Source organism: Rhizobium sp. NPDC090275, assembly GCF_044772225.1.
GTDB lineage: Bacteria > Pseudomonadota > Alphaproteobacteria > Rhizobiales > Rhizobiaceae > Rhizobium.
In genome coordinates, this window is the sequence record NZ_JBIVYL010000005.1 from 1 (window position 1) to 56,911 (window position 56,911).

General features: G+C 60.1%; 51 protein-coding genes, 2 tRNA genes and 1 riboswitch (1 of these 54 cut by a window edge). Of the genes, 32 read left to right on the forward strand and 21 right to left on the reverse strand.

Going from position 1 to position 56,911, the window contains the following annotated elements; all coding sequences use genetic code 11:
- The 3 genes from ACIQUB_RS13790 to ACIQUB_RS13800 form a co-directional block, all read left to right on the forward strand.
- A partial coding sequence (locus ACIQUB_RS13790; protein WP_402930309.1) for a hypothetical protein occupies positions 1-316 on the forward strand: 316 nt, incomplete at its 5' end.
- Between the two features lie 179 nt (positions 317-495).
- Complete coding sequence (locus ACIQUB_RS13795; RefSeq protein ID WP_402930311.1) at positions 496-780, forward strand: LysR family transcriptional regulator; 285 nt, start codon at positions 496-498, stop codon at positions 778-780.
- A gap of 173 nt (positions 781-953) precedes the next feature.
- On the forward strand, positions 954-1,514 hold the full coding sequence (locus tag ACIQUB_RS13800; RefSeq protein ID WP_402930312.1) for a recombinase family protein: 561 nt from the start codon (positions 954-956) through the stop codon (positions 1,512-1,514).
- 8 nt (positions 1,515-1,522) lie between these two features.
- On the opposite strand, the gene ACIQUB_RS13805 is transcribed toward ACIQUB_RS13800, so the two are convergent.
- On the reverse strand, positions 1,523-3,478 hold the full coding sequence (locus ACIQUB_RS13805; protein ID WP_402930314.1) for a DUF262 domain-containing protein: 1,956 nt from the start codon (positions 3,476-3,478) through the stop codon (positions 1,523-1,525).
- A 482-nt stretch (positions 3,479-3,960) separates the two neighbouring features.
- On the opposite strand from ACIQUB_RS13805, the gene hsdR reads away from it, so the two are divergent.
- Genes hsdR through ACIQUB_RS13825 form a run of 4 tightly spaced genes read left to right on the forward strand, consistent with a single transcriptional unit; the run spans position 3,961 to position 10,455 of the window.
- Positions 3,961-6,327 carry an EcoAI/FtnUII family type I restriction enzme subunit R gene (gene hsdR, locus ACIQUB_RS13810; protein WP_402930568.1) on the forward strand — a complete coding sequence of 789 codons (2,367 nt, stop codon included), beginning with the start codon at positions 3,961-3,963 and terminating at the stop codon, positions 6,325-6,327.
- 2 nt (positions 6,328-6,329) lie between these two features.
- Entirely contained in the window at positions 6,330-7,805 is a 1,476-nt protein-coding gene (locus ACIQUB_RS13815; protein ID WP_402930316.1) for an N-6 DNA methylase, read from the forward strand.
- Entirely contained in the window at positions 7,802-9,352 is a 1,551-nt protein-coding gene (locus ACIQUB_RS13820; protein WP_402930318.1) for a restriction endonuclease subunit S, read from the forward strand. The genes ACIQUB_RS13815 and ACIQUB_RS13820 overlap by 4 nt, the downstream gene beginning before the upstream one ends.
- The gene (locus ACIQUB_RS13825; RefSeq protein WP_402930320.1) at positions 9,343-10,455 is read left to right on the forward strand and encodes an SIR2 family NAD-dependent protein deacylase; all 1,113 of its coding nucleotides are present in this window, start codon (positions 9,343-9,345) and stop codon (positions 10,453-10,455) included. The genes ACIQUB_RS13820 and ACIQUB_RS13825 overlap by 10 nt, the downstream gene beginning before the upstream one ends.
- A 93-nt stretch (positions 10,456-10,548) precedes the next feature.
- Here the strand turns inward: ACIQUB_RS13825 and ACIQUB_RS13830 are convergent, their stop codons facing one another.
- From ACIQUB_RS13830 to ACIQUB_RS13840, 3 genes are all read right to left on the reverse strand, one after another.
- The gene (locus ACIQUB_RS13830) at positions 10,549-11,739 is read right to left on the reverse strand and encodes a tyrosine-type recombinase/integrase (protein WP_402930322.1); all 1,191 of its coding nucleotides are present in this window, start codon (positions 11,737-11,739) and stop codon (positions 10,549-10,551) included.
- 187 nt (positions 11,740-11,926) lie between these two features.
- Positions 11,927-12,000: transfer RNA gene (locus tag ACIQUB_RS13835), tRNA-Gly, on the reverse strand.
- Positions 12,001-12,069: 69 nt separating this feature from the next.
- A complete protein-coding gene (locus ACIQUB_RS13840) occupies positions 12,070-13,164 on the reverse strand; it encodes a 2'-deoxycytidine 5'-triphosphate deaminase (protein ID WP_162718027.1) in 1,095 nt (364 codons plus the stop codon).
- Between the two features lie 73 nt (positions 13,165-13,237).
- Positions 13,238-13,316, forward strand: a riboswitch (SAM riboswitch).
- A 44-nt stretch (positions 13,317-13,360) separates the two neighbouring features.
- Here ACIQUB_RS13840 and ACIQUB_RS13845 point away from each other — a divergent pair.
- Complete coding sequence (locus ACIQUB_RS13845) at positions 13,361-14,545, forward strand: O-succinylhomoserine sulfhydrylase (RefSeq protein ID WP_209189084.1); 1,185 nt, start codon at positions 13,361-13,363, stop codon at positions 14,543-14,545.
- Positions 14,546-14,752: 207 nt separating this feature from the next.
- Entirely contained in the window at positions 14,753-15,145 is a 393-nt protein-coding gene (gene apaG, locus ACIQUB_RS13850; protein ID WP_026282968.1) for a Co2+/Mg2+ efflux protein ApaG, read from the forward strand.
- Positions 15,146-15,209: 64 nt separating this feature from the next.
- Here apaG and ACIQUB_RS13855 read toward each other — a convergent pair whose 3' ends face one another.
- From ACIQUB_RS13855 to ACIQUB_RS13865, 3 genes are all read right to left on the reverse strand, one after another.
- Positions 15,210-16,205, reverse strand: a complete 996-nt coding sequence (locus ACIQUB_RS13855; RefSeq protein WP_112981983.1) for an Hsp33 family molecular chaperone — start codon at positions 16,203-16,205, stop codon at positions 15,210-15,212.
- A 92-nt stretch (positions 16,206-16,297) separates the two neighbouring features.
- Positions 16,298-17,215, reverse strand: a complete 918-nt coding sequence (argF, locus tag ACIQUB_RS13860; RefSeq protein ID WP_026282967.1) for an ornithine carbamoyltransferase — start codon at positions 17,213-17,215, stop codon at positions 16,298-16,300.
- A gap of 47 nt (positions 17,216-17,262) precedes the next feature.
- Positions 17,263-18,459: an aspartate aminotransferase family protein gene (locus tag ACIQUB_RS13865; RefSeq protein ID WP_113239135.1), complete on the reverse strand. Its 1,197-nt coding sequence runs from the start codon at positions 18,457-18,459 to the stop codon at positions 17,263-17,265.
- Positions 18,460-18,886: 427 nt separating this feature from the next.
- Between ACIQUB_RS13865 and ACIQUB_RS13870 the strand changes: the two genes are divergently transcribed.
- Entirely contained in the window at positions 18,887-19,432 is a 546-nt protein-coding gene (locus ACIQUB_RS13870; protein WP_112940956.1) for a GcrA family cell cycle regulator, read from the forward strand.
- 81 nt (positions 19,433-19,513) lie between these two features.
- On the opposite strand, the gene phoB is transcribed toward ACIQUB_RS13870, so the two are convergent.
- From phoB to phoR, 7 genes are all read right to left on the reverse strand, one after another.
- Positions 19,514-20,197: a phosphate regulon transcriptional regulator PhoB gene (gene phoB, locus ACIQUB_RS13875; RefSeq protein ID WP_018898307.1), complete on the reverse strand. Its 684-nt coding sequence runs from the start codon at positions 20,195-20,197 to the stop codon at positions 19,514-19,516.
- Positions 20,198-20,233: 36 nt separating this feature from the next.
- The gene (gene phoU, locus ACIQUB_RS13880; protein WP_018898306.1) at positions 20,234-20,947 is read right to left on the reverse strand and encodes a phosphate signaling complex protein PhoU; all 714 of its coding nucleotides are present in this window, start codon (positions 20,945-20,947) and stop codon (positions 20,234-20,236) included.
- Between the two features lie 43 nt (positions 20,948-20,990).
- The gene (pstB, locus tag ACIQUB_RS13885) at positions 20,991-21,806 is read right to left on the reverse strand and encodes a phosphate ABC transporter ATP-binding protein PstB (RefSeq protein ID WP_018898305.1); all 816 of its coding nucleotides are present in this window, start codon (positions 21,804-21,806) and stop codon (positions 20,991-20,993) included.
- A gap of 14 nt (positions 21,807-21,820) precedes the next feature.
- On the reverse strand, positions 21,821-23,143 hold the full coding sequence (gene pstA, locus ACIQUB_RS13890; protein WP_402930328.1) for a phosphate ABC transporter permease PstA: 1,323 nt from the start codon (positions 23,141-23,143) through the stop codon (positions 21,821-21,823).
- Positions 23,140-24,621, reverse strand: coding sequence for a phosphate ABC transporter permease subunit PstC (gene pstC, locus ACIQUB_RS13895; protein ID WP_402930330.1), 1,482 nt, complete (start codon positions 24,619-24,621; stop codon positions 23,140-23,142). Before pstC ends, pstA begins: the two co-directional genes overlap by 4 nt.
- Before the next feature lie 153 nt (positions 24,622-24,774).
- Positions 24,775-25,809, reverse strand: a complete 1,035-nt coding sequence (locus tag ACIQUB_RS13900) for a substrate-binding domain-containing protein (RefSeq protein ID WP_113239133.1) — start codon at positions 25,807-25,809, stop codon at positions 24,775-24,777.
- Positions 25,810-26,007: 198 nt separating this feature from the next.
- Positions 26,008-27,279, reverse strand: a complete 1,272-nt coding sequence (phoR, locus tag ACIQUB_RS13905) for a phosphate regulon sensor histidine kinase PhoR (protein ID WP_402930332.1) — start codon at positions 27,277-27,279, stop codon at positions 26,008-26,010.
- A 206-nt stretch (positions 27,280-27,485) separates the two neighbouring features.
- Between phoR and ppk2 the strand changes: the two genes are divergently transcribed.
- The gene (gene ppk2 / locus ACIQUB_RS13910) at positions 27,486-28,367 is read left to right on the forward strand and encodes a polyphosphate kinase 2 (protein WP_018898300.1); all 882 of its coding nucleotides are present in this window, start codon (positions 27,486-27,488) and stop codon (positions 28,365-28,367) included.
- A 41-nt stretch (positions 28,368-28,408) separates the two neighbouring features.
- On the opposite strand, the gene ACIQUB_RS13915 is transcribed toward ppk2, so the two are convergent.
- On the reverse strand, positions 28,409-29,596 hold the full coding sequence (locus tag ACIQUB_RS13915) for a hypothetical protein (protein ID WP_402930335.1): 1,188 nt from the start codon (positions 29,594-29,596) through the stop codon (positions 28,409-28,411).
- Positions 29,597-29,842: 246 nt separating this feature from the next.
- Between ACIQUB_RS13915 and ACIQUB_RS13920 the strand changes: the two genes are divergently transcribed.
- Entirely contained in the window at positions 29,843-30,814 is a 972-nt protein-coding gene (locus ACIQUB_RS13920) for an NAD(P)H-dependent flavin oxidoreductase (protein WP_402930337.1), read from the forward strand.
- Positions 30,815-30,942: 128 nt separating this feature from the next.
- Positions 30,943-31,018, forward strand: a tRNA-Thr gene (locus tag ACIQUB_RS13925).
- A gap of 12 nt (positions 31,019-31,030) precedes the next feature.
- Here the strand turns inward: ACIQUB_RS13925 and ACIQUB_RS13930 are convergent.
- Positions 31,031-31,291 carry a hypothetical protein gene (locus ACIQUB_RS13930; RefSeq protein WP_162737374.1) on the reverse strand — a complete coding sequence of 87 codons (261 nt, stop codon included), beginning with the start codon at positions 31,289-31,291 and terminating at the stop codon, positions 31,031-31,033.
- Between ACIQUB_RS13930 and ACIQUB_RS13935 the strand changes: the two genes are divergently transcribed.
- The 3 genes from ACIQUB_RS13935 to ACIQUB_RS13945 are packed head-to-tail and all read left to right on the forward strand — an operon-like array spanning position 31,290 to position 32,424.
- Positions 31,290-31,586, forward strand: a complete 297-nt coding sequence (locus ACIQUB_RS13935) for a hypothetical protein (RefSeq protein WP_162737373.1) — start codon at positions 31,290-31,292, stop codon at positions 31,584-31,586. The genes ACIQUB_RS13930 and ACIQUB_RS13935 overlap by 2 nt on opposite strands.
- A complete protein-coding gene (locus ACIQUB_RS13940) occupies positions 31,586-32,122 on the forward strand; it encodes a hypothetical protein (RefSeq protein ID WP_113235880.1) in 537 nt (178 codons plus the stop codon). Before ACIQUB_RS13935 ends, ACIQUB_RS13940 begins: the two co-directional genes overlap by 1 nt.
- 14 nt (positions 32,123-32,136) lie before the next feature.
- Complete coding sequence (locus tag ACIQUB_RS13945; protein WP_402930340.1) at positions 32,137-32,424, forward strand: hypothetical protein; 288 nt, start codon at positions 32,137-32,139, stop codon at positions 32,422-32,424.
- Between the two features lie 645 nt (positions 32,425-33,069).
- Here ACIQUB_RS13945 and ACIQUB_RS13950 read toward each other — a convergent pair.
- On the reverse strand, positions 33,070-33,981 hold the full coding sequence (locus ACIQUB_RS13950) for a GntR family transcriptional regulator (protein ID WP_113235878.1): 912 nt from the start codon (positions 33,979-33,981) through the stop codon (positions 33,070-33,072).
- A gap of 239 nt (positions 33,982-34,220) precedes the next feature.
- Between ACIQUB_RS13950 and ACIQUB_RS13955 the strand changes: the two genes are divergently transcribed.
- The 7 genes from ACIQUB_RS13955 to ACIQUB_RS13985 all read left to right on the forward strand — a co-directional run bounded on the left by ACIQUB_RS13955 (position 34,221) and on the right by ACIQUB_RS13985 (position 42,312).
- Complete coding sequence (locus ACIQUB_RS13955; protein WP_113235877.1) at positions 34,221-35,723, forward strand: altronate dehydratase family protein; 1,503 nt, start codon at positions 34,221-34,223, stop codon at positions 35,721-35,723.
- Between the two features lie 32 nt (positions 35,724-35,755).
- Positions 35,756-36,775, forward strand: coding sequence for an aldo/keto reductase (locus tag ACIQUB_RS13960; RefSeq protein WP_113235876.1), 1,020 nt, complete (start codon positions 35,756-35,758; stop codon positions 36,773-36,775).
- Between the two features lie 11 nt (positions 36,776-36,786).
- Complete coding sequence (locus ACIQUB_RS13965) at positions 36,787-37,233, forward strand: RbsD/FucU domain-containing protein (protein WP_113235875.1); 447 nt, start codon at positions 36,787-36,789, stop codon at positions 37,231-37,233.
- A 350-nt stretch (positions 37,234-37,583) separates the two neighbouring features.
- The gene (locus tag ACIQUB_RS13970) at positions 37,584-38,570 is read left to right on the forward strand and encodes an ABC transporter substrate-binding protein (protein WP_018898290.1); all 987 of its coding nucleotides are present in this window, start codon (positions 37,584-37,586) and stop codon (positions 38,568-38,570) included.
- Between the two features lie 117 nt (positions 38,571-38,687).
- On the forward strand, positions 38,688-40,238 hold the full coding sequence (locus ACIQUB_RS13975; RefSeq protein ID WP_113235874.1) for a sugar ABC transporter ATP-binding protein: 1,551 nt from the start codon (positions 38,688-38,690) through the stop codon (positions 40,236-40,238).
- A 22-nt stretch (positions 40,239-40,260) separates the two neighbouring features.
- Positions 40,261-41,235 carry an ABC transporter permease gene (locus tag ACIQUB_RS13980; RefSeq protein WP_047507192.1) on the forward strand — a complete coding sequence of 325 codons (975 nt, stop codon included), beginning with the start codon at positions 40,261-40,263 and terminating at the stop codon, positions 41,233-41,235.
- A 60-nt stretch (positions 41,236-41,295) separates the two neighbouring features.
- Positions 41,296-42,312 carry a zinc-binding alcohol dehydrogenase family protein gene (locus ACIQUB_RS13985; RefSeq protein WP_113235873.1) on the forward strand — a complete coding sequence of 339 codons (1,017 nt, stop codon included), beginning with the start codon at positions 41,296-41,298 and terminating at the stop codon, positions 42,310-42,312.
- Here the strand turns inward: ACIQUB_RS13985 and ACIQUB_RS13990 are convergent.
- Positions 42,309-43,031 (reverse strand): copper homeostasis protein CutC, encoded by a 723-nt coding sequence (locus ACIQUB_RS13990; protein WP_113235888.1) that lies wholly within the window; start codon positions 43,029-43,031, stop codon positions 42,309-42,311. The two genes, ACIQUB_RS13985 and ACIQUB_RS13990, sit on opposite strands and share 4 nt — an antisense overlap.
- A 285-nt stretch (positions 43,032-43,316) precedes the next feature.
- Here ACIQUB_RS13990 and ACIQUB_RS13995 point away from each other — a divergent pair, with 285 nt between their 5' ends.
- The 6 genes from ACIQUB_RS13995 to ACIQUB_RS14020 all read left to right on the forward strand — a co-directional run bounded on the left by ACIQUB_RS13995 (position 43,317) and on the right by ACIQUB_RS14020 (position 50,047).
- Positions 43,317-44,225: an ABC transporter substrate-binding protein gene (locus ACIQUB_RS13995; protein WP_113235887.1), complete on the forward strand. Its 909-nt coding sequence runs from the start codon at positions 43,317-43,319 to the stop codon at positions 44,223-44,225.
- 64 nt (positions 44,226-44,289) lie between these two features.
- A complete protein-coding gene (locus ACIQUB_RS14000) occupies positions 44,290-45,456 on the forward strand; it encodes an ABC transporter permease (RefSeq protein WP_113235872.1) in 1,167 nt (388 codons plus the stop codon).
- Entirely contained in the window at positions 45,453-46,397 is a 945-nt protein-coding gene (locus ACIQUB_RS14005; RefSeq protein WP_047507184.1) for an ABC transporter ATP-binding protein, read from the forward strand. The genes ACIQUB_RS14000 and ACIQUB_RS14005 overlap by 4 nt, the downstream gene beginning before the upstream one ends.
- Positions 46,394-47,143 (forward strand): ABC transporter permease, encoded by a 750-nt coding sequence (locus ACIQUB_RS14010; protein ID WP_113235871.1) that lies wholly within the window; start codon positions 46,394-46,396, stop codon positions 47,141-47,143. The genes ACIQUB_RS14005 and ACIQUB_RS14010 overlap by 4 nt, the downstream gene beginning before the upstream one ends.
- A gap of 45 nt (positions 47,144-47,188) precedes the next feature.
- Entirely contained in the window at positions 47,189-47,584 is a 396-nt protein-coding gene (locus ACIQUB_RS14015; RefSeq protein ID WP_113235886.1) for a VOC family protein, read from the forward strand.
- Between the two features lie 9 nt (positions 47,585-47,593).
- Positions 47,594-50,047 carry a glycoside hydrolase family 2 protein gene (locus ACIQUB_RS14020; protein ID WP_113235870.1) on the forward strand — a complete coding sequence of 818 codons (2,454 nt, stop codon included), beginning with the start codon at positions 47,594-47,596 and terminating at the stop codon, positions 50,045-50,047.
- 110 nt (positions 50,048-50,157) lie between these two features.
- Here ACIQUB_RS14020 and ACIQUB_RS14025 read toward each other — a convergent pair whose 3' ends face one another.
- Entirely contained in the window at positions 50,158-50,550 is a 393-nt protein-coding gene (locus ACIQUB_RS14025; RefSeq protein ID WP_113235869.1) for a PRC-barrel domain-containing protein, read from the reverse strand.
- Between the two features lie 271 nt (positions 50,551-50,821).
- Between ACIQUB_RS14025 and ACIQUB_RS14030 the strand changes: the two genes are divergently transcribed.
- The gene (locus ACIQUB_RS14030) at positions 50,822-52,522 is read left to right on the forward strand and encodes a long-chain fatty acid--CoA ligase (protein WP_113235868.1); all 1,701 of its coding nucleotides are present in this window, start codon (positions 50,822-50,824) and stop codon (positions 52,520-52,522) included.
- A 418-nt stretch (positions 52,523-52,940) separates the two neighbouring features.
- Positions 52,941-54,566: a glucose-6-phosphate isomerase gene (gene pgi, locus ACIQUB_RS14035; protein ID WP_113235867.1), complete on the forward strand. Its 1,626-nt coding sequence runs from the start codon at positions 52,941-52,943 to the stop codon at positions 54,564-54,566.
- Positions 54,567-54,664: 98 nt separating this feature from the next.
- On the opposite strand, the gene ACIQUB_RS14040 is transcribed toward pgi, so the two are convergent.
- Positions 54,665-54,808, reverse strand: a complete 144-nt coding sequence (locus tag ACIQUB_RS14040; RefSeq protein ID WP_402930347.1) for a hypothetical protein — start codon at positions 54,806-54,808, stop codon at positions 54,665-54,667.
- Positions 54,809-54,904: 96 nt separating this feature from the next.
- Complete coding sequence (locus tag ACIQUB_RS14045; RefSeq protein ID WP_113235866.1) at positions 54,905-55,768, reverse strand: DMT family transporter; 864 nt, start codon at positions 55,766-55,768, stop codon at positions 54,905-54,907.
- A gap of 111 nt (positions 55,769-55,879) precedes the next feature.
- On the opposite strand from ACIQUB_RS14045, the gene ACIQUB_RS14050 reads away from it, so the two are divergent.
- Positions 55,880-56,911: the 5' portion of a PLP-dependent aminotransferase family protein gene (locus ACIQUB_RS14050; protein ID WP_113235865.1), read on the forward strand. Its footprint extends 378 nt past the window's final position; 1,032 of the gene's 1,410 nt are visible here — the first part of the coding sequence; it begins with the start codon at positions 55,880-55,882; the stop codon falls past the right edge of the window.

The window sequence follows — 56,911 nt, forward strand, 5'->3', positions numbered from 1 at the left end:
AAGTAGGCTCTTGATGTTCATATTGACCTCCAATTCAAAGTTTCAATCGGATCCGGGTTTTCGCCGTTTTGGCAGCGTTCCCTGCCCCGTCACCGCGTTTCAAGAAGTCGGACGATCAACCGCAACAAAAAGGCCTACTGCACACAAGCTAGTCGTACCAATCGCTGTCATGGCGACGTCGCCAGTCTCGATCGCGCTGATCGTAGTGGCGATTTTCTCTGACATCTCGGTCGCGGTAATAGCGCGGCTCGGCGCGCTCGGGATGTTTTGTACAGCGCCACGGTTCGCGGTGGCACACATTCGCGTCACCTCCTAGCAAGCTGTCGTACCCGCCCTTACCCTTAGCATCGAAGGCGTGGGCCGAGGTTGCGGTCAATAGAGCTATACCGATTGCGATGAAAACGTTTCTCATCCTCTAGCCTTTCATTATTTCTGCATCGATGAACAACACAACGAGGTGTGGACATCGTTGCCTAAACATGTGAGCCTTGTTGAATGTTCCACCTTGCAGACCTCGCCGTTTTTGCGTTGATCGCAGATGTTAAAAGCATTTCAGGTGCTGCGAGGTCACTCAAGATGCCGAAGTCGTCTGTGAGCAGGGCTTTGACGAGATTAGAGACTGAAGTCGGCCGGGTCTTAATAGAGCGCTCGACGAGGTCCGTTTGTTTAACAAAGGCGGGAGAAATGTTCTACACTCACGCATGCCGCATTTTGGACGAAGTGTCGGCTGCGGAACAGGCTATCGATGATATGCCGCTTGGCCCTGTTACAGCCGACTAGCTCGCTCGCCATCGAAGGCGCGAGGCTCTCGCTGCGATGTCGTGTCGGGTACTCGTGCACGTCAGGGTATAGCTGCGTGTGACGGCGTTGACGTAACACGATCGACCGTCACATTGGTCTTGACGCCGACTATTTGTGACAGGGTAGCCTTTGGCCTAAAGCTGAGGTGACACATGACGAAAATAGGCTACGCCCGAGTCAGCTCGATCGATCAGGATTTTGAAATCCAGCAACAACGCCTAAGGGCCGAAGGCTGCGTGATCGTGCGCGCAGAAAAGGTCTCCGGCGCGAGCCGCGACGGCCGAACGGAACTGGCAACGATCATCGAATTTCTTCGTGAGGGTGATGAGCTGATAGTGACGCGGCTCGATCGGCTTGGCCGCGACACCCGCGACGTGCTCAACATCGTGCACGAATGCGAGCAACGTGGTGCCTTCATCACCATTCTCGACCCCCATGTCTCAACGCGCGGAGAGATGGGGCACATGGTATTGACGGTGCTGGGCATGGTCGCGCAGATGGAGCGTCGCTTCATAAGGGAGCGTCAGCGGGAGGGCATCGAGCGGGCCAAATCTAGCGGGCGGTACAGTGGTGGTAAAGTTCGAATTGACCACCAGAAAATTCGACAGCTGTCAGCAGAGGGCGTCGGCGCATCTGCAATAGCCAAAGAAATGGGCTGCTCGCGAATGCAGGTTTACCGGGTTCTTAACGCGGCTCGCGAATCACTCAATTGATTGCGAGCTCACGAACTCCATATCTGCTTCGCGTGCTCGAAAAGTAGCTTTCCACGACTGGCTATCTCGTCTTCGTTCCAAGTCGCTTTCTTTACGAAGTCCTTGGTAAGCATCAGGATTGATTGATCCTCGAACTCCTGTCGTTTGGTCTCAAATGCAAGATTTTTGACTGCGCTGTTGAAGGACTGCGTGACGAGCGTGAGATTGCCGAGCGTATGCTTGATGCGGTTGCGCCTGACTATTCGCCCGACGACGCTATCATCTTCAAGCACCGCGTGCATTGCCTGGAAATGATCTGTATCGCTAGGCTGCACTTCGCCAGTGAAAGGCCAATGAGTACGCCAGTCCTGCGGGAGGATATGTTCAACAGTGAGGGTATCTGGTAGCGCCTTGTCCTCCTGTTTTTTGCCACGCTTGGCAAGTTCGATCTCGGAAAGAAGCATGCGGACTCTTGGGGAACCAAGTACACTGTAAAGCGGCTTGGTTAGGAGCGCGTTCTCGAATTCCGCATCAAGCGGAAAGCGGCCGCTTTCGGCCGTGAGGCCGAGTAGGTAGGCGCGGAGATTCTCATAGGCCCAGCCCTTTTTCTCAAGGTCGGCGATCACATTTAGAAATAGATTATTGTAGTTCTTGCCCGTGAGGCCGCAAACGGCGCGGCGCACGATGAGCGACAGCAGAAGTTCGAGCGATCTCTCCTTCTCGTCGTCGCCCATATCGCTGGCCCACAGGCGTAATAATAGGGGGTTGATCGTCGTGACGTCCCACGCCCGTAGCCGCGTTGAAAATATAGCCAATCGAGAGCCAGACGAACGTTCGATTATTTCTCTGTAGATACTGCCGTGCGCCTCAAGATCCTGAATCTCGGCTTGAACGCTTTCATAGCGCGGCACAGTGCTGTTCCGGGACGGCCTCAGGTACCCTTTGTACTCAGAGAACAGCTTGGAGATGGTGACGTCGCCAGCGATCTTACCGGCGATAAAATTCGCGAGGAAGAACTCAATGCGCTGCTTCTTGTAACGGCCCTGTTTCTCCATCTGACTCCAGAAAAAGTGTTCGAAGGGCTTCCAATGCTTTTTGAACAACATTTCCGCATCCTCTCCGCGTGCGTCGGCGCGCTGGAAGATGTTGTTGCGTACCAAATCGGCCGCGAGCAGCGGCTCGCCGCGATCATTGAGCGTCTCAAAGATAACTTGCGCATCGTCGCCCTCGTCAAGGACGATCTCGACAACCTTGAATTCCTCAAGCAAAGATTGCCAGATCGCATCGAGTTTTAGCTCCTTCGGGATTGAATCGTCGCTAGCTTGCTCTGCTTCATCTTCCAACTCCGGCGCCTCGACCAGATCATCATGCAGATCATCGGTCTCCACCGAGTGCTTTATGCGGTCGTAGAAAAAACCATATGCCCGCAGCATCGACGGGGTAGTCGCATATTCCTTCACCTGATCGCGCTGCACATTCGCAAACCAATAGTCACCATATTTTTTTTTGAGCGCGGCGCGATCCTCAGATGAGACGATATCGACAAAGAGCTGGCGGTTCGACTGCGTCGGCCAAACTTTGTAAATCTCGACGTCGGCGTCCTCCATGAGGTGAGGGTCGCTGTTGAGGATATATCGCTTGATGTTGCCTTCGGTCGTTACATGACCGATCGCCTTAGCGTAGTGACGCGCGGCGGTCAGGAAAAGCTGGAAAGTCGTGAGGCGCTGCTGTCCATCCACCACCTGAAAGGACGGCACCTGTTTAACCGAAGGCTTGGCACGGCTTTCCAGCACAACTGCACCCAAGAAATGCGAAAAGCGCCGCTCGCGACCGGCCAGACGTTCGATAGCCTTAGTGCGGATATCTTGCCAAAACGGCTCCCACTGCTTCTCGCGATTCCAAACATAGTGACGTTGGTAGATCGGGACGCAGTAGCGGTTCCTATTCTGCAGCAAAGTTCCAATTTCAACAGGTCCCGCTTTCATGCATCCCTCGCAAAGGCTTCAGAGTCTCTCTGGTACACCACAATGAAAGGAATAGGGATGTTTACTACCTTGCGGCGTGAATAATCCCCCCGAATAATTCGCCTATTATTTGCATGGGGCAGTCGACCTAAAATCGCAAATGTTCTGTGATCCTGTTGGGGAGCGATCATTATCTGATGTGACTGCAGCGGCCGACCGCCTTTTTGGAGAGCAGAACGCAGGAATGTCTTCAGAGCTACTCAACAAAGGGGTTAGTTTAGCCCCGTGGGGTCCGCGTTACATCAGGGTATCGCGGAAGCAGTGGGTTGTTCCAGTATGCAAGTTTACCGGCTCCCTCGCGCCGCCGATACAAAAAGACTGAAACGTCGTAGGCCGTCTCCTAAAAAGCATCCTTGTAGTTGACCGATCGGGGTCAGTCAGACCGACAACCTGTGGTCTGCGGCAGTGCCTCCACTGGCCAAATCAACAATCTGACTCTAATGATGCGTAACCAATGCCGTGCTGGGGGAATTACGTTGCGACTTAGTGAGAGAGATGTCTGCAGTAAGTATGTCAGCCCCGCCCTTTCCTCATCAGGGTGGGACTTGCATTCGCAGATACGCGAAGAGGTAACGCTGACGGCAGGGAGAATTATCGTTCGCGGTCAAATGACAACTCGAGGGAGAAAAAAGCGCGCGGACTATGTGCTTTATTTGAAGCCGAATATCCCCTTGGCGGTCATCGAAGTTAAAGATGAATCGCATTCTGCGTCTCATGGAATGCAGCAGGCACTAGAATATGCGCAAATGTTGGACGTCCCATTCGCCTTTTCGACCAATGGAAATACATTTGTACTTCACGATCGGAGTGGCGGAAGCATTGTAGAAAAAGAGTTCCCACCGAGCAAATTCCCATCCCCGAAAGAGCTTTGGCTAAAATATAGGCAATGGAAGAATCTCGACACTGTGGATCCCGCTGTCGTTGAGCAAGATTATTTTGATGACGGCTCCGATCGATCGCCAAGGTATTACCAAAGCCTTGCGATTAACCGGGCCGTTGAGCGTGTGAGCCAAGGCGACAATCGCTTACTTCTCGTAATGGCGACTGGCACCGGTAAGACCTACACAGCATTTCAGATCATTTGGAGGCTTTGGAGATCTGGAAGAAAGAAGAGAATACTGTTTCTCGCAGACAGAAATATCCTTGTCGATCAAGCAAAAACGAATGACTTTAAGCCATTCGGCGGTGCGATGACAAAGATAACCAACCGAAACATTGACAAGTCTTACGAAATATATTTGTCGCTTTATCAGGCAATAACCGGCAGTGAGATCGATGCGAACATTTACAAGCTATTTTCTCCAACGTTCTTTGATCTAATTATTGTCGATGAGTGCCATAGGGGTAGCGCCACCGAGGATTCGCGCTGGCGTGATGTTCTTCAATATTTTGCGTCGGCAACCCAGATTGGCCTGACCGCAACCCCGAAGGAAACAAAAACTGTCTCCAATTCGGAGTATTTTGGAGAGCCGATCTACACATATTCCCTTCGACAAGGCATCGAAGATGGGTTCCTCGCCCCCTATAAAGTCGTCCGATATGATTTGGACCGAGACATGCTCGGTTATCGACCCATTAGAGATACAACTGATCGCTTTGGCAACGAAGTTAATGATCGCATCTACCGGCAGAAGGACTTCGACCGGTCGCTCGTGCTCACTGAAAGGACCAAGCTTGTCGCCAAAAAAGTGACTGAATTTTTGCAGGCAACTGATCCCTACAGTAAAACGATCGTCTTCTGCGAAGACCAAGAACACGCAGAAAGAATGCGCCGAGAGCTTATAAACATCAATCATGCACTAGTCCGCGAAAATCACCGCTACGTAATGCGCATCACCGGCGAGGACGAGGCTGGGAAGGCCGAACTAGATAATTTCATAGATCCTCGCTCTCGATATCCCGTTATTGCTACCACTTCGAAGCTGCTTTCAACGGGAGTGGACGCGAAAACCTGCAAGCTAATCGTCCTTGATCAAACAATTGAATCAATGACGGAATTCAAGCAGACGATCGGACGAGGCACTCGAATTGATGAGCAGTTTGACAAGCTCTTCTTCACGATCATGGACTTTCGCAGTGCGACAGAGTTATTCGCGGACGTCAATTTCGATGGCGATCCCGTGCAAATTTACGAGCCGACGATCGACGATCCTGCGCTGCCGCCGGAGGATGAGCACACCACCGAGTTCCCTGAGACCTCGCCGTTAGCGGGCGATGTAGTAGGCACGGAAAAGCGACTGAAGTACTACCTGGATGACGTCCAAGTGGATGTCTTGTCAAAACGGGAGCAGTACCTTTCACATGACGGAAAACTGATCACTGAATCGCTTGTGGAATATACGAAAAAGACGATAACGCAGGACTATCGTACGTTACGAGATTTCCTCACCCGTTGGACAGAAGCTGACAAGAAACAAGCAGTTATCGACGAACTAGCGAAGACCGGGGTATCGCTAGACGCTCTCCGCAGCGAAGTCCCAAACGGAAGATCCTTCAGTGCGTTCGATCTGCTTTGCCACGTCGCCTATGGCGAACCTGCTATCACGCGGCGCGAGCGAGCAGACCGCCTTAGGGAGCGAGGATATTTTGCAAAATATCAGGAGCCGGCGCGAACCGTGCTTGAAGCGCTTCTGGACAAATATGCGAACGAGGAATTTGACCCTATCGAGAACGCAAGGGTGCTTCAACTTAAGCCATTCGACGAAATTGGGACACCCGTCGAAATTGTTAAGAACGTATTCGGTGGCAGAAGTGGGTACGAGATCGCAGTGCGCGAATTGCAGGATGAACTCTACCGCAGAAAGGCATAAAAATGGCTAACGTTGGTGGCATCATCAAGTCGATCCAAACCATCATGCGAAAAGACGCTGGCATCGACGGCGACGCGCAGAGGATCGGTCAACTCGTTTGGATGTTTTTTCTAAAGATCCTTGACGATAAAATTGCCGAGAACGAGCTGCTGGGCTCTGACTATCAGTCCCCCCTCCCCTCCGACCTTCGCTGGTCCTCATGGGCACAAGATGAAGAAGGGTTGACTGGCGAAAAACTCGCTGATTTCATCAATCTAGAGCTGTTCCCACGGTTAAAAAACTTGGCCGTCGAGGGCCCGCACCGTGACCGCTCATTGCTGGTCCGTGACGCGTTCGAAGATGCGTACAACTACATGAAAAACGGCACGTTGATCAGACAAGTGATCAACAAGATAAATGAGATTGATTTCAACAATGCTGGGGATAAGCATGCATTTGGCGATGTGTATGAGCAGATTCTGAAAGACCTTCAAAGTGCAGGGAATGCGGGCGAATTCTACACCCCACGAGCAGTAACCCAATTCACCGTTGACATGCTCGATCCGAAACTTGACGAAGTTGTGCTTGATCCAGCCTGTGGAACCGGCGGCTTTCTAGCTCATGTCATCGACCACAAGTCAGACCACTATGTGCAATCTGTGGCTGATGTGGAAACACTTCAACGAAGCATATTGGGCGTCGAAAAAAAAGCCTTACCTCACCTGTTGTGCATGACGAACATGATGCTCCACGGGATTGAGGCACCTACCAATATTTTTCACGATAACACACTGTCGGTTCCACTGAAGGATCACAAATGGAGGGGTATGATAGACGTCATTGTCACCAACCCACCGTTTGGGGGCACCGAGGAGGACGGAATTGAAAAGAATGTTCCTCTGAAGTACCAGACACGAGAAACTGCAGACCTCTTTCTCGTGCTCATTATCGAACTGTTAAAGAAAGGCGGACGAGCTGCGGTCGTTCTCCCTGACGGTACTCTCTTTGGCGAAGGCACTAAGACGCGCATCAAAGAAAAACTCATGGACGAGTGTAACCTCCACACAATCGTTCGCCTACCGAATGGCGTCTTTAGTCCGTATACCGGGATCAAGACCAACATCCTCTTCTTCGAAAAGGGACAACCAACTCGAGAAACTTGGTTCTACGAGCATTCGTACCCTGATGGGTACAAGAGTTATTCCAAGACTAAGCCTATGCGTATCGAGGAGTTTGATGTCGAGAAGCGCTGGTGGGGTGAACTGGCGACGCGCGAAGGTCGCAGGGAAGGACCAAACGCGTGGACCGTATCGATCGAGGAAATCAAGAGCAGAGGATACAACCTCGACATACAAAACCCCAATACGGCAGCTTCGGTTCATAAGAATCCCCGGTCAGTAGCTGACGAATTGGAGCGCAATAGAGCACAAGTGGAGAGATTGCAAATGCTACTTAAGTCCGTGTTCTCCAATGCCCTTGGTCTGGAGAATGGCGAATGACAGCTGAAGCGGTAAGCCTATTTTTGGGCCAATTCTCAGACCTGTCTCGGAGTCCTTCAGGCACCAAACGGCTGAAGGAACTAGTATTGCAACTTGCAGTGCGTGGCCGACTTGTTGGTCAGTCAAGTGATGATAGCAGTGTTGAGGATCTGCTTGTACATGTCCAAGACACCATTAGAACGGATATTGCGCGCGGTGTGGGCGTCGCTAGAAAAAAGCTCGAAAAATCACCCGCACCCCCTCCTTACCCTTTGCCGAAGGGGTGGGCGTGGAAAACTCTCGACGAGATTTCGAGCTACATCCAACGGGGCCGTGGCCCTCAATATGTCGATAATAGCAATGTGCGCATCGTTTCCCAGAAATGTATCCAATGGAGTGGGTTCACTGAAGAACCATGCAAGCTGCTGGATGAGGATGCTTTCTCGAACTACGGGCCTGAGAGAGTGCTGGCCGAGGGTGACCTCCTCTGGAATTCAACAGGGACAGGGACTATCGGGCGCGTAAACGTATTCCCGGAGCGAACTGATAATGCCGTTTTCGTAGCCGATAGTCACGTTACGGTTGTCAGAATCGCGGTTGTAAATCCGAGATATGTATGGTGTTTTCTAGCATCACCTACAGTACAATCTACGATCGAGGGTGATGCCTCTGGGTCTACAAATCAGGTGGAATTGTCGGGGACATACGTTCGGAATTGCTGGGTCCCAATACCGCCGCTCGCGGAACAAGATCGTATTGTCTCGAAGGTCGATGAACTCATGCAGTTGTGCGATGAACTCGACTACCATCTTCGAGAGGATGCGCGCCTCAGCGCAGAGTTGATGGATTCGCTTTTACATCACATCACCGAGCCCGATCCAGGAAACGGCGGTGGTACGCGCAGAGCGCATCTGCTAGCGAAGAGTACTGAGCTTACGAAGCACTCAAATGCAGCTCCATCCCAGAAGAATCAAAGTTCTCTAAGGCTATCAGATGCCCGGATCAAAGAAGCTGTTTTAGCCAGTGCCGTCGTGAATTCATTCTTCGAAGACGGAGGCGAGCCGATAGGAAATTTTCGCCTTCAGAAAGCCGTTTATTTTGCACGGCGGCATTTGGGCGACTACGGCGTCGATAAGGAATATCTGAAAAAGGCGGCCGGCCCATATAATCCTACGATGAAATACTCCGGTGGAATTGCAATAGCCAAAGCTAAAGAGTGGATTTTCGAGGCCAAGGGTCGATATGGTTTCGGGCATATACCCGGCCCGGCGTTTGCAGAGGTTCCTGAATTGTCTCACCAATTATCTCTAGATGACGCTGTTCAATGGGTTCGGGAAAAATTCAAGCGCCGTCGCAACGAGGAATGGGAGGTCTTAGCCACGGTTGATTTTGCTGTGTCCGACTTGAAAAATAGGGGTCACACAACGAATCCAGCCACGGTGCTAGAGTACATCTCGCGCGATGCGGAGTGGAGCCCGAAAATCGGCAAGCTTGGTCTCACGGAAGAATCAATTGATGTGGCTATGCACGAATTGTCCGAGCTCTTTGGGGGCGCTCAATGGGCGTAGCGCACTCGTCTTCGATTTGGTGCGAAAGTGATAACCATCATCTCTACGAGAAGCACTCCTCCTTCAACCTGTGGCTGGACGAGAAGGGGGAGTCCGAAGACACTATCGCGAAATACGGACTCGCCGTAATCGGCACGCCGAGTAAAGCCCTTTTCGCTGGTGACTATCCCGCCTATCTGGAAGCGGTTCTTAGTTTCAGTCAGAGGAGGCTTCACTCAGCTCTTGGCCAGACAGCTTTCGAGGAGCATTGGTTCAAGCGTAATCTAGCTCACTTTGAACAACTGTTGGACGCATTGAAGTCGAATTCCGTGGTTCCGTTCATCGGAGCAGGTGTAAGTTGTGCATCCGGATATAAGAGCTGGAAAGCTCATCTGCTGGCTCAAGGCAAAACAGCCGGCCTCGGCGATATTGAGCCGTTGTTAGACACTGGACAGTACGAAGAGGTAATGCAACAGGTCTTGAGACTTCCCCACGGCCGAAACCTTTTCATAAATAATCTTAAAGTTGATTTCCTCCAGCGTCCATCGCAACTGGAACTTCAGACGATGGTGCTGAAGCTTTGCCCCCATGTTGTCATTACAACGAACTACGACAGGTGTCTGGAACTTGCTGCGGTGGCGAGGGGTGAAGAGGAAGTCGAGCCAATCTACGCCTACGCACCCGACACTCAGCCACTTATCGCGTCCCTATCGCATCGACGCCGGGCGATCCTAAAGCTCCACGGCGACATCAAGTCGGCTTCAGAATGCATATTGAGCAGCGACCAATATGATGCGGCATACGGAGCCGGGTACATTGATATGGATCGACCTCTTCCGCGAAAACTGCGACGAGTTTACGAATCCAATAGCCTGCTGTTTCTAGGCTGCAGCCTGTATTTCGACAGGACACTACAGGTGTTTCAAAAGGTCATGGACGAGCGCGGAGCTTCCGACATACCTCCACATTTTGCCATTGTAGAGGCACCATCCGAGGTCGCCGATCTTGTGAGGAGAAATAAATTTCTCTTAGACGTTGGAATAACGCCGCTGTTCTATCCGTATGGCGAACACTTTAGATTGAAGGAAATACTAAGCTGTATAAATGATGGCATATCACAGTAAGAACCGAAGTCGCATAATCAATTCAATACGGCGATATAGATATCTCCGCGAAGCGCATGAGCGCAAATGCCTGTTCGCTTGATGCATATCCAATCATTTCTTTACCCGCTCCTCGTCTAGCATGTCGGCCCACCATTGCATCATCTGAATGCGCTCATCCCAATATGTCGCACGATTATAGATTCGCCGCACCTCTCGGGCGTCCAAGTGAGCAAGCTGAGCCTCAATCGCATCCGGGCTGAACTTGCCGGACTCATTTAAAATGCTGCTGGCGGATGAACGAAAGCCATGAGCTGTGTGCTCAGCCTCCCCTACTCCCATGCGACGAAGAGCCGAGTTCATCGAGTTTTCCGAAAGCAATGCTTTGCCAGACATCATTGATGGAAAAACCTGTGGCTTGTCCCCGAACAAGTCCTGCATATGTTTGATCACCTCGACAGCTTGTCGAGAGAGAGGAACATGGTGCTCGCGACGCATCTTTGTTTTGGCGGCGGGGATAGTCCAAATGGCCTTATCGATGTCTACTTCAGGCCACTCCATCGAACGTGTCTCCCCGGGCCGGGCGAAGCAAAGGGCCTGAATTTTTAATGCTGCTACGAGCGACGGCCAACCTCTATATCCATAAATTGCCCTCATTAGGCCGCCAAGCTCTTTACGAGTGGTAAGTGCTGGGTGGCTAACGGGCACATGCCGCTGAAGGGCGCCACGCAATGCCGACGTTGGATCGTTTTCCGCTCTTGCCGTTGCGATAGCAAACCGGAATACGCGCCCTATCACCGAACGCGTGGCGAGAGCGCTCTCTATGCGCCCGCTTTTTTCGATAGCCGTAAGAACATCCAAAACATCCTTCGCTGAGATTTGGGTGATGGGGTACGGCGAAAGTTTCTTCGCGAGAACCTTCAACATCCAAGCGTTTTTGTCGATGGTCGGCTCAGCTCGCTTATCTCGACCCAACTTGGCGATGAACTCGTCGGCGATCAGACCGAAAGTGTTCCCAGCTGCCGCTTTGGCAGCCAGTTGTTCCCGCTTCTTTGCCAATGAAGGGTCTAAACCATCCGATAGCGTTCGCTTTGCATCATCTCGTCGGCTGCGCGCGTCAGCAAGCCCTAGGGCAGGATAAGAGCCTAGCGTCAGCGTCTTTCGTTTTCCGAAATAGGCGTAGTCGAGCCGCCATGACTTGCCGCCTGCCGTCGACACATAGAGGTAAAGGCCTTTTCCATCTGGCAGTTTATAGGGTTTTTCGGATTTCTTGGCATTTCGAATTTGAACATCTGTCAGCGGCATTTACGGTATTGGCCTCGAAGCTATCAGCTTTATACCGTGGTTTTGTACCGAAAAATTTGCTGGATGTCACTGCACGCCGTTGCACGACGTTACGCGCGCGCGAGGTGATAGCTCCCGTTATCCCGTTGATTTTTCCCAGTTTATTGAACGTCGATGGACGTTATTGGACAAGCTGTTTTTGGGCGAATGGAGCGGGTGAAGGGAATCGAACCCTCGTATTCAGCTTGGGAAGCTGCTGCTCTACCATTGAGCTACACCCGCGTTGGCTGCAGATTTCCAACAGATGGCGGTCGGTGTCAAGCGGGGTTGGCGACTTCCGGGTGAGGCCGCTCAGATCCGGAAGTGCTTGGAGAGCTTGAGGCCCTGTGCCTGGTAGTTGGAGCCGAGGCCGGTGCCGTAGAGGCTTTCGGGGTGTTCCTGCATGTGCTCGTAGACTAGGCGGCCGACGATCTGGCCGTCTTCGAGGATGAAGGGGACCTCGTGGCTGCGGACTTCGAGGACGGCGCGGCTGCCGCGGCCGCCGGCGGGGGCGTGGCCGAAGCCGGGGTCGAAGAAGCCGGCGTAGTGGACGCGGAATTCGCCGACGAGCGGATCGAAGGGCGTCATCTCGGCGGCGTAATGCGGGGGCACGTGAACCGCTTCGCGCGAGACGAGGATGTAGAACTCATCCGGATCGAGGATCAGTTCGTTGCGACCGCGGCTGTAGATCGGCTCCCAGAAATCGAAGATATCGTGCTGGGCCTTCTTGTCGACGTCGACGACGGCCGTGTGGTGCTTGCCGCGATAGCCGATCAGGCCGTCCTTGTCGCCGGCGAGATCGATCGACAGCGCGATGCCGCCGCCCGAGACGTTCGGCTTTGTGCTTGCGACCAGCGTTTCGGCATCGTGCAGCGCCAGAAGTTCCGGTTCGCCGAGCAGCGACTGGCCAATGCGGAAGCGGATCTGCGACAAGCGCGAGCCGCGACGCACGACGATCGGGAAGGTGCGCGGCGAGATTTCGAGATAGAGCGGGCCGGAGTAGCCGGCCGGGATCTTGTCGAACTCCTGCGCATAATCGGTGATGACGCGGGTGAAGATATCGAGGCGGCCGGTCGAGCTTTTCGGGTTGGCCGAGGCCGACATGTCGGCCGGCAGATCGAGGCGCTCCATGAGGGGCACGATGTAGACGCAGCCGGTTTCGAGCACCGCGCCTTCCGAGAGATCGACGACATGCAGGCTCAATCGGTCGAGCTTGTCGGAGACGAGGCTGTTCGGACCCGGCATGAAGCTGGCGCGGACACGGAATGCCTTGGCGCCGAGACGGAGATCAAGGCTCGCCGGCTGGATCTGGTCGCTGTCGAGCTCGCGCTCCGCGACGAGGCGTCCCGTCTCGAACAACGCGGCAATCGCGCGGTCTGCCAATATTCCTGTTTCGCGAGCCATCATGCCCCATCCATAATTTGCCGCAGACAAAACCAAAATCGAGGAATTGACGCAAGCGCGCAACAGCAGTATTGCAGCTTTATCCCGTGGTGATTTGGCCGGTCGGCTTGCAGCCACGTTAAACAAGTGGCTAAATAGACCGGGTTGAAACCGGTCTGCATTCGCGGCCGGTTTTTTTGTGTTTGAAAGTGGTGATGGCATGAGCAAGACCTGGCGCCCGGCAACCCAACTGGTCCACGGCGGAACGCTGCGCTCGCAGTATAGCGAGACATCCGAAGCGATCTATCTCACGCAAGGGTTTGTCTACGACAGCGCGGAAGCCGCCGAGGCGCGCTTCAAGGGCGAGACCGAGGGCTATATCTACGCCCGTTACGGCAGCCCGACCAACGACATGTTCGAAAAGCGCATGTGCGCGATGGAAGGTGCCGAAGAAGCCCGTGCCACCGCATCGGGCATGGCAGCCGTCGCCGCCGCCATCCTCTGCCAGGTGAAAGCCGGTGACCATATCGTGGCCGCCCGCGCGCTCTTCGGCTCCTGCCGCTGGGTGGTCGAGACGCTGGCGCCGAAATACGGCATCGAGTGCACGCTGGTCGACGGCCGCTATCTGGAGAACTGGGAAAAGGCGATCCGCCCGAACACCAAGGTGTTCTTCCTGGAAAGCCCGACCAACCCGACGCTCGAAGTGGTCGATATCGCCGGCGTTGCCAAGCTCGCCAACCAGGTCGGTGCCAAGGTCGTGGTCGATAACGTCTTCGCGACGCCGATCTTCCAGAAGCCGCTGGAACTCGGCGCCCATATCGTCGTCTATTCCGCGACCAAGCATATCGACGGCCAGGGCCGCAGCCTCGGCGGCGTGATCCTCTCGGATACGGAGTGGGTCAACGAGCATCTGCAGGACTATTATCGCCACACGGGTCCGGCCATGTCGCCGTTCACGGCGTGGACGCTGCTCAAGGGTCTCGAGACGCTGCCGCTGCGTGTCAAGCAGCAGACCGAGAACGCCGGCAAGATCGCCGACTTCCTGGCCGAGCAGAAGCAGGTGGCCAAGGTGATCTATCCCGGCCGCAAGGATCATCCGCAGGCCGATATCGTCGCCAAGCAGATGAAGGGCGGCTCGACGCTGGTGGCGATCGAGCTCAAGGGCGGCAAGGAAGCGGCGTTCGCGCTGCAGAACGCGCTTGAGATCGTCAAGATCTCCAACAATCTCGGCGACGCGAAGAGCCTGATCACGCATCCGGCGACGACCACGCACAAGAACCTGACGGACGAGGCCCGCGCCGAGCTCGGCATTTCTCCGGGCACCGTGCGCCTGTCCGCTGGTATCGAGGATACGGACGACCTGATCGAGGATTTCGCGCAGGCGCTCTCCAAGATCAAGGCCTGATCAAGAATAGCCGGCCGGGTCCATGTGATCCGGTCGGCATTTAAACGCGCATTTTTGCAATTTACTCGCGCTGAGCGGGAGTGGCATTAGTCTTAACGCGCGAATTTTTCGCGCTTACAGCCAATTGATTGCGGATTCCAGCCTGGTTTATTGACCTGCCGCACCTCTTATAAGATACCAGTAAGGTATTCTTATTATGGTGTAGGCATGTACCGCGCCCTGACACGAGATATTGAAGTGGTGGTCGAGCCCTTTTACCTGGAGGAGCAATCCGACCCGGACGACGACCGCTATGTGTGGGGCTACCGCATCGTCATCAGCAATAATTCCGACCTCACTGTACGCCTCGTCAACCGCTATTGGAACATCACCGACCAGAACGGCGTCGTCGATGAAGTGAGCGGCGCAGGCGTCGTCGGCGAGCAGCCGACGCTTAGCCCTGGTGATACCTACGAATATTCGTCGGGCTGCCCGCTCGATACGCCATCGGGCCTGATGTTCGGCCACTACCAGATGGAAACTGATAAAGGCGAGGTCTTCCAGGTGGAAATCCCCGCCTTCTCTCTTGATTCACCCGGCCTGCTCAGAGTGCTGAACTAACCTTTGTCTTCTCGCATGTCGGTGCCGCAAAACCGCTGCACACTTTTGCGCGACATGCTTCGGGTTACTCAGCCGCCTGCGCGAGCTCTTCGGCCTCGAAACGATAGGTCGTCGAGCAGAATTCGCAGGTGACCGCGATCTTGCCCTCTTCCTGGCTCGCTTCGATCTCCTCGGCGGAGAAGCCCTTGAGCACGCCCTTGATCTTCTCGCGCGAGCAGGAGCAGCGGTCGAACACTTCGCGCGGCTCGTAAACGCGCACGCCGCGCTCGTGGAACAGCCGGAACAGCAGGCGCTCGACGCCGACCTGCGGATCCGTCAGCTCGTCGGCGTCGATGGTCTCCACCAGCGAACGCGCTTCGGCCCAGGCATCGTCTTCCGCATGCTGGACGGTACCTTCGTCGCCATCGCCGCCGTGCAGGTCGGCCTGACGCATGCGCTCGGGCGCTTCCGGCAGGAACTGGGCAACGAGCCCCCCTGCCCGCCAGCGATGACGCGGCTTGCCTTGCTCGTCGCGGTCGAACAGTTCGGCGGCGGCCAGACGCACGCGCGTCGGGATCTGCTCCGACTGGCGGAAGTAGGTGCCGGCAATGTCTTCCAGCGTGGCGCCGTCGAGCGCGACGATGCCCTGGTAAGGCTGGCTGAACTTGCCCTGGTCGATGGTAAAGGCCAGCATGCCCTTGCCGAGCAGTTGCTCGGGCTCGGCGCGGCCAGCGGCAACAGCCTCGTCCAGAAGCGTCTGGTCGAAGCGGGCGTAGGCGCGCACGTTCTCGGGCGTCGAGAAGTCGGCGACAAGCAGATCGACCGGGCCGTCGCTCTTGGTCTGGACAGTGAACTTGCCTTCGAACTTCAGCGACGTACCAAGCAGCACCGTCAGCGCGATGACTTCGGCCAGCAGGCGGGCGACGGGCGCGGGATAGTTGTGGCGATCGAGGATCGCATCCAGCATCGGGCCGAGCTGGACGGCGCGACCGCGCACATCCAGGCCTTCCACCTGAAACGGAACGACATGATCATCGCCGGCGAAATCGAATTCGCCGAGGGTGGCTGCAGCTTCTGCCATGGTCTTCTCCTAGTCTGAGGGCAGCGGACGAGCCCGTCCATCCGCCAGCGCGGCCACGGGCCTGTCCGGCCCGATGTGGCCTCCAGTATGGTTCAGATCGCGCCCAGGCACCAAGCAAGAATCGACTTCTGCGCATGAAGACGGTTTTCCGCTTCATCGAAGACCACGGATTGCGGGCCGTCGATCACTTCGTCGGTAACTTCCTCACCGCGATGGGCCGGCAGGCAATGCATGAACAATGCATCCTTGTCGGCCTGTGCCATCAAAGCCGAATTGACCTGATAAGGCTGGAAGACGTTGTGACCCCGGGCCCGATGTTCCTGATTCATGGAGACCCAGGTATCGGTCACCACGCAATCGGCGCCGGCGACCGCACGGTCTGCATCATGGCTCAGCATGATCTCGGCGCCCTCATTGCGGGCCCAGTTCAGATAGTGATCCTTCGGCTCGGAACCAAGGGGTACCGCCATGTTCATGCGATAGCCGAAACGGGCGGCCCCTTCGACCAGCGAATGCAGCACGTTGTTGCCATCGCCCATCCAGGCAATCGTCTTGCCCTTGATGGGACCGCGATGCTCTTCGAAGGTCATGATGTCGGCCATGATCTGGCAGGGATGGGTGTCATCCGTCAGCGCGTTGATCACAGGAACGGTCGCGTGTTCGGCGAGCTCCAGCATGCGCGCATGGTCGGTGGTGCGGATCATGATCGCATCGACATAGCGCGACAGGACCTTGGCGGTGTCGCCAATCGTTTCAGCGCGGCCGAGCTGCATTTCGGTGCCGGAGAGGAACAGCGTCTCGCCGCCGAGCTGGCGCATGCCGACGTCGAAGGAGACGCGGGTGCGGGTCGAGGGCTTTTCGAAGATCATCGCCAGCATCTTGCCTGCCAGCGGCTTGTCGCCCTGGCCGGCCTTGAAGGCCTGCTTGCGGGTCTTGGCGTCGTCCATGATGACCCGGAGGTCGGAGGAGGTTACCGCGGAAAGATCGAGAAAGTGTTTTGGGGAAGCCATCTGTCTTTAACCTGTTGCGCCCGCCATCCGGCCGGGCATCCATCCATTCAAGCCGTCTTCTTTGCCTTGGCGCGCACGCTCTCGGCGGCACGCTCGAGGCGCGCGAGGCCTTCGCGGGCTTCGTCAGCGGTGACGACGAGCGGGGGCAACAAACGGATGACATTGTCGCCGGCCGGAATGGCCAGCAGGTTGGCAGCGCGGATGGCCTGCAAGAGCTCAGTTGACGGAACAGCCGCCTTGACGCCAAGCATCAGGCCTTCGCCGCGGATATCCTCGATCACATCGGGGAAGCGATCCTTCAGCGATGCGAGGCCCTGGCGGAAGACGAGTGCGACGTCGTTGACGTGCTGCAGGAAGCCTTCCTCGAGGATGACATCGAGCACGGCATTGCCGACGGCCATGGCGAGCGGGTTACCGCCATAGGTCGAGCCATGGGTGCCGGCCTTCATGCCGGAGGCTGCTTCGGCGGTTGCCAGGCAAGCACCGAGCGGGAAACCACCGCCGATACCCTTGGCGACAGCCATGATGTCGGGCGTGACGCCGGACCATTCATGCGCGAAGAGCTTGCCCGTACGGCCGACGCCGGACTGAACCTCGTCGAGGATCAGAAGCAGGCCGTTTTCGTCGCAAAGCTGGCGCAGCGCCTTCATGAATTCCGTGGTCGCCGGGCGGATACCGCCTTCGCCCTGTACCGGCTCAAGCAAGATACCGGCCGTGGCATCGGTGATGGCGGCGCGGACGGCTTCGATATCGCCGAAGGGAACCTGGTCGAAACCGGGTGTCTTGGGGCCGAAGCCTTCGAGGTACTTCTCCTGGCCGCCGGCGGCGATCGTCGCCAGCGTGCGGCCGTGGAATGCGCCTTCGAAGGTGATGATGTGGAAGCGCTCGGGATGGCCCTTCGAATACTGGTAGCGGCGCGCGGTCTTGATCGCGCATTCCAGCGCCTCGGCGCCGGAATTGGTGAAGAACACCTTATCCGCGAAGGTTGCATCGGTCAGACGCTTGGCGAAGCGCTCCTGGCCGGGGATTTCGTAAATGTTGGAAAGGTGCCAGACCTTCTGGGCCTGCTCCTTAAGCGCGCCGACGACGTGCGGATGGCTATGGCCGACGGAGGTCACGGCAACGCCCGCGCCAAAATCGAGATATCGCTCGCCAGTTTCGGTGATCAGCCACACGCCCTCTCCTCGCTCGAACCGCAGCGGGGCACGAGAGTAGGTATCATAAAGCGGCGCGGCTTCAGCCATGGCGCGATCTCCTGTCATTCGCTCAACAAAGGCCCGGAATCCGGCTAAAAAGCGGGTGCCCGGAAATGAAAAATGCCGCCTTTCGGCGGCGAGGGGCACTATTGTCTTTTCGCAGTGCGATGTCAACAAAACTGAGCTTTTGTCGCATGCGTCAAGCAAGCATCGGGGCGCGGGCGAGCTATCAACAGCTAATGTTGCAGAAATGACTCTACCACCCAGCAAGTTGGGGAAAACCGAGAAATCGATTCGCCGCGATTCAACCGACTCTTGTCACGGAGTCGCCCTCACTCTAGGTTAAAACTCAATTACTAGACTGCATGCGGCGGAACTAGTCACCAAAATCGAGCAAGCGTTTCTTGGTCCGGACACGTCCGTGCCATGGGTGAAGGATTCTGCCTACACCAACGCAATAAGGCGGAGACAGGGCATGAACTGGACAGACGAGCGCGTTGAAAGACTGAAGAAGCTTTGGGCCGAAGGCCTGAGCGCCAGCCAGATTGCGGCACAACTTGGCGGTGTAAGCCGCAACGCCGTCATCGGCAAGGTCCACCGTCTGAACCTGCCTGGCCGCGCCAAGGCCGGCGGCACGACGACGGCGACACGGGCGCCGAAGCGTCCGGCGGTTTCGACCCCGCGCCCCGCCAACAGCTTCAATTCCGCACGCATCTCGCCAAGCCGCGCCGTTGCCCGCCCGCAGGGCGCAGTGGCTCTCAAGGAAGAGATGGACATCGATGCGATCGAGGAAGTCCGTTACCGTCCGGCTTCCAACGTCGTCGTTCCGATCTCGCGCCGCCTCGGCCTCACGGAACTGACCGAGCGTACGTGCAAGTGGCCGGTCGGCGATCCGCTGACGGACGACTTCCACTTCTGCGGCTGCGAGTCCCCCGACAACTCGCCTTACTGCACCTATCACCAGCGCATGGCCTACCAGCCGGTCAACGAGCGCCGCAAGGCCGCCAACCGGGTCGCATGACCCGGAAAGCCGGATAAGGAACGAAAGAAAACGGGCCCTCGCGGGCCCGTTTTTCGTTGGATCGGACGGAATGGAAGCGCCTTACGCTTCCATCGAATAGCCGGCGCCGCGAACGGTGCGGATGACATCCTGCATGTTGGAGAAGTTGAGCGCCTTGCGCAGGCGGCCGACGTGAACGTCGACGGTGCGTTCGTCGACATAGATGTCATGGCCCCAGACGCCATCGAGCAGCTGCGAGCGGGAGAAGACGCGGCCCGGCGACGACATCAGGAATTCCAGGAGGCGGAATTCGGTCGGTCCGAGGCGGACTTCGCGGCTCTTGCGGTGAACGCGGTGGGTTTCGCGATCGAGCTCGATATCGCCGCACTTCAGCAGCGAGGAGAGCACTTCCGGCTTGGCGCGGCGCAGCATCGCCTTGACGCGGGCGACGAGCTCTGGCGTGGAGAACGGCTTGACGACATAGTCGTCGGCGCCGGTCGACAGGCCGCGAACGCGTTCGCTTTCCTCGCCACGGGCGGTCAGCATGATGATCGGCAGGCGCTCCGTCTCCGGGCGCATGCGCAGGCGACGGCACAGCTCGATGCCGGATACGCCGGGCAGCATCCAATCGAGGATCAAAAGATCAGGCGTGCGTTCCTGCAGCCGGATTTCGGCCTCGTCACCGCGAAGGATGGTATCGACTTCGAAGCCTTCGGCCTCAAGGTTATAGCGAAGAAGCACGCTCAGTGCTTCTTCGTCTTCAACGACTGCTACTCTTGGGATCATTCGTCTCGGTCTCCTGGGGGCGTGGGTCCGGAACGCTTATTCCGTGACCGCGCCGACGGTGTTGGCGGTGTCGTCCTTCGGACGCTCGCCTTCCGGCTGGGCGCCGGTAGCCATGTAGTAGATGGTCTCTGCGATGTTGGTGGCGTGGTCGCCGATGCGCTCGATGTTCTTGGCGCAGAAGAGAAGATGCGTGCAGCTGGTGATGTTGCGCGGATCTTCCATCATGTAGGTCAGCATCTCGCGGAACAGCGAGGTGTACATCGCGTCGATTTCCTCGTCGCGCTCGCGGATCGACTTGGCACGATCTGCAACGCGGCTGGTGTAGACGTCGAGAACTTCCTTGAGCTGGACGAGCGCCAGTTCGGAGAGATGCTCGAGGCCACGGGCGAGCTTGCGTGGAACGCCGGTGCTCTGAACCGCGATGACGCGCTTGGCGGTGTTCTTGCCGAGATCGCCGACGCGCTCGAGATCGGCCGCAATGCGGATCGAACCCATGATTTCGCGAAGGTCGGCGGCCATCGGCTGACGGCGGGCGATGGTGATGATCGCCTTTTCGCCAATCTCGCGCTCGGCGTGATCGAGGATCACGTCGTCGGAGATGACCTTCTGGGCGAGCGAAGTATCGCCGTTGACGAGCGCGCGAACAGCGTCGCCGACCATCTGTTCCGCGAGGCCGCCCATTTCGGAGATGCGGCGCGTCAGGAACTTGAGATCATCGTCATAGGCGGAATAGATATGTGTCGATGCCATGGGGCTTATCCTTGAATGTCCTGAGGTTTACCGGTTTCGGAGATCAGCCGAAGCGGCCCATGATGTAATCCTGGGTGCGCGGATCATCCGGGTTGGTGAACATCTTGTCGGTATCGTTCTCCTCGACGAGGTTGCCGAGGTGGAACATGGCGGTGCGCTGCGAAACGCGGGCTGCCTGCTGCATCGAGTGCGTGACGATGACGATCGTGTAGGCTTCGCGCAGCTCGTGGATGAGCTCCTCGACCTTTGCGGTCGCGATCGGGTCAAGCGCCGAGCAGGGCTCGTCCATCAGGATGACTTCTGGGCTAACGGCAATCGCGCGGGCGATGCACAGACGCTGCTGCTGACCGCCCGACAGGCCGGTGCCGCCTTCATGCACGCGGTCCTTGACCTCGTTCCACAGGCCGGCGCGCTGCAGGCTCTGCTCGACGATGACGTCCATGTCGGCCTTCGCCTTGGCGAGACCGTGGATGCGCGGGCCGTAGGCGACGTTTTCGTAGATCGACTTCGGGAACGGGTTCGGCTTCTGGAACACCATGCCGACGCGGGCGCGAAGTTCGACGACGTCGATATCCGGATCGTAGATATCATCGCCATCGAGCGTGATCTTGCCGGTGACGCGGCAGTTGTCGATCGTGTCGTTCATGCGGTTCAGGCTGCGCAGGAAGGTGGACTTGCCGCAGCCCGACGGACCGATGAGAGCCGTCACGGTGTTTTCGCGGATGTTCAGCTTCACGTCGAAAAGCGCACGCTTCTCGCCGTAGTAAACCGAGACGTCCTGGCCGATCATTTTATACGGAATGGTATTCATCTTCTGGTCTAGCGCCTTCTCAACTGCTGCTTCCGTCAACATGTTCATGATGTTTACTCCGTTTACCAGCGGCGCTCAAAGCGACGACGCAAGAGGATGGCTCCGAGGTTCATGACGATCAGGAACAGGAGCAGGACGATGATGGCGCCGGACGTGCGCTCGACAAAAGCGCGTTCGGCTTCGTTTGCCCACATGTAAACCTGCACCGGCAGAGCCGTGGAGGGATCCATCGGGGTGGCAGGCGCATTGGCAACGAAGGCGACCATGCCGATCAGGAGCAGCGGCGCGGTTTCACCGAGCGCGTGCGCCAGACCGATGATGGTGCCGGTCAGGATGCCAGGCATTGCCAGCGGCAGGACGTGGTGGAACACCATCTGCATCTTCGAAGCGCCGAGGCCGAGAGCGGCCGCACGGATCGAAGGGGGCACGGCGCGCAGTGCTGCGCGGGTGGCGATGATGATGGTCGGCAGCGTCATCAGCGTCAGCACCAGACCGCCGACCAGCGACGCGGAGCGCGGCAGGCCTGCGAAGTTGATGAAGACGGCGAGACCGAGCAGACCGTAGACGATCGACGGAACGGCCGCGAGGTTATTGATGTTGACCTCGATCAGGTCGGTCAGCTTGTTCTTCGGCGCGAACTCTTCGAGATAGATCGAAGCGGCGACGCCGATCGGCAGCGACAAGGCAAGAACGATCAACATCAGGTAGAGCGAGCCGATGAGGGCGACGCCGAGACCTGCGGCTTCCGGACGGCTGGAGTTGCCGTTGACGAAGAGGCCGGTGTTGAACTCCTTGTGGAGCGTGCCGCTGGCTGCCATCTGCTGCATCCAGCCGACCTGGCGGTCGTTGACCTTGCGGTTCTTCTCGTCAACCGTCAGGTCGATCTGGCCCTTGATGGCCGAGTCGACATTGGCGTCTGCGAGAAGCGTGACGTTGACCGTCTTGCCGATGAGCGACGGATCGGCAACGACCATGTCGCGGAGCACGATCGGCGCGCCCTTGGAGATCATCGCGGTGGCGTCGCGCGTTTCCGGACGGCTCTGGGCGTTGATGCCGAGCGTCTTGACCATGGCGTCGCGGATCAGCACCGGATAGTTGGCGGCGATCAGCACCGACGGGTCGGTGGCGCGCTTGTTGTTGGGGTCGAGCACCTTTTCGGAGAACTCGATCGGCAGGGTGATCGAGGTCTGCGCGAAGGCCGTGTAGCCCTGACGGATGACCGTCGTGAGCAGGATGGCCAGGAAGATCAGACCGAAGGAGATGGCAGCGATGCCATAGGCCTGGAAGCGGCGTTCGGCGGCGTAGCGACGCTTGATGCCGATGTCGCGGCGGGCCGGCGCCTTGGAGACGACGACGCCCTGTCCGGAGGAAACAACGTCCGTCATTCGTACTGCTCCCGGTATTTGCGCACAATGAAGAGCGCGTAGATGTTAAGGCAAAGCGTGATGAAGAACAGCGTGATGCCAAGCGCGAAGGCAACCAGCGTCTGCGGCGAGGTGAACTCAAGGTCACCCGTCAGCTGGTTGACGATCTTGACCGTCACCGTCGTCATCGGCTCGAACGGATTGATCTGGATGCGGGCGGCGACACCGGCCGCAAGCACGACGATCATGGTCTCGCCGATGGCGCGCGAGGCGGTCATCAGGAGGGCGCCGACGATGCCCGGCAGCGCGGCGGGGAGAACGACCTTCTTGATCGTTTCCGAACGCGTGGCGCCGAGGCCGAGAGAACCGTCACGCAGAGCGCGCGGCACGGCGGTGATGATGTCGTCAGACAGCGAGGAGACGTATGGGATCAGCATAATGCCCATGACGATACCGGCGGTCAGAACGCTCTGTGCCTGGATGAAGTTGCTGTAATCGCCGGTCAGAAGGCCGTTCACCTGGGACGAGAGGTCGCGCAGGAAGGGGCCGACGGTGACGAGGGCGAAGAAGCCGTAGACGATGGTCGGGATACCGGCCAGGACTTCGAGCAGCGGCTTGGCGATACCCCGAACCTTGGGAGCCGCGTATTCCGCCATGTAGATGGCCGCGAAGAGGCCGACCGGAACCGCGACCAGCATGGCGACGAAGCCGATGTAGAGCGTGCCGAGCAGCAGCGGGATGAGGCCGAACTGGCCGAAGGACGAGCTGCCGGCGCCGGCAAAGCGCGGATCCCAGACGGTACCGAAGAAGAAGTCGGCGGCCGGAACTTCAGCGAAGAAGTGGGCGGCTTCCGTCAGCATCGACATGACGATGCCGACGGTGGTCAGGATGGCGATGGAGGATGCGAGCAGCAGACCCCAGAGCATGACGCGCTCGACGCGGTTGCGGGCCCGGAAACGGGGGGCGACTTCGCGCAGGGCATAGAAGCCACCGGCGACGCCGAGCGCGATAACGACCAGCGTCATGATCAGGCGGCTGATGCCGCTTTCGGTGTTCAGCTTCTGAGCGCCTTCGATCATGTAAGGCTGCGGTACGCCGGCGAGCGGAACGCCCTTGGCGGCGAGCTTGGCCTGGAGACCGGCGGGATCGCCGACGCCTGCGGCAACGTCTTCGCTCGCGAGCTGAGGCAGACCGCGGGCGATGGCGCTGACCATGCCGTAGTTCAGGTTCTGCTGAGCCGCAGACTGAGCCTTGACGTCTTCAGGAAAGCCGCCGCGAACGGAGGATTCGATGATGGAGGGGCTGATCGCAAGCCAGGCGCACAGAACGATGAGCGCAGGCAGGATAGCCCAGATTGCGGCATAGGCACCGTAGTAGCCAGGCCGGGAGTGCAGTGCCGAGGATTTACCTCCGGCAAGCGCCGTCGCGCGGCTGCGTGCTGCCACAAAGGCAACCGCGCCAAGCACAACGAGGCACAAGAGTAAGACGGATGTACTCATTCGTTAAGGTCCCCCAGGCCCTCGGCCCCCAAGAGCGAAACGGCGCTTCGGCCATCTCGGCTTCCAATCATGGAGTAGTTCAGCTTTACCGCTCCCTTAGAGCGGACAAAGGCGATGCCGGCGCGACCCTTTGGATCGCGCCGGCAAAGTTTATTACATGGTCTTGCCGTCTTCGACTGCCTTGCGGGTCGCTTCGCGCTCAGCGTCCGGAGCAGCAACCAGGCCGTACTCGACGAGCGGGCTGTCAGGGCCAACCATCTGGTCGGATACGAAGAAGTTTACGTATTCCTTCAGGCCCGGGATAACGCCCAGGTGAGCCTTCTTGACGTAGAAGAACAGCGGACGGGAAACCGGGTAGGTGCCGTCAGCGATCGTTTCCGGGCTCGGAACGATACCCTTGACGGTAGCGACCTTCAGCTTGTCAGCGTTGTTTTCGTAGAAGGAGAGGCCGAATACGCCAACACCGGTCTTGTTGGCAGCGATGCGTGCCAGCGTTTCCGGATAGTCGCCGTCGATGTCGACTGCAGCGCCGTCCTTACGAACTGCAACGCAAGCCTTGCTCTGGGCAGCCTTGTCGGTGATTTCCTTGGAGATCACGTCGAGAGCGCCGCTATCCTTGCAGCCAGCAGCGAGAACGTTCAGTTCGAACACTTCGCGGGTGCCGTGCTTTTCGCCTGGGATGTAGGCAGCGATATCAACAGCCGGGAGCTTCGAGTTGACTTCAGACCACTTCTTGTAGGGGTTTGCGACGAGCTTGCCGTCGACAACAACCTGAGCAGCGAGAGCCTTGTAGAGGTCGGCCGGCTCGTAAGCGACGTCAGGGTTGGACGAGTCGGTTGCGAAGACGATGCCGTCGTAGCCGATCTTGACTTCCTGGATGTCGGTAACGCCGGCGGTCTTGCAGGCTTCCAGTTCCTTGGCGTTGATCGGACGCGAAGCGTTGGCAACGTCGATCGTGTCAGGGCCTACGCCCTTGCAGAATTCCTTGAGGCCAGCGCCGGTGCCACCGGATTCAACGACCGGCGTCTTGAAGTCCTTGAAGGTTTCGCCGAAGGTTTCGGCAACGATCTTGGCGTAAGGCAGAACGGTGGACGAACCACTGACCTGGACCTGGTCGCGAGCAACAGCCGCGCCTGCGAAAGCGGCGGAAGCAGCAAGTGCAGCGACCGTGAGTTTAAAAGCGTTCATAATAGTCTCCCGGGCTTATAACTGTCTGGGTGGGGCCTGAACGGCCCTTTGACGGTGCCGTCTCTGTCAGCGGCACGCATTCTTTAGCCTCTGATGACAAGAGCTTTTATGTCAGTTCAGTGAAACATTTATGACAGTCTATGCAATTGAAATTCATAGACAAAATCAAACTTCATAAAGACCGGACTGTCTTTTATGTCAAAACCGGACGGTAAAGCTCGTTCCCTTGCCGACCTCGGACTTGACGATCAGACGCGCGCGGTGGCGCGTGAGGATGTGCTTGACGATGGCAAGCCCGAGGCCGGTGCCCTTCTTGGAGCGGCTATCCTCGATGCTAACGCGATAGAAGCGCTCCGTCAGGCGTGGCACGTGTTCGGCCGGGATACCCGGTCCCTTGTCGACGACGGTGACCTCGACGGGTCCGCTGGGGCCATTTTTCAGGAAGACCTCAACGAGTTTGCCTTCCTGGCCATACTTGCAGGCGTTTTCGATCAGGTTTTCAAACACCTGCACCAGCTCATCGCGATCACCCGCCACCTCGGCTCGGCCTTCCGGCAGGTGCAGCTGGATATCGACGCCGACATCGTTGGCGAGGGGTAGAAGCGCATCCCGGACATGACCAAGCAGCGGGACGAGATCCACCTTCTCATCCGGCGCGATATGCGACTTCAACTCCAGGCGTGACAGGGACAAGAGGTCGTCGACCAAGCGGCTCATGCGCGTCGTCTGGTCGAACATAATGCCGAGGAAGCGTTCCTGCGCCTTGAAATCGCTTTTCGCCGGCCCCTGGATGGTTTCAATGAAGCCGCGCAGCGAGGCAAGCGGCGTGCGCAGCTCGTGGCTGGCGTTCGCCACGAAATCCGAGCGCATGCGGTCGATGCGGCGCACTTCGGATATGTCACGGAAGGACAGGACGAAAAGGCGCTCGCTTGCGCCATGGCTGGCACCGCCAACGGCGCCGAGCTCGACCGGCGAGCTGCGGACAATATAGACGCGCTCCGACGGCAGGCGTTCGGAGTGCTCGATCTGGTTCGGCGCGTTGGTGACGATGGTTTCGCGAACCATGTCGAGAATGCCGGGCGAACGCAGGCGTGCCGAGATATGCGCCCCGATGACCATTTCTCCGAAGGCCCTTTCAGCGGCGCGGTTCTGGAACAGCACGGAGGCATCGCCGGCCAGCACCATGACGGGAATGTCGAGCGCCGAAAGCGTCGCCGACACCTCGGGCAGAAGACTGCGCGCGGCCGGTTCCTCAACCTCGGACGCTGGCGGGGCGGAGGCCACCCGGGGACGCGGCTCGGACGAGCACATGATGGCAAGCAGCATGATCGCCAGCAGGCCCAGCACGCCCCAGCCGTTCATGCCAGCGGCCACCGCGATGAACGCAATCGCCAGCGCGACGAGAAGCACGAAGCTCTCCCGACGGAGCTTCGCCGTCAGTTTGGCCGTCCATGGCGTTTGCTGTTCCAAGTGCCCCTCGCGACGTCGATTCGTTCTTCGTTGGCTATCAAACTTCGCCTGATAGCGCTCTTTCATGACAGAAGTTTACCGATGCCGCCAGCAAACCGACAATGCACCCCGACTGCGCACATAATTTTTACTGATGCCGAGAGGTTTGATTTTCAAAAGGAAATATGTTCGCCTTGGCGGCTACGCACATACCGAGGAGGATCGCCATGTCGGAAGATGTCGAAAGCAGAGCAGTCGAACTGGATATCAGGGGCAAGAAGCGCGTCTTCGACGTGGACGATCCGGTGCTGCCCGACTGGGTGGACGAGGAGGCGCTGAAATCGGGCGACTTCCCTTACAACAAGAAGCTCAAGGAAGAAGAGTATCTCGAAGAGCTCAAGGCGCTTCAGATCGAGCTGGTGAAGGTGCAGTTCTGGCTGCAGGCGACCGGCAAGCGCGTGATGGCGCTGTTCGAAGGCCGCGACGCCGCCGGCAAGGGTGGCGCGATTTCCGCCTCTTCCGCCCACATGAACCCTCGCCTCGCCCGCGTGGTGGCGCTGACCAAACCCACCGACCGCGAGGCCGGGCAATGGTATTTCCAGCGCTACATCGCGCAGTTTCCGACAGCCGGCGAGTTCGTGCTCTTCGACCGCTCCTGGTACAACCGCGCCGGCGTCGAGCCGATCATGGGCTTCTGCACGCCGAAACAATATGAGGATTTTCTCGCGCAAGCGCCGCAGATCGAGAAGGTGATCAGCCACGAGGGCATCTTCTTCTTCAAGTTCTATCTGGACATCGGCCGCGAGATGCAGCTGAAGCGGTTTCATGACCGGCGCCACGATCCCCGGAAGGTGTGGAAGCTGTCGTCGATGGATATCGCGGCGCTGACCAAATGGGACGACTACAGCGAAAAGCGCGACCGGATGCTGAAGGAAACGCATACGGAATTCGCGCCCTGGACCGTCGTTCACGCCAACGACAAGCGCCGCGCCCGATTGAACCTCATCCGCCACATACTGAAGACGATCGATTACGACGGCAAGGACAAGGACGCTATCGGCAAGCTCGACGACAAGATCATCGGCCAGGGGCCGAAGTTTCTGAAGTGACCTCAGCCAAGTGCGTTATCTGAGCGTCTTGCCCGACCGACTTATTGGCCGGGCAGGATGCGCACGGCGTAGAGGTTGATGCCCCTCGCCTTGCCGTCCACATCGCTGTTGATCAAAAGCGTGCCGGCAGAGGTCGGCGCGAGCGAGCGATCGAAGCGGACCTGCAGGAGAACGTCCGACTTCTCGCGGTTGACCGTGAAGCGGTGGCGGGCGCAATCGCCGAGCGACTGGAAGTCGCATTCGACGGTGATCTGCGTCGGCTCGTCGGAGGTCGATTGCAAAGTGACCGCGATCGTCGAGGACTTGCCGGCGAGCTGCTGCAGGATATCGGGCGGAACGCTGATGCCGACATTGCCGTCGGCGCCGGCACTTTGCGAGGTCAGGCGCACGGCCGGACCATCGTTTTCGGCAATGCTCTCGACGCGCGACTGCGCGCCCTTGACGATCTTGTTGGCATCCGACGGCTTGAAGATTTCGAGCCAGGCGGCGGAGAAGGAATTCTGCGGATCGATGACCGGCGCCTGGCTTGCGTCGCTGTCGGCGGTGTGATTGTCACTCGCGCCGTTGAAATCCTCCGGCGCGGTGGTGGCGGGCGGATTGGCGACGCTGGTATCGCGCTCGGCCGCCGTCATCAGCAGGCCAGACGTGTGCGCCCACCAGGCGCCCATGCCAATGAAGGCGAGCAGGACGCACCAGACGAGCAGGCGCGAGAAGAACTTGCGCGGCTTGCGGCGGGCGACGGCGCGCTCAGGCCGGAAATCCATGTTGGCCGGCTTTTTCTCGGCCACGAAGGGTTCGGGAGCCGCCGCCAGATGATCCGCATCGCCTGCATGCAGGCCGCCGAGGCCGGAGTCCTCTTCGTAGCGATTGTCGGCGACCATGACGTCAGGCGCGGGCGCCCGCGTTTCGCCGCCGATTGTGGGGCTGTCGAAATCGTCAGGCGCGCGAGGGGGTGGCGGCGGCGGGATATCGACCACGGGCGGCACAGGCACCTCGGGCGGCCCCTGGCGCGGATGAAGGCGCTGTCGCTCCTCCGCCTCGATCATGTGGATCGTCGTTTCCAGACGGTGGCGATGATGGGCGATCGCGTTGGTATCGGTGACGTCCTGCTTGCGCAGGCCGGCTTCCAGCGCCTGGCGCGCGGATTGATAGATCTTGGCTCGGACTTCGGGATTGTCGCGATCGGCATTGTCTAACGCCGTTCTGATAGCCGTTTCTAATCCGCTCACGTCCGGTCCTTCGTTCTGATGACAGGCGTCATTATGCTTAACAATATGTCCCTGCGGTAGCGGCTGATGTCGCAAACCGCAAGGCTGAGGCTGCCGAACGCCCCTTTCATCAGGGGATAATACCGAAAGGCAGGCCTTTTTATAGAGCAAGCGATGTTGGCGGAACCGCGACACGGTCTTTTCCTGGCGAAAACTCTCTGCTATCACATTGACGTTTTCGTAAACGTCAATTCTTCACGGTGACCCATGGCCCTGCCCTCGATCCTGACGCGAAACCTCAGACTGCCTGTGGTGGCCTCTCCGTTGTTCATCATCTCGCACCCGGCGCTAACGCTGGCGCAGTGCAAGGCCGGTGTCATCGGCGCATTCCCGGCGCTCAACGCGCGGCCGGAAAGCCAGCTCGACGAATGGCTTGCGATGATGACAGAGGATCTCGCAGCGCACGACGCCGCCAATCCGGATAGGCCCGCCGCACCCTTTGCCGTCAACCAGATCGTCCACACGTCGAACAAGCGGCTGGAGCACGACCTGATGCTCTGCGTCAAATACAAGGTGCCGATCGTCATCTCCTCGCTCGGCGCCGTGCCCGAGGTGAATGCCGCCGTGCATTCCTATGGCGGCATCGTGCTGCATGACGTGATCAACAACCGCCACGCCAACTCGGCGATCCGCAAGGGCGCCGACGGGCTGATCGCGGTGGCGGCGGGCGCCGGCGGCCATGCCGGTACGTTGTCGCCGTTTGCACTGGTGCAGGAAATCCGCGAATGGTTCGACGGCCCGCTTCTGCTTGCCGGCGCGATCGCCAATGGCGGCGCGATCCTGGCGGCGCAGGCGATGGGCGCCGACATGGCCTATATCGGCAGCCCCTTCATCGCGACCGACGAGGCGCGCGCCTCCGACAGCTACAAGCAGGCGATCGTCGATGGCGCTTCCACCGATATCGTCTACTCCAACTATTTCACCGGCGTCGCCGGCAACTACCTGAAACCATCAGTCAAGGCCGTCGGCCTCGATCCCGACAACCTGCCGGTCGCCGACGCCTCGAAGATGGATTTCGAACAGGCCGTGGGCGGCGCCAAGGCATGGAAGGACATATGGGGCAGCGGCCAGGGCATCGGCGCCATCAAGGCCGTCGAGCCAGTCGAAGCGCTCGTGGACCGCATGAAAAAGGAATATGACGCGGCGCGCGACCGACTGGCACTCCCCTCGCCGGTTTGACGGCGCGGGATATTTCCACAGCCGCGTTCTTTTTTGCCAAAGACGTGACAGGGCGCTTGAAATCTTCCGACAATGCTTGTATCAGCGCCATGCAAATCGCGGGCCGAACACAAATCACCCGCCGGATTGCCGCTTTAGCTCAGGTGGTAGAGCACATCATTCGTAATGATGGGGTCGCAGGTTCGAGTCCTGCAAGCGGCACCATTTTTTAAGAACTTACACCGATTTTGTTGCCTCGACGCCGCCCAGGCGCAAGGTTAGGGTAACATTCTGCAGATTTACAAAAATTCTTGGCAACACGCCTGCCCAATGTTGCCCGGGCGAACCTTTCGCCTCCACCAGCATATCCCTCCTCGGAGCGGGCGCGATAATCGAGGGCGGGCCAGGCGTGAGGCTCTCGGCGAAGTAGCATTGACTGCTCAACCCCCAGTCTGCCACACGTTGTCGAAACGGGGGATCGCGGATGAAGTTGGTCATGATACTTGCAGTGGCTATAATGGCGTCCACAGACGCCAAAGCGTTCGACGTTGAATGCTCCGAGTTCCGACCACTCATGCAGGACCGCCAGCTTAAGCGCCCCGAAAAGCCGTTTTGTGCGTCAAGCTACCTTCCATTCACCGATAGCCTCGACTTCGACACCTGCCGCCGTGAGGTCCAGCAGTTCAAAGCTTCCGTCGAGAAGTACCTGGCTTGCGTCGAGAGCGAGAGCAAGCAGGCGGTGGCCGAGTACAACGATGTTGTCGCGTCCTTTAATCGGCGGGCTCAGCAGTGATGCCCACCTGGATCCAGACCTTTCAAGCTCTACTCACCCCCGTTGTCGCGGTTGCCGTTGCCGTGATCGCCTTTCTGCAGTGGCGAACTGCGCACCAGAAAGTGGTCCTTGATCTGTTCGATCGCAGGCTGGCGTTCTTCGATGACGTGATGGAGCTTCACCGAGACTACATGCGCTCGGCAACGCCTACGACTAAGATCAAAACCATTGCCCGTGCTTTAGGACGAATGGAGCGGAAGGCGAGGTTCTTATTCGGAGAGGAAGTTGTAGCCGCAATAAACGAGCTTGCTACGACCATGTGGGAGGTTTTACCGCACCTCATCCGAGCCGAGAAGGAGACCGATCCAAGTAAGGCCACCGAGATCACAGCGGCAGCGCGGAGTATCGAGAGCAGGATCAACGACTGGCATAAGCGATTCCCCGATCTATGCCTTCCGTACATGCGAATGGATCAGAAGCAGATACGGACGCCTGCCCAATGGTTTGAGGACAGGAACAGGATCCGCCTAAGCTACGCCGACGAGAAACAGCGCTGACAGGGAGATCGATGGTGCCCAAGCAACAAACGCAGAATATCGATTGGGAAGCGATGCGGCGAATGAAGGTCTCTGACGCCATCCCGCCTGGCGACTGGCCGGATAGGGTCGTTCCAATCTCGATCTCCGGCCTTACCTTATTTGGCATCCACAAAGATACCGGCGATGTCTACTGGGACGGTCACCGTATCGAGACGACGATCAGGCTATCGGGGAGGGATCGCTTCCTAGCAGCGCTCGTGGCATTTTCGACCGCGTCAATGGCTATCGTCGATCTGTTACGCTACGCGTGGGGCGAATGAATATAGCCGCTTCATCGCAGAATCGAGAACGTCGAGCTCGCGGTTCAGCCGGGCGACGGCATCACTGAATTGGCACGCCTCAGGTATTGCACGCCCAAACCCCTTCAACAGAACTTGAACATATGTTGATGCGCCAAACGGCCACATCCCGAGAATTCGCGATACCGCGACGCATTGATGTCGCATATGAGTGCCATCGTCCTGAAACGTGATGGCGGTCGCGTTTGGATTGGGCGGGCCGTGTCATGAGGGGTCTGAGGCACGGCCCGCAACGCAATGGGGAGAGCGTACATGTGGGATATCCTGACGATTTTGGGCATCTTCGGCCTGCTCTTTCTGGGGCGTGAGGCGCAGATCGTGTTCGCGAAGGCGCGCGCTTCCGGATGGAATGATTTTCCCCGGCGCTGAGGTGGTCGCTGACGAACCTGCTTTGGCCTGCCGAAGATACGCAGCGCTGTAAGCGGCGCGTGCTCCCATTGCCTGATGCAAGCCTGCGAACCTCATCCGAATGAGCGAAGTGCAAGGCGGCGCGCGGGATGTTAGGTTGAGCTGTCTCGTTGGTATTGCGTTATCGATTGTATTGAGTTCGCGAGACGTGGCCCGCCTTGAGCGGGCTTTTTTTCGCCTGCATGGCGCCGCACCGCACTATTTCGCGAGCGTTTCCCCGTCGGTCGAAGTCTGCGGCAGGGATTGCAGCAAGGTCTGGCGCGCCGAACGCAGGTGCACCCTGCAGGCGGCGTCGATCGCGGCGGGATCGCCTGCTTCAAGGGCGGCGATGTAATCCAGATGCTCGTGAATGGCGCGTTCGTTGCGCTGGCGGGCGAAGGCCTTGTTCCACTGGTAGTGATAGTGGAAGACGATGGCGATGGCGTCGTAGAAATCGGCGATGAAGCGGTTCTTCGCGGCTCCGTGGATCAGCAAATGGAAGCGCTCGTCGAGGGCTGAGAATTCCTTGTAGCGACCGTCGAGATCCTCAAGAAGGGCGTGGTGCTCGGCCTTGATCTCCGCCAGTGCCCGCCAGGCTTCGTTATCGGCAGGCAGCCGGCCGAATTCGGCGGCGGAGTGGAGCTCGAACATCTCTCGCACTTCGGCGAGCTCCAGCGCGAATTCGCGGGTAAAACCCTTCAATATCCAGTGGCTGTTCGGCCGTTTCTCGATCAGCCCGAAACGCGAAAAGCGGATCAAGAATTCGCGCACGCTCGTCGTGCCAGTGCCGATGTCGCGGGCAAGTTCCAGCTCGTTGATCTGGGTGCCGGGGGCTGCGTCGTCCGACAGGATGCGTTGCATAAAGCTGCGCTCGATGATGTTGTGCAGGGAATCTGTCTCTTCCGAGGGAAAGAGATCGGCGTGGGTCGGCGTGCGCAACACCACCTTCTGACGCTTGTTCCAGCTGATGATGCCTTCCTCGTCCAGCCGGGTCAGGATGGCGCGGGCGGTGCTGCGGCTGATGCCGAGCTTGGCGGCGATATCGGGCTCGGACGGCAGGGTCTCATCGGCGCGCAGAGCCGCGACATAGCGATTATACGCTTCCTTGAAGACCGTGTTTTGCCGCGCCATGCACACCCCGCCTTGTTGCCCTGCGACACACGGCGAAAGCCCGCGAATGGCGGGCGCCGGCGCGTGGCAGGAGCTTATCTCTCGGCGATCCTTATCTTATTTTGGATCGTCCGCGGCTGTTTGCCTCCCTCGTCCACAGGATCAATAATCCCGTTGACTTGAAAATGTTTATTGTAGATAAAAAACAAAAGCAATGCGCATTCGCCGATGCAGCGAGTGTTTCCCTAGGGAGAAGATCGTTGAAGAAAGACCCTTGGATTATCCTGTCATCAGGCGACAATGTCGCGGTGGCCACGGCCCCGATCGCCGCCGGCGAGATGGTGGCTGGGATAACGACGCTGGAGAAGATCGACCCCGGTCACAAGATTGCGCTCAGCGATATCGCGCTTGGGCAGCCGGTGGTGAAGTACGGGCAGGCGATCGGGCGCACGACATCAGACGTCAAAGCCGGCCAACACATCCATAGCCAGAACCTGCATTTCGAAAACGACCGACTGGCCGCCACCGCCAATTCGGCGCCGGAAGAAGCAAGTGCGGCCGACCGCGCGCGCACCTTCATGGGCTACAAGCGTGCCGACGGGCGCTCGGCGACGCGCAACTATATCGGCATAATCGCCAGCGTGAACTGTTCCACCACGGTCTGTCGCGCCATTGCTGACCAGGCCAACCGCACCATCCTGCCACATTACGAGGGCATCGACGGTTTCGTGCCTATTGTCCACGACCAGGGCTGCGGCATGAGCTCGACAGGCGACGGCATGGCCGTTCTGCACCGCACGCTTGCCGGCTATACCAGGCATGTGAATTTCGGCGGCGTGCTGATGATCGGGCTCGGTTGCGAGGTCAACCAGTTGACGCTCTACGGCCAGAGCGGCGCCGGCAATTCCAAGCGCCATTTCAACATCCAGGATGCCGGCGGATCGCGCCGTGCGGTCGAGCGCGCCATGGGCATGCTGAAAGAGATCGCCGACGATGTCGGGCGCGAGCGGCGCGTGCCGCTGCCGATCAGCGACATCATCATCGGCATGCAGTGCGGCGGTTCCGACGGTTTCTCGGGGATTACCGCCAATCCGGCGCTGGGTGTGGCGGCCGATCTTCTGGCTGCGGCCGGCGGCACGGCGATCCTGTCGGAAACCTCCGAGATCTACGGCGCCGAGCATTTGCTGCGCAGCCGCGCGGTCAGCGAAGAGGTCGCCCGCAAGCTCGACGAAAAGATCGTCTGGTGGGAGAAATATGTAGCGATGCACGGCGCCTCGCTCGACAACAACCCCTCCCCCGGCAACAAGCGCGGCGGGCTGACGACCATTCTGGAAAAGTCGCTCGGCGCTGTGGCCAAGGGCGGGCGTTCGCCGCTGACGGCGGTCTATGGCTATGCCGAACGGGTGACCGCACCCGGGCTCGTCTTCATGGACACGCCCGGCTACGATCCCGTTTCGGCCACCGGCCAGGTCGCTGGTGGCGCCAACATGATCGCGTTCACCACCGGCCGCGGCAGCTGCTTCGGCTGTCGCCCGGCGCCGTCGATCAAGCTCTCCAGCAATTCGGCACTCTACGCCTCGATGGAAGAGGACATGGATATCGACTGTGGCACGATCGCCAGCGGCGATGCGACGATATCAGGCAAGGGGCGCGAGATCTTCGACCTGATCATCGATACGGCATCGGGCAAGAAGACCAAGAGCGAGGAGTTCGGCTACGGCGATAACGAATTCGTGCCTTGGCATCTCGGAGCAACGCTTTAATCAATAATATCGACAGTCTTCAGGGAGGAATGATGAAGACGAGGAGGATCGGCCGGACCGAGCTTGAGGTGACCGAAGTGAGCTTCGGCGCCGCAGCCCTTGGCGGCCTTTACCGCGCCTGCCCGCGAGACCAGGCGATGGAAACGCTCGACGCGGCATGGGATAGCGGCATCCGCTATTTCGACGTGGCGCCCTGGTATGGATTGGGGCTCGGCGAGCGCCATGTCGGCGATTTCCTTCGCGGCAAACCGGAAAGCGAATGGGTGCTTTCCACCAAGGTCGGGCGGCTGCTCAGGCCAGTGCCGACGGGGACGGTTCCCGACTACTCTTATGTCGATCCGCTCTCGTTTGATGCCGATTACGACTATTCCTATGACGGCATCATGCGCTCGGTCGAATTCAGCTACGCGCGGCTGGGGCTGAACCGGATCGACATTCTTTATGTGCACGATATCGGCGGCTATACGCATGGCGCGGCGAAGAATGCCGTCTATCTCAAGCAGTTCCTCGATACCGGTATCAAGGCGCTGGAAGAACTGAAGACATCGGGCGCGATCAAGGCCTTCGGGCTTGGTGTCAACGAGGTGCCCGTGTGCCTCGACGTGATGCGCAATGCCGATATCGACTGCATCCTGATGGCGGGCCGCTACACTCTGCTCGACCGCTCGGCCGAAGCCGAACTGCTGCCGCTCTGCCGCAAGAAGGGGACGTCGCTTGTGGTCGGCGGTGTCTTCAACTCCGGCATTCTCGCGACCGGTGCGGTGGCGGGGTCGAACTTCGACTATATGCCGGCGAGCGAAGAGGTGCTCGCCAAGGTGCGCGGCATGGAAGCGGTCGCAGCCAGGAACGGCGTCGCGCTCGCCGCGCCGGCGCTGCAGTTCGCACTGCGCGATCCTGTTGTCTCGTCGGTGCTGATCGGCACCGGCAAGGCATCCAGCGTGACGCGCAACATGGACCTTTTCTCACCGATTTTGCCGGAGACGATCTATCCGGAATTCGATAGCTTCACCCTCGTTGCGCCGCCACTCGGCGACGATGCTGTTCGCGTTTAAGGAAAAACAGAATGCTTAAAGGAATTCATCCCGTCCTCAGCCCCGATCTACTGTGCGCGATCGCGCGCATGGGCCATGGGGACGAGATCGTCATCGCCGACGCCAACTTCCCGTCTTTTTCCATGGGCCCGGAAATGATCCGCGCCGATGGCGTCGGTGCCACGACCATGGCGGAAGCGATCCTGACGCATATGCCGCTCGATACGTTCGTGCCGGAATCGGCCTGGGTCATGGAAGTGGTGGGTGATCCGACCGCCGTGCCCGAGGTTTGCAAGGAATTTCAGACCATTGTGTCCAAGCGCGCGGGCGATTTCGGCATTTCGACGCTTGAGCGCTTCGCCTTCTATGAACGGTCGCGCAAGGCCGCCTATATCGTCGCGACCACCGAGTTTCGCCTCTACGGCAACATCATCTTGAAGAAAGGCGTCGTGCTGCCGGACGAGGTATTCTGGGGATAAGGATAGAAACGGAATAAACGTTCCGTATTGACATTCGCGCGGAACCTATGTTTCATAAATCGAACTCGAGGCCTTGCAGGTCGGATGTCTTGGAGGGACGTCTGGCCTCGGAGGAAAAGGCAACGAGATTGGGAATGGGGAGTTGCCGGCGTTTTGACGCCGGCGGCTCGATCGATAAGCGGGTTCAGGACTGGTCCGGAAGGAGCCAAAGGGCTTATCCGGCGCAGTCTTGCAAACAAGGCAGGCCTCGGCTAGCTTCAAACTCGTAAATGTTTTTTATCGATAAAAGTCTCTCGTTCGCGTTCGCGAGAGATTTCCTGGAGGAGAACGCACCTGAGAGGAGAACCAACATGCGCATGAAGTCCATTCTTTCGCGTCGCACCTTTACCGCTCTCGCGGGCGCCGCCGTCATGGCAACAGCCGTGCCGATGCCGTCCTTTGCGGCAGACGTGACCATTCCGATCATCGTCAAGGATACGACGTCCTTCTACTGGCAGATCGTGCTGGCCGGTGCCCGCAAGGCAGGCCAGGATCTCGGCGTCAAGGTGCCCGAGCTCGGCGCACAGGCCGAGTCCGACGTGAACGGCCAGATCAGCATTCTCGAGAACGCCGTTGCCGGCAAGCCGGCCGCGATCGTCATCTCGCCGACCGAATTCAAGGCGCTCGGCAAGCCGATCGACGAAGCCGCAAAGTCCGTTCCGATCATCGGTATCGACTCCGGCGCGGATTCGAAGGCCTTCAAGTCGTTCCTCACCACCGATAACGTCCAGGGCGGCCGCATCGCAGCCGACGGCCTGGCCGCGGCGATCAAGGAAATGACCGGCAAGGAAGAAGGCGAAGTCGTCATCCTGACCAACCTGCCCGGCGTCGGCTCGCTCGAGCAGCGCCGCGAAGGCTTCCTCGATCAGCTGAAGACCAAGCATCCGGGCCTGAAGCTCATCGCCGACAAGTATGGTGACGGCCAGGCAACGACCGGCCTCAACATGATGACCGACCTGATCACCGCCAACCCGAACCTCGTGGGTGTGTTCGCTTCGAACCTCATCCTCGGCCAGGGCGTCGGCCAGGCGATCGCCGAAAACAAGCTCGGCGACAAGATCAAGGTCATCGCGTTTGACAGCGACGACAAGACTGTCGGCTTCCTGAAGGACGGCTCGCTTGCCGGCCTCGTGGTGCAGGACCCCTATCGCATGGGCTATGACGGCGTGAAGACCGCGCTTGCCGTGTCCAAGGGCGAAAAGGTCGAGGAGAACGTCGATACCGGCGCCAACCTCGTTACCAAAGCGAACATGAGCGACCCGAAGATCGACGCGCTCCTGAACCCGAAGATCAAGTAACGACCTGACGAGCGCCGTGCGGGAGCAATCTCGCACGGCCCTTCTTCCCTTCGGCCGAACTCCTCAAGGGAGCGGACGGCGAAGGACGACATGGCAATTCGCGAGGAGGAGACGCAAATGAGCCTGGAAGAGGTCAGTCATCGCCACGATGACAGCGCCAAGCTGAAGGAGGCGAACCGCGTGCCCGCGGGTGCCCCGATCCTCGAACTCAAGGGATTGCAGAAGAATTACGGATATGTGCAGGCGCTGAAGCCGGCAACGGTCACCTTCCTTGCCGGCGAGATCCACGCGATCGTCGGCGAAAACGGCGCCGGCAAGTCGACGCTGATCAAGCTTCTGACTGGCGTCATCACAAGAACGGCCGGCGAAATCTTCTGGTGCGGACACCCGGTCGCGCTGGCGACGCCCAACGAGGCGATCGCGCGCGGCATTAACGCGGTGCACCAGGAAGTCGTTCTGTGCCCGCACCTGACGGTGGCGGCCAATCTTTTCCTCGGCGACGAGGTCAATCAATTCGGCCTGATGCGCAAGCGCGAGATGGAGAAGATGGCGCAGGCTGTCCTCAACGATCTCGGCTTCGGCCTGCCCGCAGGCGTTCCGCTTAGCGATCTCACGATCGGCCAGCAGCAGCTGGTCGCGACCGCGCGCGCCGCCATGCGCGGCACGCAGTTCCTGATCTTCGACGAGCCGACCGCCTATCTGACGCGCCAGGAATCCGCGCAGCTCTTCAAGCTCATACGCCGCCTGCAGAGCGAAGGTGTCACGATCGTCTACATCAGCCACCGCATGGAAGAAGTCTTCGAGTTGGCGGACCGCGTTTCCGTTCTGCGCGACGGCACGCATGTGGGAACGCGCGATATCGGCGAGACCAACGAGAACGAGCTGATCGCGCTGATGATCAACCGCTCTATCGAGCAGATCTATCACAAGGAAGAAATTGCGATCGGCGAAACCATCGTCGATGTGCGCGGGTTGTCCGGGCCGGGCTTCGAGAACGTGTCGCTTTCGGTGAAAGCCGGACAGATCGTCGGACTTTACGGCCTGATCGGCGCCGGACGCAGCGAGTTCGCGCTCGGGCTCTACGGCCGCGAGAAGACCACGGCCGGCGAAATCCACTGGATGGGCAAGAAGGTCAACATCAAGGACGAGCGCACCGCAATGGAGCTCGGGATCGCGCTGGCGCCGGAAAGCCGCCGCGACCAGGGCCTCTGCCTCAACCTGCCGATCGGCCTCAACATCAACCTGCCGGTCTTCAAGCGGCTGAGCAAGGGCCCCGTCATCAGCCACAGTGAGGAGACGCAGAACGCCGACCAGCAGATCCGCGACCTCGCGATCAAAACGCCCAGCCGGCGGGTGCTGGTTTCGGCGATGTCGGGTGGCAACCAGCAGAAGGTCGTCATCGGCAAGTGGCTGAGCCATGGGGCGCGGCTCTTCATCTTCGACGAACCGACTGTCGGCGTCGATGTCGGCACGAAGGCTGAAATCTACCGGCTGTTCGCCAAGCTTCTGAAACAGGGCGCGGGGATCATTCTCATCTCCTCCTACCTGCCCGAGGTCTACGAACTGGCGGATCGGCTGCATGTGTTCCGCAGCGGCCAACTCGTGGCGAGCCACGACTTCCATGCCGCCACGCATGAAGAAGTGCTGAGCGAAGCGATCGGCGTCTAAAAGAACAAGAGGGAGAGAGAAAATGACCGTAACCCCCACCGAGATCGCCGCGCCGCCGCCGCGCCGCAAGGTCAATATCCTGTTCGGCCTGACCCTGATCGGTCTCCTGGCCTTCCTGTGGATCCTGCTCGGCGTCGTCACCGCCAGCTTCTGGACGCCGCTCAACATCTCCAACCTTCTGCGCCAGGGCGCGATGACGGCGATCCTGGCGCTTGGCCAGACCTTCGTGATCATCACCGCCGGCATCGACCTTTCCGTCGGCGCGATCGTCGGCTTCTGTACGGTTATCCTGGCATGGCTGCTGCAGGCGGGCTTCCCCGTATGGGCCGCGATCCTGATCACGCTTCTGATCGGCGTCGGTATCGGGGTGTTTCATGGCTTCGGCATCGTCAAGATGGGCCTGCCACCCTTCATCATCACGCTGGCGACGCTGACGTCGCTGCGCGGCATCGGGCTTCTGATCACCAACGGCTCGACGATCAACATCGTCAACGAGCCCTTCACGAACTTCGCCCGCGCCGACTTCCTTGGCGTCCCGAGCCTGTTCTGGATGGTCGTGCTGGTCGCGATCCCGTCCTACATCTTCCTGCATCTCAGCCGCTGGGGCCGCTATCTCTTCGCGGTCGGCTCCAATCGTGAAGCGGCGCGTCTGTCGGGTGTCCGGGTCAACGGCATCATCTACATGGCCTACATCCTGTCGGCAACTTTCGCGGCCTTTGTCGGCGTCCTGCTCGCATCGCGTATCGCCATCGGCAACGCCACGCAGGCGGACGGTTGGGAACTGCAGGCGATTGCCTCGTCGGTCATCGGCGGCACCTCGCTGTTCGGCGCGGTCGGCTCGGTGCACGGCCCGCTGATCGGCGCGTTCATCCTGGCGACGATCAACAACGGCGCGAACCTGCTCAACGTCAACTCGTTCTGGCAGCGCATCATCACCGGCCTGTTGATCATCGTGATCGTCTACTTCGATCAGCTGCGCCGCCGCCGCAGCTCCTAAAAGCCAATACAGGGAGCCGGCCACTCGTCGGCTTCCTTTCAATCGAATGCAGGAACCGTCATGAAAGCCGTGCTTTGCCAACAACCGGGTGTTCTCGAAATCGGCGAGCGCCCCTCTCCCGGCACGCCTGAAGCCGGCTGGGCGCGGCTCGCCGTCAGCCATGTCGGCATCTGCGGCACCGACTACCATATCTTCGAGGGCAAGCATCCGTTTCTCGAATATCCGCGGGTGATGGGCCACGAGATCTCGGCAACCGTGGTGGAAACCGGCGCAGGGGTCGAGATCGCGGTCGGCACGCCTGTGATCGTCAACCCGTATATCTCCTGCGGTCGATGCGTCGCCTGCCGCAAGGACAAGGCAAATTGCTGCACCGATATCAAGGTGCTCGGCGTCCACACCGATGGGGCGTTCTGCGAGGAGATCACGGTTCCGGCGGGCAATCTCTATGCCGCGCAGGGGCTGAGCCTCGAAGCGGCGGCGACGGTGGAATTCCTGGCGATCGGGGCGCATGCCGTGCGTCGCTCGCTTACGCCCGCAGGCTCGCGCGCGCTCGTCATCGGCGCCGGACCGATCGGCCTTGGAGCGGCGATCTTTTCACGGATCGCCGGCCATGACGTGACCTTGCTCGATACCAGCGCCGAGCGGCTGGAAATGGCCGCCGAGCGCTTTGGCTTCACATCGGGCATCGTCGCCAATGATGCGACGCTTGATGCGGTGAAGGCGAAGACCGGCGGGGATGGCTTCGACGTCGTTTTCGACGCGACCGGCTACGGCCCCTCGATGGAGAAGGCGTTCCAGTTCGTTGCGCATGGCGGCGCGCTGGTTCTGGTCAGCGTCGTGAAGGACGATATCCGCTTCTCCGACCCCGAGTTCCACAAGCGCGAAATGATGGTGATCGGCAGCCGCAATGCGACGCGGATCGATTTCGAGCACGTGGCGGCCTCGATCGCCAACGGCCTCGTGCCGGTGGATCGGCTGATCACCCACCGCACGACGCTTGCCGATGCGCCGCGCGATCTGGCACGCTGGGCGCATGAAAAGAGCGGCCTGATCAAGGCCGTCATCAAAGTCGGCTAAAGACTATCAATCGCCTCGCGCATCTGGCGCACGATGGACGCGTCCGTTCGGTTGGGCGACGCCGCCTCGAAACCGAAGGCGACCGCGCGCGGATCGACGCTTGCGACGGGAGAGCTGCAGGAGCCGTGAATTTCGCGCGCACCCGTGGCGCGCAGGATCTGCGGCGCGTTGGCGGGGCGCACGCCGCTGCCGGGCATGATCGAGATCCGCCCGGCCGCCTTCTTCGACAACCGCGCCAATGTCTCCAGGCCATCGATGGCCTTGGGGATGCAGCCGGAGGTGAGGATGCGCTCGCAACCGAGTTCGACGGCCTGCTCCAACGCGGCATCGGGATCAGGAACGAGGTCGAAGGCGCGATGCAGTGTCGAGCCGAGGCCCTCCGCATGCGCTTTCAACCGGCGCAGCAACGGCATGTCGAGCGTGCCATCCGCAAGGTTTGCCCCGATGACCACGCCGGCGAGGCCGAAGGCTCTGATGGCATCGATATCCGCCATCATCGCCGCTTCATCGCCGCTGTCGAAAACGAAAGGGCCGGCATGTGGGCGGATCATCGCGTAGACGGGGATGGGAGCGGCCGCTGCCGCTTTCATCATGCCGGCGACGGGCGTGAGCCCGCCAATCTCGAGTGCCGAGCACAATTCGATACGATCGGCGCCGCCTTCGATGGCCGCCGCCAGACCGCGCGGGCTATCCACGCATACCTCAAGCAAGATTGTCACGCTTTCCTCCCTCGTCATCTCATGATCGTCCAAGCCTAAGCCTGATCTTCCGGTTAGCATCGCACAATTGGTTTTGCGAGCGGAGACCTGAAGACATCGGCCATCGATCGATTGGACAGTGTCGTGAACAGTATTTTCGCAATCGCATCGATTTTTCAATCATGCACACTATGTCAGTTACGCATTGGATCGGTCGCCGACAGTCCGCTGTCTTCGCCGGGGAGTTTCGAGCGGTTCGCCTTGTGCCAAGGCTTTCCGCGCCTTTGAAGGAATAAGGGGATGGTCATGCTGAAAAGAATAGCCCTTGCCGTATCGCTCTGTGCCCTGACGGCCGGTGCGGTGCAGGCCGCGGATGTCGTGGTGTCGTCGAAGATCGACACCGAGGGCACGCTGCTCGGCAACGTCATCGCGCTGGCGCTGAACGCCAACGGCATCAAGACGAAGGATCGCATCGCGCTCGGCGCCACGCCCGTGGTGCGCAAAGCGATCACCGCAGGCGAGATCGACATCTATCCCGAATACACCGGCAATGCCGGCTTCTTCTTCAACAAGCCCGACGATGCCGCCTGGAAGAACATCCAGCAGGGCTATGACATGGCCAAGAAGCTGGACTACGACGCCAACAAGATCGTCTGGCTGACCCCCTCGCCCGCCAACAACACATGGGCGATCGCCGTGCGCAACGATGTTGCCGGGAAAAACAATCTGAAGAGCATGTCCGATTTCGGCAAGTGGGTTTCCGGTGGTGGCGAGGCGAAGCTGGTGGCATCGGCCGAATTCGTCAACACCGCCGGCGCGCTGCCGGCGTTCCAGACGACCTATGGCTTCACGCTGAAGCCGGAGCAGGAAATCGTGCTCTCGGGCGGTGATACCGCCGCCACGATCAAGGCCGCCGCGGACCAGACGAACGGCGCCAATTCCGCCATGGTCTACGGCACTGATGGCGCGATCGAGGCCGCCGAGCTTACCGTTCTCGAAGACGACAAGAGCGTGCAGCAGGTCTATGCGCCGACCCCGATCATCCGCGAGGAGGTGCTGAAGGCGAACCCGAAGATCGAAGAAATCCTGGCGCCGATCTTCAAGAGCCTGACCGCCGACGAGCTGCGCAAGCTGAACGGCAAGATCCAGGTCGATGGCGAGCCGGCGAAGAGCGTTGCCGAGGCCTATCTGAAGGAAAAAGGCTTCCTGAAGTAATCGCCGACGCTCCGTATCCAGCGATGGATGCGGAGCCGTTTTCCTTCCAGGCTGGGATGGATCGATGGAAGAAACCTTAGCGGTCCGCAGACTGGACCGGCTCGGCGTCGTTCTCGTGGTCGCGGGCGTCGCGGCGGCGGCATTGCTGCCATTCATCTACGTGAAGGCGAACCGGATCGCATCGGGCAAGCCGATGTTGCTGATGCAGCTTCTGGACCAGCCCTCCGTCATCATCCTCACCCTGCTCCTCGTTTCCTCGGCCTGCGCGGTGCTGTTTCTCGAAAACGCCTATGCACGGCTTGCGATCTCGACGCTCTGTCTGGCGGCATTGCTGGCGGCGATCGGGTTCGTGGCGACGTCGTTTACACCGGAGGGCAGCACGGCGGCGCGCATGACGCCTGGCGGCGGCTTCTGGGTGCTGCTCGCGGTCACATCGCTGATCATATCGGATGCGCTGGTGAAGGTGCGGCTGAAGCCGTGGATGCGGGTCGCGGCGCTTGCTGCTTACGCCTGTCTGCTCGGTGTTTTTCTGTGGTCGGGGCTGCTTAACAGTCTCTCGATCATGCGCGAATTCGCCAATCGCGGCGATCAGTTCTGGGCCGAGGCATGGACGCATGTTGAGCTGGCCTTCGGGTCGCTGGCGATCTCGGTGGCGATCGGCCTGCCGCTTGGCATCGTCTGTTTCTGGGTGCCCAAACTCCGGGCGGCGCTCTTGCAGGGGCTGAGCCTGATCCAGACGATCCCGAGCCTCGCGCTCTTCGGCCTGCTGATGCTGCCGCTCGGCTATCTCGCGGCGCATGTGCCGCTGGCGGCGGCGCTCGGGATCAGCGGCATCGGCGCGGCCCCCGCCCTGATCGCGCTGGTGCTCTATTCGCTGCTGCCGATCGTGGCCAACACCGTCGTCGGTCTCGAGGGCGTCGATCCCGCCGTGCGCGATGCCGCCGCCGGCATGGGGCTGACGCGGCGCCAAATCCTCACCGGCATCGACCTGCCGCTGGCGCTGCCAGTCATCCTCACGGGTATCCGGATCGTGCTGGTGCAGGCGATCGGGCTGGTGACGGTGGCGGCGCTGATCGGCGGTGGCGGTTTCGGCGTCTTCATCTTCCAGGGGCTTGGCCAGACGGCCATGGACCTCGTTCTCCTCGGCGCCGTGCCGACCGTCATCTTCGCCTTCTCTTCGGCCGTCATTCTCGATGCGGTCGCCGACAGCATACGGGGACCTGCCGCATGAGCATGATCGACATCCGCAACGTCACCAAGCGCTACGGCGACACGACCGTGGTCGACAATGTGTCGATGGCGGTCGAGAAGGGCGAGATCACCGTCATCGTCGGAACCTCGGGCTCCGGCAAATCGACATTGATCCGGATGATCAACCGGCTGGTGCCGATGACGTCAGGCGAAATCCGTGTCGGCGGGCGCAACGTGGCCGACGTGCCGGAGACGGAGCTGCGCCGCAATATCGGTTACGTGATCCAAGGCAACGGTCTCTTTCCGCACCGCACGGTGGCGCAGAACATCGCGACGGTGCCGCAGCTGCTCGGCTGGGAGCGCGGCAGGATTGACGCCCGCGTCGACGAACTGCTCGGCCTCTTCAATCTCGACCCCAAATCCTTCGCCAGGAAATATCCGCACCAGCTTTCCGGCGGCGAGCAGCAGCGCGTCGGCGTTGCGCGCGCGCTGGCCGCGGGGCCGGAGGTGCTGATCATGGACGAGCCCTTCGGCGCGCTCGATCCCGTCATTCGCGGCAAGGCGCAGGACGATCTTCTGGCGATCCAGAAACAGTTCGGAACGACGATCATTCTCGTCACCCACGACATGGACGAGGCCTTCCACCTCGGCAACCGGATCGCGGTGATGCGCGGCGGCAGGCTGCTGCAATATTCGACGCCGGAGAAGATCATCACCGAACCCGCCGACCCCTTCGTGCAGCAGTTGACAGGAACGACCGACCGGGCGCTGAAGCGCATGTCGCTGTTGCCGCTGACATCGGGCATGGCGCCGGCCAAGGCCGGGCTCGACCATGGCCTGCCGCAATCGCTCAGCCTGCGCGACGCGCTGGCCGAAATGATCTGGCAGGGGATCGACGAAGCCGCCGTCGAGAACGAGAAGAAGGCGGCGATCGGGTCGATCTCGATGTCGCACCTTCTGGAGCTGGGCCGCAAGGAATGAAGCTCCTCACCGCCAATCTCTTTCGCGTCGCGGCCTTGGCGCTGCTTCTGATCCTGTTGTTCCGGACGGAGTGGCTGTCCTTCCTGCTGACGCCGCTGACCAAGAACAACGCGCCCGCCGTCTACACGCAAAGCAGCCTGCCGCTTCTGGCGCTCGGGCATCTGCAGCTGGTGCTGATCTCGATTGTCGGGAGCGCCGTGGTCGCCATTCTGGGCGGCGTCTTCGTGACGCGGCGGAGCGGCGCCGATTTCCTGCCGCTGTCGCGCGCCATCGCCAATGCCGGGCAGACCTTTCCGCCGGTCGCGGTGCTGGCGCTGGCGGTGCCGGCGATGGGCTTCGGCGCCGGGCCGACGCTGGTGGCGCTGTTTCTCTACGGGCTGCTGCCGATCTTCGAAAACACCATCTCCGGCCTGCGTCAGGTCTCCCCCGCCGTGCTCGATGCCGCCGACGGCATGGGCATGAACCCGACGCAGCGGCTGTTCCAGGTGGAACTGCCCCTGGCGCTGCCGCTGATCATCGAGGGCGTGAAGGTGGCGACCGTGATCAATATCGGAACGGCCACCATCGGCTCCACGGTGGCCGCCAAGGCGCTCGGCGAAGTGATCATCGCCGGGCTGATATCTGACAACACGGCCTTCATCCTGCAGGGCGGCCTGATCGTCGGCCTGATGGCGCTGTTGATCTATGACGCGGTGGGATTGGTGGAAAGCGCGATGACTCGAAGAATGGGCTTGCGCACGGCCTAAGGCAGCAGCTACCAAAGCGGCCTGATACGCACGATGGAGGCAGCCTTGGCCAAGATGATTCACTCGATGATCCGCGTTCTCGACGAAGCGCGCTCGGTCGAATTCTACGGCAAGGTCTTCGGGCTCGAGGTCGCCGACCGCATCGATTTCGACACCTTCACGCTGATCTATCTCAGCAACCGCGAGACCGGCTTCGAGCTTGAGCTGACCGTCAACAAGGGCCGCGTCGAACCCTATAACCTCGGTGATGGCTACGGGCATCTGGCGGTGTCGGTCGACGAGGTCGCCGTCGAGCACAAGCGGCTGACGGAAGCCGGGCTCAATCCCGGCAAGCTCACGGAGCTTAACCGCGACGGCAAGCTGCTTGCCCTGTTCTTCTTCATCACCGATCCCGACGGCTACAAGATCGAAGTCCTGCAGCGCCACGGCCGCTATCTCTAAGAGAACCCGATGATTTCCAAGACAGACCTGCATACCGGCTGGACCCTCAACTGTAACGTTGCAGGAAAGCCGGACCTGCCGAAAACGGTGCCGGCGCATGTGCCCGGATGCGTGCATCTGGACCTGCTCGCGAGCCGGCTGATCCCCGACCCCTATATCGACGTCAACGAGATCACCAATGACTGGATCGGCCGCGAGGACTGGACCTATCGCTGCCGCTTCGACGCATCGCCCGATGCCGATCTCGTGCAGGAGCTTGTCTTCGACGGGCTGGATACGGTGGCGACGATCTTGCTCAATGGCGAAGAGATCGGCCAGACGTTCAACATGCACCGCACCTACCGCTTCGACGTTTCCGATCGTCTGAAGGCCGAGGGCAACGAGCTGGTCGTGACCTTCCGCTCGGCGTACGCTTACGGCTCGGAGATGGAAGCGCATTACGGCTACCGGCCGAACAACTATCCCGGCCCCGGCAACCTGATGCGCAAGATGGCCTGCAATTTCGGCTGGGACTGGGGCCCGACGCTGGTGACGGCGGGGATCTGGAAGCCGGTGCGGCTGGAGCGCTGGGCGAAGGCGCGGCTTGCCGAAACGCTGGTTTCGGCAACGCTTGCCGGTGGAGACGGGATGGTGAAAGTGCGGGCAAAGATTGCGCGCGCTGGTGACGCCGGCGACTGCCGCATCACGGCCAGCATCGGCGGTGTCACGCATAGTGAGATCGTCGAGGCCAGGAGCGACGAGGTCAGTTTCCAGGTGCGCGTGCCCTCGCCGCAGATCTGGTGGCCGCATCATCTCGGCGCGCAGCCGCTTTATCCGCTGCGGGTTGAACTGCACGATGGCGAGAGCGATGAGCTGCTCGACCACTATGCGAAGCAGATCGGCTTCCGCTCGGTGCGGCTCGACACTTCCCCGGATGAACATGGCTCGGCCTTTACCTTCGTGATCAACGACGTGCCGCTGTTTCTCTGCGGCGCGAACTGGATCCCCGACGATTGCTTCCCCTCGCGGGTCACCGCCGAGCGCTATGCCTCGCGGATCGACGAGGCGAAGGCCGCCAACATCAACCTATTGCGGGTATGGGGCGGCGGCATCTTCGAGCGGGACGAATTTTACGAGGAATGCGACCGCGTGGGCATGCTGGTGTGGCAGGATTTCCTGTTTGCCTGCGCCTCCTATCCCGAGGAAGAGCCGCTCCGTGGTGAGGTCGAGGCGGAGGTTCGCGACAACGTCGCACGGCTGATGCCGCATCCCTCATTGATCGTCTGGAACGGCAACAACGAGAATATCTGGGGTTTCGACGAGTGGGGCTGGCGGCCGATCATCAAGGAGGGTGAGAGCTGGGGGCTTGGCTATTATCTCGATATCCTGCCGAGGCTCTGCGCCGAGCTCGATCCCGACCGCCCCTATTATCCCGGCAGTCCCTATTCCGGCACGATGGAGATCGAACCGAATGCGGATGCGCATGGATGCAAGCACATATGGGATGTGTGGAACGACGTGGGCTACGAGGTCTACCGCAACTATATCCCGCGCTTCTGCTCCGAATTCGGCTGGCAGGCGCCGCCCAACTGGGCAACGCTGGAAGAAAGCGTGCACGACGCGCCGCTGACGCCGCTCTCCAACGGCGTCTTCCATCACCAGAAGGCGACGCAGGGCAACGACAAGCTTATCCGTGGCCTGGCCGGCCATCTGCCCGAGCCTCGGACGATGAACGACTGGCATTTCGCCACGCAGCTGAACCAGGCGCGCGCCATCCGCTTCGCAGTCGAGCACATGCGCTCGCACCGCGATATCTGCAAGGGCGCGGTCGTCTGGCAGTTCAACGATTGCTGGCCGGTGACCTCCTGGGCGGCGCTGGATTCGGCCGGGCGGCGCAAGCCGCTGTGGTATGCGATGCGACAGGCTTTCGATCCCCGACTTCTGACGATCCAGCCGCGCGAAAGCGGGCTTGCGGCCGTTGCCGTCAACGAGAGGACGCTGTTCTGGCGGGCGAAGATTTCGGGCAGGCGGCTGCGGCTCGATGGGACTGTGCTTGCCGAGTTCGAATTCTGGCGGCTGCTTTGCGACCGGTTCGAGGCGAAGGCATTCACGCTGCCCGAGGATATCGCGACCGCCGACGATCCCGGCAATGAAGTGATCGTCGTCGACATGCTGGACCGGCGGGCGTTTCACTATTTTGTCGAGGATATCGACCTCAAGCTGCCGAAGCCGGAGATGAGGATAGAGGTCAGCAAACGGGAGAGTGGGTACGCGGTCGCGGTGACCGCCGTCAACCTGCTGAAGGATCTCTGCCTGATGGCCGATCGTCTCGATCCGGATGCGGTGGTGGATACGATGCTGACCACGCTCTTGCCGGGCGAGACGCATGTGTTTGAAGTGGAGACGCGGGCGGCGATCGGTGTGGCTGATATCGTGGTGGGGACGGTTCTGCGCTCGGCCAACGATCTCGTGTCAGCGGGTTGAGATAGACCAAAGCACTCATGCAAAAACCTCCGACTTTCGCCGGAGGTTTTTGTGGCCGTCGGTGGGTCCCGCACGCGGCGGGACCCTTCCGTTCCGGCCTCGCGGGAGACTTACATCCAGTAGGGCGGCACGCCGTAGTAATCGTAGACCCGGCGGCCGTTGTCGTTGTACCAGGTGTCGTCATCATCCGCGTAGCTTGGCGCGCCTTCGATCTGTTCCTTGGTCAGATCGATGCGGTAGCCATCCAGCTGCGTGTCGTAGGACAGCTTATCCCAGGGCAGCGGATAGTGGTCGTGGCCGATGCCCATGAAGCCGCCGAAGCTAAGCACGGCATAGGCGACGCGGCCGTCCCTCTTGCCGAGGATCAGGCGCTCGATCGAGCCGATATGCTTGCCATCGGCGCCGTAGACGCGGGTGCCTTCCACACGGTCGCTGGCGATCAGCGAATGCGTATCCTTGACGTTCGGGTCACGGAGGGGCTTGTCGTTGTCCTGTTGCAGCATGTCTCTACTCCCTTTCGGTTGGTTCCTCGTGCCTGGCCTCTGCTCCTCGTGCCAAGCGTATGAATTGAAAACGTCGCCCGATGCCCGTTGTTCCCGAATTTGATCCGCAATTTTGGCGGGCGCCGTAATATTGACGTTTACGTCAAGGTTATTGTAGCCTGATGCTGCTTGAACCATTCGAGCAATGACATAAGCTGCCGTATTGGAGGATGGAGGATCATCCAATAGTTTCGACGGGCGCCCCGCCGGCAGCGACAGGGAGAGAGACACGATGAACAGCATTTCCGCCCATCCTGGCGGTGAAAGGCCCGACAAGCTGTGGCTTGCCACCTATCCGGCGATCGTACCGGCCGAGCTTCCGGCGCTGGAATACGAATCACTGGCGGAGCTGCTTGAGAAATCCTGCGCGCGCTATGCCGACCGCATCGCTTTTTCCAGCATGGGCAAGACGCTCACCTACCGCCAACTGGAAAGCCAGACACGCAAGGTCGCGGCATGGCTGCAGGCAAGCGGACTGCAGAAGGGCGATCGCGTGGCGGTGATGATGCCGAACGTGCTGCAGAACCCGATCGCCGTCTACGGCATCCTGCGCGCCGGGCTCGTGGTGGTGAACGTCAACCCGCTCTATACGCCGCGCGAACTGGAGCATCAGCTGCGCGATGCCGGCGCCAAGGCGATCTTCGTTCTGGAAAACTTCGCCCACACCGTTCAGCAGGTGCTTGGCCATACAGATGTGCGCCATGTGGTGGTGACTTCGCTCGGCGAAATGCTGGGCGCCAAGGGGCTGATCGTCAATCTGCTCGTGCGCAAGGTGAAGAAGCTCGTTCCCGCGTGGTCTATCCCCCGGCACAAGACATTCAAGCAGGTGCTTGGCGAGGGCGACGGCGCGGCGCTGAAGCCATCAGGTCTTGTTGGCAGCGACATCGCCTTCCTGCAATATACCGGCGGCACGACTGGCATCGCCAAGGGTGCGGTGCTCACGCACAAGAACCTCTTGTCGAACAAGCTGCAGCTGGAACTCTGGCTGAAGTCCGCTTTCGAGAAGCGCCAGCGGCCGGATGTGCTGAACTTTCTCTGCGCGCTGCCGCTCTACCATATCTTCGCGCTGACGGTGAATTCGCTGATGGGCATGTCGCTCGGCGCGCATAACATTCTCGTCGCGAACCCGCGCGACATCCCTGCCCTGGTGCGCGAATTCGCGAAGTCGAACGTCCATGTCTTTCCCGGGCTCAACACGCTGTTCAACGCGTTGATGAACAACCCCGATTTCGCCAAGGTGGATTTCTCCTCGCTGGTGATTTCGCTGGGCGGCGGCATGGCCGTTCAGAGGCCGGTGGCCGAGCGCTGGCTGACGATCACCGGCAATCACATCACCGAAGGGTACGGGCTTTCCGAGACGTCGCCCGTCGCCACCGCCAACCGCTTCGATTCGCCCGAATTCACCGGCGCGATCGGCCTGCCGATCTCGTCTACCGATCTCGATATCCGCAACGAGGATGGCGCGTCGCTGCCGCTCGGCGAGGTTGGCGAGATCTGCATTCGCGGGCCGCAGGTGATGGCCGGGTACTGGAACAAGCCGGATGAGACGGCGCGCGCCATGACCCCCGACGGCTATTTCCGCACCGGCGACATGGGCTTCATGGATGCCCGCGGCTACACCAAGATCGTCGACCGCAAGAAGGACATGATCCTTGTCTCCGGCTTCAACGTGTATCCGAACGAGATCGAGGAAGTGGCGGCAATGCACCCGGGCATCCTGGAGGCGGCAGCCGTCGGCGTGGCCGATGGGCATTCCGGCGAGGCGGTGAAGCTCTTCGTGGTGCGCAAGGATCCTGCTCTGACGGAGGCGGATGTGAAGGCGCATTGCGTGGCCAACCTCACCAACTACAAGCGGCCGCGCTTCATCGAGTTCCGTACCGAGCTGCCGAAATCGCCGGTCGGCAAGATCCTGCGCAAGGATCTGCGAGCGTAATATTTCACAATTGAGCACAACCCAAAACTGTGCTGCTATCCGCTTGTTTTGAGGCAGAAGCAGCACAGGCCGCGGCAATGCGGCCTATCGGCGAGGATGGGCCGCGCCGACTTCGGCAAGAGCCTTGCCATCAGAACGGGAGGTGATGATATGTGGTTTCGACCGCTTAGCGTCACGCTTATGGTAAGGAAAACCCGGACGAGCTGGTCACTCAGCGTCCGGGTCACATTCCAAAGAACATAAGCGCAGCAGGTGGAGTTACCGCTCCGCCTGCAACCTCTCCAATATAGCCCGACTGCGCTGGCGCATCAAGCGCGACGTGCGCACGCTTTTTATGAATAGTTTCAGACATAACTTGATTTGCACCCGGTAAAGCGAATAGTTTCCGCGACCCTCACGCCCTGCAAAGGAGCCTCCCATGAATGCCATCGTCGACCAACTGAAAAGCACCGCGGCTGCCACCAAGGCCACCGATATCCGTGCTGCCTTCGCGGCCGATCCGAAACGCTTTTCGCGCTTCACCGCCTCGCTCGACGACCTCCTGATGGATTTCTCGAAGACGGCCGTGAACGACGAAGTGCTGGCCCTTCTGGTCAAGCTCGCCGAAACCGGTGGCGTCGAAGCCAAGCGCGACGAGATGTTCTCGGGCAATGCGATCAACTTCACCGAAAACCGCGCGGTGCTGCACACGGCCCTTCGCAACCGTTCGAACACCCCGGTTCTCGTCGACGGCAAGGACGTAATGCCTGACGTCAACGGCGTTCTCGCGGCCATGGGCAAGTTTGCCGACGGCATTCGCTCGGGCGCGCTGAAGGGTGCTACCGGCAAGAAGATCACCGACGTCATCAACATCGGCATCGGCGGCTCCGACCTCGGCCCCGTGATGGCGACGCTGGCGCTGGCACCTTATCATGACGGCCCGCGTGCGCACTTCGTTTCCAACATCGACGGCGCGCATATCGCCGACATCCTGAAGCTGGTGCAGCCGGAAACGACGCTGTTCATCGTCGCGTCCAAGACCTTCACCACCATCGAGACGATGACGAACGCCCAGACGGCGCGCAAGTTCGTCGCCGATGCGCTCGGCGAAGCCGCCGTCCAGCATCACTTCGCAGCCGTATCGACCGCGCTCGACAAGGTTGCCGCCTTCGGCATCGAGAGCGAGCGCGTGTTCGGCTTCTGGGATTGGGTCGGCGGTCGCTACTCGATCTGGTCGGCCATCGGCCTGCCGCTGATGATCGCCGTCGGTCCTGAGAACTTCGGCAAGTTCCTCGACGGCGCGCATTCGATCGACAACCATTTCCGCACGGCGCCGATCGCCAAGAACCTGCCGATCCTGCTCGGCCTGATCGGCTTCTACAATCGCAACGTTCTCGGCTACGCCACCCGCGCGATCCTGCCCTACGACCAGCGCCTGTCGCGTTTCCCTGCCTACCTGCAGCAGCTCGACATGGAATCGAACGGCAAGGGCGTCACCATCGACGGCACGCCGGTCGAGGGCAATTCCGGTCCTGTCGTCTGGGGCGAGCCCGGCACCAACGGCCAGCACGCCTTCTACCAGCTGATCCACCAGGGCACGAGCGTGATCCCGGCCGAGTTCATGATCGCCGCCAACGGCTTCGAGCCGGAACTGCGCCACCAGCACCAGCTCTTGATGGCAAACTGCATCGCGCAGTCGGAGGCGCTGATGAAGGGCCGCACCTTCGAGGAAGCCAAGAAGCAGCTGACCGACAAGGGCATGGACGACAAGCAGGCCGATTTCATCGCGCCGCACCGCGTCTTCACCGGCAACCGCCCGTCGATCACCTTCGTCTATGACAAGCTGACGCCGTTCGCATTCGGCCGCCTGGTCGCACTCTATGAACACCGCGTCTTCGTTGAAGGCGTGCTGTTCCGTATCAACTCCTTCGACCAGTGGGGCGTGGAGCTCGGCAAGGAACTGGCGACCGGCCTGCTGCCCGTTATCGAAGGCAAGGAAAGCGCTGCCGGCCACGATTCGTCGACGCAGGGCCTCGTTGCCGAACTGGCGAAGCTCGCGAAGTAACAAGCGCAACGCTCAAACGACGCTCCCGTGGTTACCGCCGCGGGAGCGTTTTCTATTTGGCTAATATGACTGCCCTCAGGACCACCTCTTGGTGGCGGTCAGGGCCTGGCGCCCTTGCCTGAAGGTACGGTGCTCGCGGCCTGCTTGACCTGCGAGCCCTGCTGCGAGGTGACTGCCGGAGCGGACTTGTCTTTCTTCGGCTTGCGCGCTTCACGCGTGCCGCGGAGTTGACCCTTTGCCATTTCAAGCTCCCTGGTTTGGCCACATCGAGCGATGTGACGCCAACCAGCAGGCGCGCTTACGTGGCAAAATGCAAACCCATTCTCACCTGCAACGCTCTATCGGGCGAACTTCTTGGCGCCGGCGACGCAGCCGACGATGGCGATGGTGACGACGAGCATGATCGGGCTCACCTGCTCGTGCAGCAGCGTTGCCGCCAGGAGCAGGCCGAAGAAGGGCTGCAGCAGCTGCAGTTGGCCGACACCCGCAATGCCGCCCTGCGCCAAACCGCGATACCAGAAAAAGAAGCCGATCAGCATGCTGAACAGCGAGACATAGACGAGGCCCGCCCAGGCCGGCATTTCGATCGCCGCAAAGGACGGTGGTAGATTGAAAAGTGCGAGCGCGAGCATGACGGGCAGCGAGAGAACCAGCGCCCAGGAGATGACCTGCCAGCCGCCGAGCCTGCGCGACAGCTTGGCGCCCTCGGCATAGCCCAGCCCGCAGGCGATGATGGCGGCCAGCATCAGGAGATCGCCGAGCGGGGCTGCGGTTACGCCCTGCGACAGGGCAAAGCCGGCGACGAGCGCACTGCCGAGACAGGAGAAGATCCAGAAGGCCGGCTGCGGACGCTCGCCACCCCTGATGACGCCGAAGATCGCTGTCGAGAGCGGCAGCAGGCCGATGAAGACGATGGAGTGCGCCGAGGTGATGTGGGTGAGCGCCAGCGCCGTCAGCAGCGGAAAGCCGATGACGACGCCGAAGGCGACGATAACAAGCGACAGGAGATCGCTCGCAGCCGGCCGCTTCTCGCGAAACAGAAGGAGCAGCGCCAGCGCGATCAGCCCGGCGATCGCCGCACGGGCGACGGTCAGGAAGACGGGATCGAACCCCATCACCGCCATGCGCGTCGCGGGCAGCGAGCCGCTGAAAATCAGGACACCGATAAAACCATTCAACCAACCGGCCGCCGTGCGGTCCATGACACACTCCTTCACGATCAATAGCCACCTTATGACCCCTCGCGGCGTGGCCATGCCAGTGACGGTGTGGTACGGTTTCGTCAAACTGTTGTGCATCGGAGAGCAGTACGGATGGCCGATAACGTGATCGTCGGAACGACCCGCGTGGCGATGGTGATGAACACGATCAAGCAGCGCATCGCCGGCCGCAGCCTGACGGCGGGGGCTAAGCTGCCTTCGGTGCGGGCGCTCGCGGGGTCGCTGAAGATCTCGACCTCGACCGTCGTCGAGGCCTATGAGCGGCTGGTTGCCGAGGGCGCGATCCTGTCGCGGCCGGGCTCCGGCTTTTACGTCGCCAACCAGGCCGCGCCTTTCGCGCTGTCGGAAGTCGGGCCACGGCTCGATCGCGAGATCGATCCCTTCTGGGTGTCGCGGCAGTCTCTGGAGGCGGGTGATATCGGGCTGAAGCCCGGCTGCGGCTGGCTGCCGCCGGCGTGGCTGCCGGAGGATGGCGTTCGGCGCGCCGTTCGGTCGCTTGCGCGCGCCGATGGGCCGGTGCTGCTTGCCTATGGATCGCCTCTCGGATTGCCGCCGCTCAGGCAGCTGATCGCGCGGCGCATGGCCGACAAGGGGATCGGCGCCTCGCCCGACCAGATCATCCTGACGGAATCAGGCATCCAGGCGATCGACCTGCTCTGCCGCTTCCTGATCGAACCGGGCGATACCGTGATGGTCGACGATCCCTGCTATTTCAATTTCCACGCCTTGCTTCGCGCCCACCGCGCCAAGATCGTCAGCGTGCCCTATACGCCCTCCGGCCCCGATATCGACGCCTTCGCCCGCACGGTCGCCGAGCACCGGCCGAAGCTCTATGTGACCAATTCGGCGCTGCATAACCCGACCGGCGCGATCCTCTCGCCGGTGACGGCGCATCGGGTGCTGAAGATCGCCGAGCAGTTCGACCTGACGATCATCGAGGACGATATCTTCGCCGATTTTGAGCATATCACGGCGCCACGCCTTGCCGCCTTCGACGGGCTGGATCGGGTCATCCATATCGGCAGTTTCTCGAAGACGCTGTCGGCCTCGGCGCGCTGCGGCTTCATCGCCGCCAAGCCGGAGTGGATCGGCGGGCTGACGGATCTGAAGATCGCCACCTCGTTC

Excerpts from the sequence above, each read along its gene's own strand:
- ACIQUB_RS13795 (WP_402930311.1), top strand. The coding sequence starts at position 496 with ATGTTCCACCTTGCAGACCTCGCCGTTTTTGCGTTGATCGCAGATGTT.
- ACIQUB_RS13800 (WP_402930312.1), top strand. The coding sequence starts at position 954 with ATGACGAAAATAGGCTACGCCCGAGTCAGCTCGATCGATCAGGATTTT.
- ACIQUB_RS13805 (WP_402930314.1), bottom strand. The coding sequence starts at position 3,478 with ATGAAAGCGGGACCTGTTGAAATTGGAACTTTGCTGCAGAATAGGAAC.
- hsdR (WP_402930568.1), top strand. The coding sequence starts at position 3,961 with ATGCGTAACCAATGCCGTGCTGGGGGAATTACGTTGCGACTTAGTGAG.
- ACIQUB_RS13815 (WP_402930316.1), top strand. The coding sequence starts at position 6,330 with ATGGCTAACGTTGGTGGCATCATCAAGTCGATCCAAACCATCATGCGA.
- ACIQUB_RS13820 (WP_402930318.1), top strand. The coding sequence starts at position 7,802 with ATGACAGCTGAAGCGGTAAGCCTATTTTTGGGCCAATTCTCAGACCTG.
- ACIQUB_RS13825 (WP_402930320.1), top strand. The coding sequence starts at position 9,343 with ATGGGCGTAGCGCACTCGTCTTCGATTTGGTGCGAAAGTGATAACCAT.
- ACIQUB_RS13830 (WP_402930322.1), bottom strand. The coding sequence starts at position 11,739 with ATGCCGCTGACAGATGTTCAAATTCGAAATGCCAAGAAATCCGAAAAA.
- ACIQUB_RS13840 (WP_162718027.1), bottom strand. The coding sequence starts at position 13,164 with ATGATGGCTCGCGAAACAGGAATATTGGCAGACCGCGCGATTGCCGCG.
- ACIQUB_RS13845 (WP_209189084.1), top strand. The coding sequence starts at position 13,361 with ATGAGCAAGACCTGGCGCCCGGCAACCCAACTGGTCCACGGCGGAACG.
- apaG (WP_026282968.1), top strand. The coding sequence starts at position 14,753 with ATGTACCGCGCCCTGACACGAGATATTGAAGTGGTGGTCGAGCCCTTT.
- ACIQUB_RS13855 (WP_112981983.1), bottom strand. The coding sequence starts at position 16,205 with ATGGCAGAAGCTGCAGCCACCCTCGGCGAATTCGATTTCGCCGGCGAT.
- argF (WP_026282967.1), bottom strand. The coding sequence starts at position 17,215 with ATGGCTTCCCCAAAACACTTTCTCGATCTTTCCGCGGTAACCTCCTCC.
- ACIQUB_RS13865 (WP_113239135.1), bottom strand. The coding sequence starts at position 18,459 with ATGGCTGAAGCCGCGCCGCTTTATGATACCTACTCTCGTGCCCCGCTG.
- ACIQUB_RS13870 (WP_112940956.1), top strand. The coding sequence starts at position 18,887 with ATGAACTGGACAGACGAGCGCGTTGAAAGACTGAAGAAGCTTTGGGCC.
- phoB (WP_018898307.1), bottom strand. The coding sequence starts at position 20,197 with ATGATCCCAAGAGTAGCAGTCGTTGAAGACGAAGAAGCACTGAGCGTG.
- phoU (WP_018898306.1), bottom strand. The coding sequence starts at position 20,947 with ATGGCATCGACACATATCTATTCCGCCTATGACGATGATCTCAAGTTC.
- pstB (WP_018898305.1), bottom strand. The coding sequence starts at position 21,806 with ATGAACATGTTGACGGAAGCAGCAGTTGAGAAGGCGCTAGACCAGAAG.
- pstA (WP_402930328.1), bottom strand. The coding sequence starts at position 23,143 with ATGACGGACGTTGTTTCCTCCGGACAGGGCGTCGTCGTCTCCAAGGCG.
- pstC (WP_402930330.1), bottom strand. The coding sequence starts at position 24,621 with ATGAGTACATCCGTCTTACTCTTGTGCCTCGTTGTGCTTGGCGCGGTT.
- ACIQUB_RS13900 (WP_113239133.1), bottom strand. The coding sequence starts at position 25,809 with ATGAACGCTTTTAAACTCACGGTCGCTGCACTTGCTGCTTCCGCCGCT.
- ppk2 (WP_018898300.1), top strand. The coding sequence starts at position 27,486 with ATGTCGGAAGATGTCGAAAGCAGAGCAGTCGAACTGGATATCAGGGGC.
- ACIQUB_RS13920 (WP_402930337.1), top strand. The coding sequence starts at position 29,843 with ATGGCCCTGCCCTCGATCCTGACGCGAAACCTCAGACTGCCTGTGGTG.
- ACIQUB_RS13935 (WP_162737373.1), top strand. The coding sequence starts at position 31,290 with ATGATACTTGCAGTGGCTATAATGGCGTCCACAGACGCCAAAGCGTTC.
- ACIQUB_RS13930 (WP_162737374.1), bottom strand. The coding sequence starts at position 31,291 with ATGACCAACTTCATCCGCGATCCCCCGTTTCGACAACGTGTGGCAGAC.
- ACIQUB_RS13940 (WP_113235880.1), top strand. The coding sequence starts at position 31,586 with ATGCCCACCTGGATCCAGACCTTTCAAGCTCTACTCACCCCCGTTGTC.
- ACIQUB_RS13950 (WP_113235878.1), bottom strand. The coding sequence starts at position 33,981 with ATGGCGCGGCAAAACACGGTCTTCAAGGAAGCGTATAATCGCTATGTC.
- ACIQUB_RS13960 (WP_113235876.1), top strand. The coding sequence starts at position 35,756 with ATGAAGACGAGGAGGATCGGCCGGACCGAGCTTGAGGTGACCGAAGTG.
- ACIQUB_RS13965 (WP_113235875.1), top strand. The coding sequence starts at position 36,787 with ATGCTTAAAGGAATTCATCCCGTCCTCAGCCCCGATCTACTGTGCGCG.
- ACIQUB_RS13970 (WP_018898290.1), top strand. The coding sequence starts at position 37,584 with ATGCGCATGAAGTCCATTCTTTCGCGTCGCACCTTTACCGCTCTCGCG.
- ACIQUB_RS13975 (WP_113235874.1), top strand. The coding sequence starts at position 38,688 with ATGAGCCTGGAAGAGGTCAGTCATCGCCACGATGACAGCGCCAAGCTG.
- ACIQUB_RS13980 (WP_047507192.1), top strand. The coding sequence starts at position 40,261 with ATGACCGTAACCCCCACCGAGATCGCCGCGCCGCCGCCGCGCCGCAAG.
- ACIQUB_RS13985 (WP_113235873.1), top strand. The coding sequence starts at position 41,296 with ATGAAAGCCGTGCTTTGCCAACAACCGGGTGTTCTCGAAATCGGCGAG.
- ACIQUB_RS13995 (WP_113235887.1), top strand. The coding sequence starts at position 43,317 with ATGCTGAAAAGAATAGCCCTTGCCGTATCGCTCTGTGCCCTGACGGCC.
- ACIQUB_RS14000 (WP_113235872.1), top strand. The coding sequence starts at position 44,290 with ATGGAAGAAACCTTAGCGGTCCGCAGACTGGACCGGCTCGGCGTCGTT.
- ACIQUB_RS14005 (WP_047507184.1), top strand. The coding sequence starts at position 45,453 with ATGAGCATGATCGACATCCGCAACGTCACCAAGCGCTACGGCGACACG.
- ACIQUB_RS14010 (WP_113235871.1), top strand. The coding sequence starts at position 46,394 with ATGAAGCTCCTCACCGCCAATCTCTTTCGCGTCGCGGCCTTGGCGCTG.
- ACIQUB_RS14020 (WP_113235870.1), top strand. The coding sequence starts at position 47,594 with ATGATTTCCAAGACAGACCTGCATACCGGCTGGACCCTCAACTGTAAC.
- ACIQUB_RS14025 (WP_113235869.1), bottom strand. The coding sequence starts at position 50,550 with ATGCTGCAACAGGACAACGACAAGCCCCTCCGTGACCCGAACGTCAAG.
- ACIQUB_RS14030 (WP_113235868.1), top strand. The coding sequence starts at position 50,822 with ATGAACAGCATTTCCGCCCATCCTGGCGGTGAAAGGCCCGACAAGCTG.
- pgi (WP_113235867.1), top strand. The coding sequence starts at position 52,941 with ATGAATGCCATCGTCGACCAACTGAAAAGCACCGCGGCTGCCACCAAG.
- ACIQUB_RS14040 (WP_402930347.1), bottom strand. The coding sequence starts at position 54,808 with ATGGCAAAGGGTCAACTCCGCGGCACGCGTGAAGCGCGCAAGCCGAAG.
- ACIQUB_RS14045 (WP_113235866.1), bottom strand. The coding sequence starts at position 55,768 with ATGGACCGCACGGCGGCCGGTTGGTTGAATGGTTTTATCGGTGTCCTG.